The organism is Spiroplasma endosymbiont of Andrena trimmerana (assembly GCF_964019575.1).
Taxonomy (GTDB): domain Bacteria; phylum Bacillota_I; class Bacilli_A; order Mycoplasmatales; family VBWQ01; genus Spiroplasma_E.
Genome location: NZ_OZ026455.1, coordinates 922745 through 980415, shown reverse-complemented (window position 1 = coordinate 980415; position 57671 = coordinate 922745). Strand labels below are relative to the sequence as shown.

The 57671-nt window shown below is 24.2% G+C and carries 64 protein-coding genes, 8 tRNA genes and 1 pseudogene (1 of these 73 cut by a window edge); 45 read left to right on the top strand and 28 right to left on the bottom strand.

Going from position 1 to position 57671, the window contains the following annotated elements; translation table 4 throughout:
* Positions 1-116 precede the first annotated feature (116 nt).
* The 3 genes from AACL03_RS05730 to AACL03_RS05720 all read right to left on the bottom strand — a co-directional run bounded on the left by AACL03_RS05730 (position 117) and on the right by AACL03_RS05720 (position 1828).
* The gene (locus tag AACL03_RS05730; RefSeq protein ID WP_338980524.1) at positions 117-320 is read right to left on the bottom strand and encodes a hypothetical protein; all 204 of its coding nucleotides are present in this window, start codon (positions 318-320) and stop codon (positions 117-119) included.
* Between the two features lie 59 nt (positions 321-379).
* Positions 380-655 (bottom strand): hypothetical protein, encoded by a 276-nt coding sequence (locus AACL03_RS05725; protein WP_339039804.1) that lies wholly within the window; start codon positions 653-655, stop codon positions 380-382.
* 225 nt (positions 656-880) lie between these two features.
* The gene (locus AACL03_RS05720) at positions 881-1828 is read right to left on the bottom strand and encodes a rolling circle replication-associated protein (RefSeq protein ID WP_339039802.1); all 948 of its coding nucleotides are present in this window, start codon (positions 1826-1828) and stop codon (positions 881-883) included.
* A 120-nt stretch (positions 1829-1948) separates the two neighbouring features.
* Here AACL03_RS05720 and AACL03_RS05715 point away from each other — a divergent pair.
* The 3 genes and pseudogenes from AACL03_RS05715 to AACL03_RS05705 all read left to right on the top strand — a co-directional run.
* Positions 1949-2422 (top strand): annotated as a pseudogene (locus tag AACL03_RS05715) (oleate hydratase); the annotation flags it as partial.
* Positions 2423-2743: 321 nt separating this feature from the next.
* Complete coding sequence (locus AACL03_RS05710; protein ID WP_252318945.1) at positions 2744-3121, top strand: S1 RNA-binding domain-containing protein; 378 nt, start codon at positions 2744-2746, stop codon at positions 3119-3121.
* Between the two features lie 170 nt (positions 3122-3291).
* The gene (locus tag AACL03_RS05705) at positions 3292-4602 is read left to right on the top strand and encodes a glucose-6-phosphate isomerase (protein ID WP_338957740.1); all 1311 of its coding nucleotides are present in this window, start codon (positions 3292-3294) and stop codon (positions 4600-4602) included.
* A 161-nt stretch (positions 4603-4763) separates the two neighbouring features.
* Here the strand turns inward: AACL03_RS05705 and AACL03_RS05700 are convergent, their stop codons facing one another.
* The 4 genes from AACL03_RS05700 to AACL03_RS05685 form a co-directional block, all read right to left on the bottom strand.
* A complete protein-coding gene (locus AACL03_RS05700) occupies positions 4764-5198 on the bottom strand; it encodes a hypothetical protein (protein ID WP_338957742.1) in 435 nt (144 codons plus the stop codon).
* Between the two features lie 202 nt (positions 5199-5400).
* On the bottom strand, positions 5401-6027 hold the full coding sequence (locus tag AACL03_RS05695) for an isochorismatase family cysteine hydrolase (RefSeq protein ID WP_339039797.1): 627 nt from the start codon (positions 6025-6027) through the stop codon (positions 5401-5403).
* 9 nt (positions 6028-6036) lie between these two features.
* Positions 6037-6354, bottom strand: a complete 318-nt coding sequence (locus AACL03_RS05690; RefSeq protein WP_338957746.1) for a hypothetical protein — start codon at positions 6352-6354, stop codon at positions 6037-6039.
* Positions 6355-6472: 118 nt separating this feature from the next.
* Positions 6473-6901 (bottom strand): hypothetical protein, encoded by a 429-nt coding sequence (locus AACL03_RS05685; RefSeq protein ID WP_339039795.1) that lies wholly within the window; start codon positions 6899-6901, stop codon positions 6473-6475.
* A gap of 283 nt (positions 6902-7184) precedes the next feature.
* On the opposite strand from AACL03_RS05685, the gene AACL03_RS05680 reads away from it, so the two are divergent.
* The 7 genes from AACL03_RS05680 to AACL03_RS05650 all read left to right on the top strand — a co-directional run bounded on the left by AACL03_RS05680 (position 7185) and on the right by AACL03_RS05650 (position 7857).
* Positions 7185-7260, top strand: a tRNA-Val gene (locus tag AACL03_RS05680).
* 7 nt (positions 7261-7267) lie between these two features.
* Positions 7268-7344: transfer RNA gene (locus AACL03_RS05675), tRNA-Thr, on the top strand.
* 11 nt (positions 7345-7355) lie between these two features.
* Positions 7356-7440 (top strand) — tRNA-Tyr (locus AACL03_RS05670).
* A gap of 10 nt (positions 7441-7450) precedes the next feature.
* Positions 7451-7525 (top strand) — tRNA-Gln (locus tag AACL03_RS05665).
* A gap of 16 nt (positions 7526-7541) precedes the next feature.
* Positions 7542-7616 (top strand) — tRNA-Lys (locus tag AACL03_RS05660).
* A gap of 6 nt (positions 7617-7622) precedes the next feature.
* A tRNA-Leu gene (locus AACL03_RS05655) sits at positions 7623-7710 on the top strand.
* Between the two features lie 65 nt (positions 7711-7775).
* Positions 7776-7857: transfer RNA gene (locus AACL03_RS05650), tRNA-Leu, on the top strand.
* Positions 7858-7930: 73 nt separating this feature from the next.
* Here the strand turns inward: AACL03_RS05650 and AACL03_RS05645 are convergent.
* Positions 7931-8959 carry a hypothetical protein gene (locus AACL03_RS05645; protein WP_338957750.1) on the bottom strand — a complete coding sequence of 343 codons (1029 nt, stop codon included), beginning with the start codon at positions 8957-8959 and terminating at the stop codon, positions 7931-7933.
* 485 nt (positions 8960-9444) lie between these two features.
* Between AACL03_RS05645 and AACL03_RS05640 the strand changes: the two genes are divergently transcribed.
* Complete coding sequence (locus AACL03_RS05640) at positions 9445-10989, top strand: sodium-dependent transporter (RefSeq protein ID WP_339039794.1); 1545 nt, start codon at positions 9445-9447, stop codon at positions 10987-10989.
* Positions 10990-10994: 5 nt separating this feature from the next.
* Positions 10995-11123 carry a hypothetical protein gene (locus tag AACL03_RS05635; protein ID WP_255495923.1) on the top strand — a complete coding sequence of 43 codons (129 nt, stop codon included), beginning with the start codon at positions 10995-10997 and terminating at the stop codon, positions 11121-11123.
* A gap of 95 nt (positions 11124-11218) precedes the next feature.
* On the opposite strand, the gene AACL03_RS05630 is transcribed toward AACL03_RS05635, so the two are convergent.
* On the bottom strand, positions 11219-11611 hold the full coding sequence (locus tag AACL03_RS05630) for a hypothetical protein (protein WP_339039793.1): 393 nt from the start codon (positions 11609-11611) through the stop codon (positions 11219-11221).
* A 160-nt stretch (positions 11612-11771) separates the two neighbouring features.
* Here AACL03_RS05630 and AACL03_RS05625 point away from each other — a divergent pair.
* Positions 11772-11845 (top strand) — tRNA-Gly (locus tag AACL03_RS05625).
* 53 nt (positions 11846-11898) lie between these two features.
* Here AACL03_RS05625 and AACL03_RS05620 read toward each other — a convergent pair.
* Both AACL03_RS05620 and AACL03_RS05615 read right to left on the bottom strand, forming a co-directional pair.
* Positions 11899-12096 carry a hypothetical protein gene (locus AACL03_RS05620; protein WP_339039792.1) on the bottom strand — a complete coding sequence of 66 codons (198 nt, stop codon included), beginning with the start codon at positions 12094-12096 and terminating at the stop codon, positions 11899-11901.
* Positions 12096-12323 (bottom strand): hypothetical protein, encoded by a 228-nt coding sequence (locus AACL03_RS05615; RefSeq protein WP_174481002.1) that lies wholly within the window; start codon positions 12321-12323, stop codon positions 12096-12098. The genes AACL03_RS05620 and AACL03_RS05615 overlap by 1 nt, the downstream gene beginning before the upstream one ends.
* Positions 12324-13239: 916 nt before the next feature.
* Here AACL03_RS05615 and AACL03_RS05610 point away from each other — a divergent pair.
* The 3 genes from AACL03_RS05610 to AACL03_RS05600 all read left to right on the top strand — a co-directional run bounded on the left by AACL03_RS05610 (position 13240) and on the right by AACL03_RS05600 (position 16388).
* Positions 13240-13551 (top strand): hypothetical protein, encoded by a 312-nt coding sequence (locus tag AACL03_RS05610; protein WP_338957756.1) that lies wholly within the window; start codon positions 13240-13242, stop codon positions 13549-13551.
* Between the two features lie 168 nt (positions 13552-13719).
* Entirely contained in the window at positions 13720-15402 is a 1683-nt protein-coding gene (locus tag AACL03_RS05605; RefSeq protein ID WP_339039791.1) for a phospho-sugar mutase, read from the top strand.
* 14 nt (positions 15403-15416) lie between these two features.
* Complete coding sequence (locus tag AACL03_RS05600; protein ID WP_338957759.1) at positions 15417-16388, top strand: 3'-5' exoribonuclease YhaM family protein; 972 nt, start codon at positions 15417-15419, stop codon at positions 16386-16388.
* A gap of 60 nt (positions 16389-16448) precedes the next feature.
* Here the strand turns inward: AACL03_RS05600 and AACL03_RS05595 are convergent, their stop codons facing one another.
* Positions 16449-17489 (bottom strand): hypothetical protein, encoded by a 1041-nt coding sequence (locus AACL03_RS05595; protein WP_339039789.1) that lies wholly within the window; start codon positions 17487-17489, stop codon positions 16449-16451.
* 316 nt (positions 17490-17805) lie between these two features.
* Here AACL03_RS05595 and AACL03_RS05590 point away from each other — a divergent pair, with 316 nt between their 5' ends.
* Positions 17806-18555, top strand: a complete 750-nt coding sequence (locus tag AACL03_RS05590; protein WP_339039787.1) for an ankyrin repeat domain-containing protein — start codon at positions 17806-17808, stop codon at positions 18553-18555.
* A 56-nt stretch (positions 18556-18611) separates the two neighbouring features.
* Here AACL03_RS05590 and AACL03_RS05585 read toward each other — a convergent pair whose 3' ends face one another.
* The 9 genes from AACL03_RS05585 to AACL03_RS05545 form a co-directional block, all read right to left on the bottom strand.
* Positions 18612-19280: a copper homeostasis protein CutC gene (locus AACL03_RS05585; protein WP_339039785.1), complete on the bottom strand. Its 669-nt coding sequence runs from the start codon at positions 19278-19280 to the stop codon at positions 18612-18614.
* A gap of 18 nt (positions 19281-19298) precedes the next feature.
* Positions 19299-20474 carry a methionine adenosyltransferase gene (gene metK / locus AACL03_RS05580; protein ID WP_422397105.1) on the bottom strand — a complete coding sequence of 392 codons (1176 nt, stop codon included), beginning with the start codon at positions 20472-20474 and terminating at the stop codon, positions 19299-19301.
* 11 nt (positions 20475-20485) lie between these two features.
* Positions 20486-21472: an alpha/beta fold hydrolase gene (locus AACL03_RS05575; RefSeq protein WP_338957768.1), complete on the bottom strand. Its 987-nt coding sequence runs from the start codon at positions 21470-21472 to the stop codon at positions 20486-20488.
* A 30-nt stretch (positions 21473-21502) separates the two neighbouring features.
* Positions 21503-22330 carry a TIGR00282 family metallophosphoesterase gene (locus tag AACL03_RS05570; RefSeq protein WP_174480992.1) on the bottom strand — a complete coding sequence of 276 codons (828 nt, stop codon included), beginning with the start codon at positions 22328-22330 and terminating at the stop codon, positions 21503-21505.
* Positions 22331-22345: 15 nt separating this feature from the next.
* Positions 22346-22660 carry a YlxM family DNA-binding protein gene (gene ylxM, locus AACL03_RS05565; protein WP_174481096.1) on the bottom strand — a complete coding sequence of 105 codons (315 nt, stop codon included), beginning with the start codon at positions 22658-22660 and terminating at the stop codon, positions 22346-22348.
* Positions 22653-23636: a signal recognition particle-docking protein FtsY gene (gene ftsY / locus AACL03_RS05560; protein ID WP_338957770.1), complete on the bottom strand. Its 984-nt coding sequence runs from the start codon at positions 23634-23636 to the stop codon at positions 22653-22655. Before ftsY ends, ylxM begins: the two co-directional genes overlap by 8 nt.
* A gap of 219 nt (positions 23637-23855) precedes the next feature.
* Positions 23856-24245 (bottom strand): hypothetical protein, encoded by a 390-nt coding sequence (locus tag AACL03_RS05555; protein ID WP_339039781.1) that lies wholly within the window; start codon positions 24243-24245, stop codon positions 23856-23858.
* Positions 24233-24832: an ankyrin repeat domain-containing protein gene (locus tag AACL03_RS05550; RefSeq protein ID WP_339039779.1), complete on the bottom strand. Its 600-nt coding sequence runs from the start codon at positions 24830-24832 to the stop codon at positions 24233-24235. The genes AACL03_RS05555 and AACL03_RS05550 overlap by 13 nt, the downstream gene beginning before the upstream one ends.
* 161 nt (positions 24833-24993) lie before the next feature.
* The gene (locus tag AACL03_RS05545) at positions 24994-29721 is read right to left on the bottom strand and encodes an ABC transporter permease (protein ID WP_339039778.1); all 4728 of its coding nucleotides are present in this window, start codon (positions 29719-29721) and stop codon (positions 24994-24996) included.
* Positions 29722-30045: 324 nt separating this feature from the next.
* On the opposite strand from AACL03_RS05545, the gene AACL03_RS05540 reads away from it, so the two are divergent.
* Together AACL03_RS05540 and AACL03_RS05535 are read left to right on the top strand one after the other, a co-directional pair.
* Complete coding sequence (locus tag AACL03_RS05540; RefSeq protein ID WP_339039776.1) at positions 30046-32178, top strand: hypothetical protein; 2133 nt, start codon at positions 30046-30048, stop codon at positions 32176-32178.
* A gap of 210 nt (positions 32179-32388) precedes the next feature.
* Positions 32389-32661 (top strand): hypothetical protein, encoded by a 273-nt coding sequence (locus tag AACL03_RS05535; RefSeq protein ID WP_174480642.1) that lies wholly within the window; start codon positions 32389-32391, stop codon positions 32659-32661.
* Between the two features lie 100 nt (positions 32662-32761).
* Here the strand turns inward: AACL03_RS05535 and AACL03_RS05530 are convergent, their stop codons facing one another.
* The 4 genes from AACL03_RS05530 to AACL03_RS05515 form a co-directional block, all read right to left on the bottom strand.
* Positions 32762-34297 carry an ABC-F family ATP-binding cassette domain-containing protein gene (locus tag AACL03_RS05530; RefSeq protein ID WP_339039774.1) on the bottom strand — a complete coding sequence of 512 codons (1536 nt, stop codon included), beginning with the start codon at positions 34295-34297 and terminating at the stop codon, positions 32762-32764.
* 135 nt (positions 34298-34432) lie between these two features.
* On the bottom strand, positions 34433-34867 hold the full coding sequence (locus AACL03_RS05525; protein WP_339039772.1) for a hypothetical protein: 435 nt from the start codon (positions 34865-34867) through the stop codon (positions 34433-34435).
* Positions 34868-34980: 113 nt separating this feature from the next.
* Positions 34981-35478 carry a hypothetical protein gene (locus tag AACL03_RS05520; protein ID WP_339039771.1) on the bottom strand — a complete coding sequence of 166 codons (498 nt, stop codon included), beginning with the start codon at positions 35476-35478 and terminating at the stop codon, positions 34981-34983.
* Between the two features lie 107 nt (positions 35479-35585).
* Positions 35586-35774, bottom strand: a complete 189-nt coding sequence (locus AACL03_RS05515) for a hypothetical protein (protein ID WP_339039769.1) — start codon at positions 35772-35774, stop codon at positions 35586-35588.
* Positions 35775-36601: 827 nt separating this feature from the next.
* Between AACL03_RS05515 and AACL03_RS05510 the strand changes: the two genes are divergently transcribed.
* On the top strand, positions 36602-37462 hold the full coding sequence (locus AACL03_RS05510) for a hypothetical protein (RefSeq protein ID WP_339038780.1): 861 nt from the start codon (positions 36602-36604) through the stop codon (positions 37460-37462).
* 32 nt (positions 37463-37494) lie between these two features.
* The gene (locus tag AACL03_RS05505; protein WP_339038835.1) at positions 37495-37971 is read left to right on the top strand and encodes a hypothetical protein; all 477 of its coding nucleotides are present in this window, start codon (positions 37495-37497) and stop codon (positions 37969-37971) included.
* Between the two features lie 140 nt (positions 37972-38111).
* Here the strand turns inward: AACL03_RS05505 and AACL03_RS05500 are convergent, their stop codons facing one another.
* Positions 38112-39356 (bottom strand): ISNCY family transposase, encoded by a 1245-nt coding sequence (locus AACL03_RS05500; protein ID WP_339038837.1) that lies wholly within the window; start codon positions 39354-39356, stop codon positions 38112-38114.
* Positions 39357-39745: 389 nt separating this feature from the next.
* Here AACL03_RS05500 and polA point away from each other — a divergent pair, with 389 nt between their 5' ends.
* The 4 genes from polA to AACL03_RS05480 all read left to right on the top strand — a co-directional run bounded on the left by polA (position 39746) and on the right by AACL03_RS05480 (position 45537).
* The gene (gene polA / locus AACL03_RS05495; RefSeq protein ID WP_339039767.1) at positions 39746-42370 is read left to right on the top strand and encodes a DNA polymerase I; all 2625 of its coding nucleotides are present in this window, start codon (positions 39746-39748) and stop codon (positions 42368-42370) included.
* A gap of 67 nt (positions 42371-42437) precedes the next feature.
* The gene (gene mutM / locus AACL03_RS05490; RefSeq protein WP_252319020.1) at positions 42438-43268 is read left to right on the top strand and encodes a DNA-formamidopyrimidine glycosylase; all 831 of its coding nucleotides are present in this window, start codon (positions 42438-42440) and stop codon (positions 43266-43268) included.
* Positions 43269-43440: 172 nt separating this feature from the next.
* Positions 43441-44559 (top strand): DnaD domain protein, encoded by a 1119-nt coding sequence (locus tag AACL03_RS05485; protein WP_339039765.1) that lies wholly within the window; start codon positions 43441-43443, stop codon positions 44557-44559.
* Positions 44560-44604: 45 nt separating this feature from the next.
* Positions 44605-45537, top strand: a complete 933-nt coding sequence (locus tag AACL03_RS05480; protein ID WP_338957786.1) for an ATP-binding protein — start codon at positions 44605-44607, stop codon at positions 45535-45537.
* 84 nt (positions 45538-45621) lie between these two features.
* On the opposite strand, the gene AACL03_RS05475 is transcribed toward AACL03_RS05480, so the two are convergent.
* Positions 45622-46572 (bottom strand): IS30 family transposase, encoded by a 951-nt coding sequence (locus AACL03_RS05475; RefSeq protein WP_339038665.1) that lies wholly within the window; start codon positions 46570-46572, stop codon positions 45622-45624.
* Positions 46573-46801: 229 nt separating this feature from the next.
* Here AACL03_RS05475 and gap point away from each other — a divergent pair, with 229 nt between their 5' ends.
* From gap to AACL03_RS05440, 7 genes are all read left to right on the top strand, one after another.
* Positions 46802-47809, top strand: coding sequence for a type I glyceraldehyde-3-phosphate dehydrogenase (gene gap / locus AACL03_RS05470; RefSeq protein WP_339039763.1), 1008 nt, complete (start codon positions 46802-46804; stop codon positions 47807-47809).
* Positions 47810-47935: 126 nt separating this feature from the next.
* Complete coding sequence (locus AACL03_RS05465) at positions 47936-49126, top strand: phosphoglycerate kinase (protein WP_339039761.1); 1191 nt, start codon at positions 47936-47938, stop codon at positions 49124-49126.
* Between the two features lie 357 nt (positions 49127-49483).
* Entirely contained in the window at positions 49484-50434 is a 951-nt protein-coding gene (locus tag AACL03_RS05460) for an IS30 family transposase (protein ID WP_339038813.1), read from the top strand.
* Positions 50435-50742: 308 nt separating this feature from the next.
* Positions 50743-51627, top strand: a complete 885-nt coding sequence (locus AACL03_RS05455; protein ID WP_339039759.1) for a hypothetical protein — start codon at positions 50743-50745, stop codon at positions 51625-51627.
* Between the two features lie 161 nt (positions 51628-51788).
* Positions 51789-52052: a hypothetical protein gene (locus AACL03_RS05450; RefSeq protein ID WP_338957800.1), complete on the top strand. Its 264-nt coding sequence runs from the start codon at positions 51789-51791 to the stop codon at positions 52050-52052.
* Between the two features lie 507 nt (positions 52053-52559).
* Entirely contained in the window at positions 52560-52691 is a 132-nt protein-coding gene (locus AACL03_RS05445) for a hypothetical protein (protein WP_339039756.1), read from the top strand.
* 12 nt (positions 52692-52703) lie between these two features.
* Positions 52704-52895, top strand: a complete 192-nt coding sequence (locus AACL03_RS05440; protein ID WP_339039754.1) for a hypothetical protein — start codon at positions 52704-52706, stop codon at positions 52893-52895.
* Here the strand turns inward: AACL03_RS05440 and AACL03_RS05435 are convergent.
* A complete protein-coding gene (locus AACL03_RS05435) occupies positions 52892-53842 on the bottom strand; it encodes an IS30 family transposase (protein ID WP_339038665.1) in 951 nt (316 codons plus the stop codon). The genes AACL03_RS05440 and AACL03_RS05435 overlap by 4 nt on opposite strands.
* Before the next feature lie 40 nt (positions 53843-53882).
* On the opposite strand from AACL03_RS05435, the gene AACL03_RS05430 reads away from it, so the two are divergent.
* The 13 genes from AACL03_RS05430 to AACL03_RS05370 all read left to right on the top strand — a co-directional run.
* Positions 53883-54305: a hypothetical protein gene (locus AACL03_RS05430; RefSeq protein ID WP_339039753.1), complete on the top strand. Its 423-nt coding sequence runs from the start codon at positions 53883-53885 to the stop codon at positions 54303-54305.
* A 134-nt stretch (positions 54306-54439) separates the two neighbouring features.
* The gene (locus tag AACL03_RS05425) at positions 54440-54604 is read left to right on the top strand and encodes a hypothetical protein (RefSeq protein ID WP_338957566.1); all 165 of its coding nucleotides are present in this window, start codon (positions 54440-54442) and stop codon (positions 54602-54604) included.
* Between the two features lie 2 nt (positions 54605-54606).
* Entirely contained in the window at positions 54607-55059 is a 453-nt protein-coding gene (locus AACL03_RS05420) for a hypothetical protein (RefSeq protein ID WP_339039751.1), read from the top strand.
* Positions 55013-55231, top strand: a complete 219-nt coding sequence (locus AACL03_RS05415; protein ID WP_339039749.1) for a hypothetical protein — start codon at positions 55013-55015, stop codon at positions 55229-55231. Before AACL03_RS05420 ends, AACL03_RS05415 begins: the two co-directional genes overlap by 47 nt.
* 3 nt (positions 55232-55234) lie before the next feature.
* Positions 55235-55396: a hypothetical protein gene (locus tag AACL03_RS05410; RefSeq protein WP_338957563.1), complete on the top strand. Its 162-nt coding sequence runs from the start codon at positions 55235-55237 to the stop codon at positions 55394-55396.
* Entirely contained in the window at positions 55396-55620 is a 225-nt protein-coding gene (locus AACL03_RS05405) for a hypothetical protein (protein WP_338957562.1), read from the top strand. The genes AACL03_RS05410 and AACL03_RS05405 overlap by 1 nt, the downstream gene beginning before the upstream one ends.
* Complete coding sequence (locus AACL03_RS05400; protein ID WP_338957559.1) at positions 55620-55763, top strand: hypothetical protein; 144 nt, start codon at positions 55620-55622, stop codon at positions 55761-55763. The genes AACL03_RS05405 and AACL03_RS05400 overlap by 1 nt, the downstream gene beginning before the upstream one ends.
* Positions 55756-56031 carry a hypothetical protein gene (locus AACL03_RS05395; RefSeq protein ID WP_339039747.1) on the top strand — a complete coding sequence of 92 codons (276 nt, stop codon included), beginning with the start codon at positions 55756-55758 and terminating at the stop codon, positions 56029-56031. The genes AACL03_RS05400 and AACL03_RS05395 overlap by 8 nt, the downstream gene beginning before the upstream one ends.
* A 48-nt stretch (positions 56032-56079) precedes the next feature.
* The gene (locus tag AACL03_RS05390) at positions 56080-56769 is read left to right on the top strand and encodes a hypothetical protein (RefSeq protein WP_339039745.1); all 690 of its coding nucleotides are present in this window, start codon (positions 56080-56082) and stop codon (positions 56767-56769) included.
* A 15-nt stretch (positions 56770-56784) separates the two neighbouring features.
* A complete protein-coding gene (locus tag AACL03_RS05385) occupies positions 56785-56943 on the top strand; it encodes a hypothetical protein (protein ID WP_338957552.1) in 159 nt (52 codons plus the stop codon).
* A 34-nt stretch (positions 56944-56977) separates the two neighbouring features.
* Complete coding sequence (locus tag AACL03_RS05380; protein ID WP_338957816.1) at positions 56978-57169, top strand: hypothetical protein; 192 nt, start codon at positions 56978-56980, stop codon at positions 57167-57169.
* 16 nt (positions 57170-57185) lie between these two features.
* Positions 57186-57416, top strand: a complete 231-nt coding sequence (locus AACL03_RS05375; protein WP_339039743.1) for a hypothetical protein — start codon at positions 57186-57188, stop codon at positions 57414-57416.
* Positions 57417-57488: 72 nt separating this feature from the next.
* Positions 57489-57671, top strand: partial view of an IS30 family transposase gene (locus AACL03_RS05370; protein WP_339038665.1) — the 5' portion only. Its footprint extends 768 nt past the window's final position; the window shows 183 of its 951 coding nt (coding positions 1-183); it begins with the start codon at positions 57489-57491; the stop codon falls past the right edge of the window.

The window sequence follows — 57671 nt, the reverse complement described above, 5'->3', positions numbered from 1 at the left end:
CCTTATTTAATTTTTACTTTTTTCTTTTATTCTCTTTTCTTATTCGTTCCATTTCATTAGCAACTCTGTAACACATTTCACAACCATATACTCTTTCATAAGTCCAATCACTACATTTATGTCTCATAATTTAACTTACTTTCTTGTTGTCTCATTGATTTATTTAAAGCAATATCTAATATACAATTTGGACAATAATATTTTCTAGTATATAAGTTTTGTAAAACTCTTTTTGGACAAATAACTTGGTCGCAAAGTTTACATATATAAATTGCTAAATGAAATGCTTGTTCACATGAACAATTATTATTTTTAGCCATAATTTAAACTTAACTCCTAACATAAAATAATTATTTAAAATTACCCTTTTAATAAATAACTATTTTCAATTAGAAAGTTTTTTAATATTACCGCTTAAATCAAGTTCAAGTGAATAAAAATTACCAACTTTTAAATCAACACTAGATAAACAATTATTAAAATCACTAGCAAATTCTGGATTATATCATTTATCACGTGTTTGACCAGTTGGCACGCTTGTTTGTTTATTTATTTCTACAAACTTCAAAACATCAAACTTTAATGTTTGACCTTTATTATTTTTATCGGGTATAATACGCCCTTTTTCAATATTAACTAATTGAACTTTAAACATAAAAAAACTTAACCTCGACTATTCATTAAAATTTAATTTAATAAGTTAAGCATAGTAGGGTAAAACCTATACTTATTAATAATATATCATAAAAATATAAAATTTCAACAAAAAATAAAAAAATGAACACTAGTAAGAATAGTCGTAATTACTAATGTTCAATAAACATTATATATATATATATATATATATACAAGTAAAAATATAGAAAAACTAGTTTTTTTTCTAATGTAAAACTTTTTTCTTAAAATCTATTTTTTCAACTTTATTACCAAAAACTTTATCTACCCAAGTCAAAACATCTTTATCTCTTTGAATTAAATAACCTATTTCACTAGTCCGTAAATAATACTTATGCGATAAAGCACTTAAATATACATAACGTTCATAATCTTCATATTCTTTAAAATAATCATTTACAACAGTACTTTCAATAATACCACCAATCATAACAGTATTACCGTTACTATCTCTTTGAGTTTTAAAATAAAATACATTTGTTGCTTTAAAACTTGCTTTAATTATATCTTGGATTGTAATTTTTTTAATACCACGAACTACAATAGGATTTTTACAATTACGACTAAAAGTATAAGCCTTTACACCTACATCTGTTTGATTTATAGATTTAACATCATCTATTGCTTTTGTAACATACTTTCCTAAATATTTAATAACAAATTCATTTGTACCTTTTTTAACTACTTTTAAATCATTAAAACCGTGAGTTCATCATTCTGCTAGCATACTTTTATGTATCTTTCTATTAAAAATTATATGAAAATGAATAGCACCACGAGATTGATATTCATAAACATAAAAATACTTTAATTCTCCTAAATGTTCAAAACGTTTAGGGTCATTTCACCATTTCTTTAATTTAAGAAAAAATAAACGAATATCTTTTTTTGCTTTTTTAATATCTTGTATATTATCTTTATAAGTTAAAGTAATAAAACTCAACATTTTACTATCATAAAAATTATGTAATGCTTTTTGAATTAAATTAGTTTTAGTACGAACAGTATTATTTCTTAATTTTTGTTTATTACCAACATAACATTTACCTTTTTTATTTCCAATATTATTTAAAAAAGAAATAGGTAAAACAACATTTTTAACATAACAAGCATAAAAAATCTTTTTAACATAAAAATCTTGTTGAAAATCCATATATAAAACTCGACTATTCTAGGTTTTAAAAAAACCAATTTTATACATTTTAATAACAAACAAATCTTAACATAAAAAATTATAAAAATAAATATAAAACAAAAACGATACTTAATCATGGAAATAGCTCAAGAGTGATTATATCATATTGGTGTTCCTGAAGAAGAAATCTTTCAACTTGCTAAAAACTCATGTAATGTGGTACCAGTTTATATGCCATTTATTACTTCATACTTTATGCCAAGAGAAATTGGTGATCGTCCTTTAGTAGTTCCGGAAGGTTCAAAAAATTTAGCGTTTATTGGTAATTTTAGTGAAACTGAAGATGATACAGTTTTTACAACCGAATATTCAGTGAGAACTGCTATGGAAGCTGTCTATAAATTATTAAAGGTTGATAGAGGAATACCAGAAGTTTTTGCTTCAGCATATGATATTAGAGTACTATTGAATTCAACTCATATTTTATGAGATAAGAAAAAAATTAATGATATACAAGTTCCTCTCATCTTAAAAATTTTCCGTAGAGGTGCATTAAAAAAAATCAAGGGAACTTTTCTAGAAGAATTACTTGAAAAATCAGGATTATTATAATAAATCCTAATATTTTTAATAATATTTATAAAATAAAATATCTATATTAACTTACCATTTTAAGTATAAAATAAAGAAAAATATTAAAAAAAATTAGTAATATTGTTACAAGTAACATTCATTTCTTTAAAAATAAAGAAATTGCTAACAAATTTAATATTTTAATAATCTTTAAATTTAAAATCAATTAATAATTTCTCATTCTAATGTTTAAAAATTCATAAAATTAATATTATTAATTTTAACTTCAAGATTAAATATAATGTTATAATATTTTTATGTATTATTAAATTATACAAAAGAAAGAGGAATTAACTTATTATGAGTACAATTATTAAAAATGAAGAAAATGAATCAAATGTTCAACAATTTCAAGTTGGTGACATTATTACCGTAACTCCAACTGGAATAAAGGAATTTGGAGTTTTTTGTAAGTGTCCAAATGGATTTTCTGGTTTAATTCACATTAGTCGTATTACCCCTAAATTTGTTAAAAATGTTAGTGATTATTTTACAATTGGTACATCAGTTAAAGCAGAAATAACAGGTATTGATCATACTAAACAACAATTAAGTTTAAGTACAAAAGAACAAGGATTAGTTGCAAAGAATAATTCTTCAATTGAAGAAAATGGTAAAGGATTTGCACCAATAAGAGAAACTGTTGATAATTGATTTAAAAAAGAAGAAAATAATTAAAATACTATTTTTCTTCCAAATAATAAAAAATATTGCCATTAAATGGCAATATTTTTTATTTTTTTCTTGCAATCTAAAATTTTTACAACTATATTTTTATTATAAATATTAAATAGTATTATTACGAATTAATATTTTAATTTTAAATACTATAAGGAGGTTATAGAATAGTGATAAAAACTAATTTAAAGTTTACTAATTTAGATATGAAAGAATTATCAACTTTATATCAAGAAAAAGTAACGGTGATTAACGCTGAACTGGAAAGTAATGCTAAAAATGAAGATGGTTGATTAGGATGAATTGATTTTCCATTTGCATACCAAAAAGACATTACTTTTCAAGACTCTTGAAAACGAATGAAAACTCTAGCATTGAAACTACAAAAAGAAATACAAGTTTTAGTAGTAATTGGTATTGGTGGATCATACTTAGGTGCTAGAGCAGGAATTGATATGGTGCAAGGTTTATTTAATAATACCGCTCCTGTTAAAGTAATTTATATGGGTAATACCATGAGTTCAACTTATGTTCACCAAGTTTTATCATATTTAAAAGATAAAGAATTTGCCATTAATGTTATTTCTAAATCAGGAACTACTACTGAACCAGCAATAGCCTTTCGTTTGTTAAAAGAACTATTAATTAAACAAAAGAAAAATAAGAATATTGTTAATAACAGAATTATCGCTACTACTGATAAAACAAGAGGAGTACTCCATGATTTGGCAAAAGAAGAAGGATATGAAAGCTTTGTTATTCCCGATAATATCGGTGGTAGATACTCTGTTTTAACTCCTGTTGGTATTTTTCCGATGATGGTAGCAGGAATTAACTGTGAAGAAATTATTGCTGGTGCGCAATTAGCAGCAAAAGAATGTAAAAGTGATAAAATTGATGTTAATGATGCCTATTTATATGCAGTTTCTCGCTATCATTTACATAAAACTAATAATAAAGCAGTTGAAATTTTAGTAAGCTATGAATTACAAATGCAAATGTTATGTGAATGATGAAAACAATTATTTGGTGAGTCAGAAGGTAAGGATGGCAAAGGATTATTACCAGCTAGTGTTGTTTTTTCAACTGATTTACATTCAATGGGCCAATTTATTCAAGAAGGTTCAAAAATGTTTTTTGAAACAGTAATAAAAATCAAAAAACCTAATGAAGATATCAAAATTCCACTTGATAAAGAAAACAATGATCAATTAAACTATTTAACAAAACATTCTTTACATGAAATTAATAATATTGCCTTACAAGGAACTATTGAAGCTCATAGTGATGAAATAGTAGGAAAAACACCAAATATTTTATTAGAATGGGATACAATGGATGGCAAAATGTTTGGTTATGCTAGTTATTTCTTTATGAAGGCTTGTGCTGTTAGTGCAAAATTATTAGGTGTTGACCCATTTAACCAACCTGGTGTTGAAGTATACAAAAAGAAAATGTTTACATTATTAGGTAAAAAATAATTTCCTAATAATAAATTTAATAAAACATTAAAATATAGTTATATAAAAACCATTCTTTTCAGAATGGTTTTTATATAATTTACTTAGTTGTTCTTCACTTATTAATTTACAATATTATATTATGACATTTTTTTTGTAAATAATAATCTAAATAAATGTAATTATAAGTTAAGTTGTATTTTAAATGATGGTAAATGATATATACCAGTGCTAGTTGATGGTGCATTTATAAAATCAAATTGATTTATTTCATTTACCATTTTTTGTTCTTGTTCTTTAATTAAAAAACTTTCTACTATATGCTTAGTTATTTGCTCTTGAATAGAATATTGTGCTTTTTCTTCAGAAAAACCTTGATTAATACATTCAATAAAAATGAAAGATAATTTTTCATTTATTTCATTATTCTTAATAATCTCTTGATAAACATCATTAAATTCATTATTTAATAATTTTATATTTAATATTGATAAATCTTCATAAGTCATATTTCTAAAATTTAAATTAAATTCAAATTTTTCAAAAATATTTATTATTAATTGTTGATTTTCAAGTTCTTGATACTCGCTTTCTGATTGGATTACTTTACTAGCCATCTTTTATTCTTCCTTTTCTTTAAAACTTTAATTTAATAAAACCTAATATAGAATAATTTCTATATTAGGTATAAACATTTATTAAATTATTTTATCATTTTATCATAATTTCTATTCTAAATATAAAAATTATTAAATAATATGTAATATGTATAAAATTTATTATTTATATAAATTTATTTTATTTAAAATTCTACTTTAATTAAATAACATCCTTAACAATAGTAATGCCATTTTTAAGCATTGAATATCATGCATATTGATTTAAAATATGAGCTGGATGCTCTGGTTCATCATAAGTATTTGTCATTGTCATTGGAACAATAACATTTACTTCTTTATTGTGCTGATTAAATCAAGTTTTACAACTAATAGCAAATTGATAAATACAAATATCAGTACAACAACCAACAATAATAATGTTATCCCATTGTAAATTTGGCTTAAAATCAAAAGCAATAAAACCATTAGTACTATTTTTTTTAATAATCTTAATATTGTCAAATTTTAATTCTTCTACTAACTCTGATTCAATAGTATTTTCCAAACAATGACTAGGAAAAGTATGAAATTCGGGACTATGTTCATTATGAGCATCATTAAAAGCAATAACTTTAGTTTCATTAGTATTTACTTTTGCTAATAAATTTTTAATTGGTTTAATAATTGAATTAATATTGGGTGAAAATAAATTTCCTTTTTTAGCAAAGCCATTAACCATATCAACAATAAATATAATATTATGACCTTTTAAAGTTTTAAAATTTAAATTAACTGTTTTATCCAAAGTTTTATTTATAATTTCAATAAATGAATCATTATTTTTCATTATTCACCTCTATTTTTTAAAAATTAATCGTTTAATAATAAATCAAATTATACTACAGCCAGAACAAATTGGCATTAAGAAAATAGTAAAAATAATTCCTACTTTTAAAAAGAAAATATCTACTGTTATTCCCTGACTACTTTGATAGATTAAACTATCAATTACACCATTTATATAAATAAAATTAAATCCATTAAAAATGTTTTCTATTTTAATACTTAATAACATAATTAACCCTAATAACAAAAATATAAAACCAGAAAAAAATAAAATAGTAATTATTTTTTCATCAAGAGGTAATTTTTTTCATCAATTTTTAGTTATCATTATTATCACCTATTTTTTTTAATTATATCATTGTTATATTACTGCTATAAAATAAATAAAAAAATTCTTACTTTAATGTGAAAAATAAGAATTTTTTAAAATTAATAAATCGCTATTTTTATTTTTTTACTACTTTTAAATAACAACTGTATCCAAAAATAATAAGACTTGTAAAAAATAAGATTGGAGTAGCAATAACCGCTAAGATTACTCCTATTTGTAACTGTGCTGCTGTACCTGTTAAAGTTGCAGTTCCAACTAATGCAGCAACTGCAATTTTTAATTTATCAAAAAAATCAGTTAATGACATAGTAACACCAAAATTAGTTATACTACCCTTAATAAAATCTCCAATAGTTCAAGGATGAGAATTTCTTAAAATTCAAAACCCATCATGACTTTCAGCCGCTTTAGCTCCTAGAGGTTTAACTGTTCAAGATACTGTTCCAATTAAAATTAATCCTAAAATCATTACTATTAACATAGTTATAAATACGTAAATGCTAATTTTATCTAACTTTGATAATTTTTTTCAAATTTTTTGCATAAATTTTCCCTTTCTTTTAATATAAATATGGCTCAAAAAAATTTTAGCAAACTTTAAAAAAATATTATATTTAAAATATATAAAACTGAAAATAGGTATAAAATAGTAATATTTAACATAAAATTATTTTTTTTGGTTTTTTCTTTTAACTTTTCTTTTAAAAAATAATTAAAAATAAAATAATTTTACATTATCTTTAAAAAATAATTGTAAATGTGAAAAATATCTATTATAATGATTAAGGTTTTTTAAGAATAAATAATTCTAATAAAACAATAAATAAGGAGTATTAGCTCAGCTGGGAGAGCAATTGCCTTACAAGCAATAGGTCGGCGGTTCAAGTCCGTCATACTCCACCATTTACCTGCTGATGTGGCTCAATCCGGCAGAGCAACGGTTTTGTAAACCGTAGGTTGCAGGTTCGATTCCTGTCATCAGCACCATTATTATTTATGGAGGGGTAGCAAAGTGGCCAACTGCACCTGGCTGTAAACCAGATCTCTTCGAGTTCGGGGGTTCGACTCCCTCCCCCTCCACCATATTACTTATTGGGGTGTAGCCAAGCGGTAAGGCAACGGCCTTTGACGCCGTCATGCGTTGGTTCAAATCCAACCACCTCAGCCATATATTTTATTAATTTGTCCTCGTAGCTCAGCGGTAGAGCACTCGGCTTTTAACCGAGGTGTCGCAAGTTCGATCCTTGCCGGGGACACCATTTGATGCCCAGGTGGTGAAATGGCAGACACGTCGGGCTTAAGATCCGATGACTTTTACAGGTTGTGCGAGTTCGAGTCTCGCTCTGGGCACCATTTTATATATTTATTAATGACGAGGAAGTATTCCTCATTTTTTATAAGCAAGTAAACTATATTTTGCCCAGATGGCGAAATGGCAGACGCAGTAGACTCAAAATCTACCGAGAAATCATGCGGGTTCGAGTCCCGCTCTGGGCACCACTAATATTAAATTATTAGTATAAAAAGGTATTCTTAAAAGAATACCTTTTTATTTTTATAATATTAAATATTATTAAACTGATAATCGACGTTCTGAAGATTGTTGTTTAACAGGCAAACGTTCTTCAGAATTTAATGCTGCTGTATTAAGTGGTTTAGGATCAGCTATTTCAACAACATGAGAAGTTGACATGACTGATTGTGTTTCCTCTCCATTATTAATTTTTTCTGGATTAAAAGGTTTATTTAATAATGGATTATTATCATCACTATCTTCAGAACTTGATGATGATGGTGAAGATGTACTGCTAGAAATATTTTCATAATTATCTTCCTCATCAAAATCATTAACATCCGCACATCAATTTTCATATAATTCCATTCCAGTATTTACTAATAAACCAGTACCAACTATTGCAAGACCAGCTATTGTGTCTCAAAAAGCCGTTGATCTTTTCTTATAAAATGGTTGGTCATCATCATTATTATTTGGATTACTTAATTCATGATATGCAAAAAGACTAACACCAGTAATTGCACTAGCAATAGTTATTGGTGCTAATAAACTTGCAGCTGTATTACCTATTTTTTGTCATATATTACGTTGTTGATTTATTGCATTTTCTTCATTATTAGGTGCACAACATTCTGATATTTTTTTACTAATTGTCACTATATGATTTAAACTTGAAGCTGCTGCTGCTGTAATAAAAGCATATGTAACAGGTAATGTATCTGGATTGGGTGTTGGTCAGTTAAGTCAAGCTACTGCTAGTGGTAATAATGGTGCTGTTGCAAAACTCACTCCTGTTAATAAATTATTAATCCTTACATTATTAATATTTCAATATCTTAATATTAAATTAGTTAACGAAATTTTTGAATTAATTCCTCCTTCCAACATAAAAAATAATGCTGGTGCTAGTGATAATACTCCATCTTGATATAATAAATAGTTACCCCCAGTTACCATTCAATTACCAAGAGTAAGTAACACATCTCTTATAGTAGGTACTACCCTATTTCTATTATTAGTTGATATTAAATCATTTGGTAATAATTGTTCTGTAGAAGAATAACTTCTTGCTGGTGATGAATCCATATTTTTCATCCTTTCTAAAAAATAATTTAAAGTAATAAAATTAATATAAAAACACCCATATTAAGAATTACAATTCTTAAATATGAGCTAAACTCTAGTCTTTATTTATTACTTCTTGTATTATAACCCTATATTAAATAAATGAAAGTAATATAATCATTAATATTGAAATTATGAAAAATAATTTTAATAACTTAAATAATTAAATTAATAATATTAAAAATAAATTTTTATTATTTCCTTATATAAGGAGGAGTTTTATTTTTTAATATTACTTTTTTAAAATTTACTTAAAAACCTTGTTTTTTCTTATTATTTATTTTTAATAATATCATTTTATTAAATAAAATAAAATTTTGATTTTCTATATATTTTCCAATACACATTATTAATAAATACATCGCAAAATTTTATTTACTGAAATTAGTTTTAATAAAATATTTTTTTTGTATAATTAACTGTTATAAAGGAGGTCATTTATTAATATGAAAAAACAACGCTTAAATATCTCAAAATTAGGATTTTTACTTTCAGTAATGGGTTCGGCAGTAGGATTAGGTGGTATTTGAGGATTTCCAACTCAAATGTATAACCATCATGGTGCTTTTCTAATCCCTTTTTTAATATGTATGGTAATTTGTGCAATACCAGTTTTATTTATTGAAATGACAATTGGTAATAAATATCGCAAAAATCATATTGAATTTTTTAGTGAGGTTGGAGGTAAAAAGGGTGCTTTTTTCTCTTGATTGCATTCAACAACCGTTATTTTACTAAGTACTTATTATAGTGTTTTAGTAGGATGAACTTTAATTAATATTATTATTAGTTTTACTTCTAATTTAAATAAAGGTTCTTATTTTTATCATAATATTTTACAACAAACAAATGATCAAGATATTAGCAATTTAAATAGCCTAGGTAACTTAAATTGAATGATTTTACTTGCAACAATTGGTGTATGAATTATTTTGGGTATCATTCTACTAGGTGGTGTTGAAAAAGGAATTGAAAAAGCCAATAAAATTATGATTCCATTTTTATTTTTAATGATTATTATTTTAGCAATTTATACTAGTACATTATCAGGTGCTAAACTTGGATTAAATGTAATGTTTGATTTAGATGCTAAAGAATTATTAAATCCTGGATTATGAAAAGATGCTTTTGGTCAATCATTCTTTATGTTATCAACATGTACAGGAACCATTTATATTTATGCAGCTCATGCTCCTGAAAAACAAGATAGTACTAATCAAGCTTTTGTAGTAGCCTTTGGTACTAGCGTTATTGGTATATTAACAACAATTATTGTTTTTAATTCAATAGGTGCAATTGCTCAAAATCAAGGTAAAACTGATATTAAATATGTATTTCAAGCAGGACCTGCTTTGATTTTCCAAGTAATACCACAATTATTTGCTATTATTAATAATCAAGTTCCTATTTTAGGAAATATTTTAGCAATATTATTTTTTGTTACACTTTTCTTTGCGGGTATGTCCTCACTAATTGGTCAAGTTGAATCAATGGTAAATGGTCTAGAATATGAAATTCATTTAAAGCGCAAACAAGCATTAGCAATATCATTATTAGGAGCAATGGCAGTATCAGTATTATTTACCTTTAGTAATTCACCAGCGCTGTTTAATGGGCTAGCAATCTGAGTAGCACAAATTTGACTACTAATAATTGGGTTTATTTTATTAATTGGTATTAGTCCATATGGCTGAAAACTATATGATACATTAAAATTATATAATAATGAAAATTCATGAATGAAATGAACAAAAGGATATAAAATAGTAATTTTAATTATCGCACCAATTTTAATTTTAATTAATATTGCTACTGGTATCTATGATTTTATTATTAATATTATCAATGCTAATTTTGTCTATGGTACAGTTGGTCTAACACTTGGTGTTGGGTTAGTTTTACTTTTAACTTTTATCTTAACTTATCATAAAAATATTCATAATGGTTTTAATAAATTATTTAAAATAAAAACAAAAACTGAAAGAGGTTAAAAAACATGGATGTTGGAGCAATTATTTTAATGGTAATTTCTTTAGTAAGTATTATTGGTCTTTTTATTTTCTTTGTCATAATGGATTTTAAGAGTCATAAAAAACAAAAAAGAAAAGAAAAAAACAAAGAATAATATTTTTTAAAATATTTTAGTATACTTATGATAAAGTATTATAATTAGGTTTTTTTGTAATCTGGCATTAAAATGCCAGATTACAAAACTTATTATTAAATGGTGAGTGAAATGGAAAAAAATAAATTAAAACAAATTTTATTAATTAGCAAAATAACTTTAACAATTGCTTCTTTATTTTTATTTTTAGTTTGACTAATGTTTATGACTAATAATTTTTTTCCTAAATCTCAAAACTCATTTGTTGCCAAAATTATGAATACTTCAATTCAAATTATGATTTGACCAATTACTAGTATAATTCTATTTATTTTTATTATGCCAATATGAGTTACTAATAAAAAACAAATTTTATTAGTATTTTTAACACTGTCACTAATTATCACAATATTGTGCACAACTTTTCTTTTTAGTTTAAACATTAATAAATTCTGAATTATATGATTAATTGCTCATTTTTTTGCTATAGCTTCAATTATTTTTGTCATTGTTTCTTTTTTCTTTAAAGAAAAACTTCTTTTATTTAAAAAGAAAAAAAATAAACATATTGAAAAAAGATTAAAAAATAATTTTTTTTAACTTGTTTATCAAAAGTAGTTGACTTTAATTTTAGTAATATGATATAAATACATGGTGGTTAACATAACTGCGGGTGTCGTATAATGGTATTATTACAGCCTTCCAAGCTGAAGACGTGGGTTCGATTCCCATCACCCGCTCCATTATAAAATAAAAAAAGGCGTATTAATTACGGCTTTTATTTTTTTATAATGGTTTATATTTTAGGACCTTTTTTAGTTTGTAGTACTACTGCTGTTTCTTCATCACTACAATTACTGCAAGCACATTTATTAACTATTTCTGCTCATGAATTTACTGGATACATAACTAAAGACATTCCATTAGTTCTTTCTGGTAATGATTCTAAATATTTTATTTTATTATTTGTGTATTCTTCTAAATTAATTTTCATTAGTTATCCCCTACTTCTTTTAAAATTCGACTATTAAAAGCATCTGCTAAGAACTTATAAACTTTTACTTCAGAAATATTTTTTAAATCATAACAATTAATGATATCAGTTAATTTTAAAATCACATCATGATATTTTATAAAGTAAGTTTTATTTTCAACATTTGCTCACTTTTCTAAATTCATTGCATAATAAATTATTCCATCTCTATAAAATTGTGATTTCATATTTCTCACTCCTTTAAACGATATAATAAAACAAAAAACCTAATTTAAATACAAAAATTTAAACGAGGTCTATAAAAAAACCAAAATATTTTGTTCCAAAGTTCCTTTAAAACTTTAATACAATTGTAACTCATTTACAAGAAATTCCAAGTAAAATCAATAAAAAAAATTAATAACTTAAAATTAATATAAAGAGATAAATAAAGATTACATTTGTAATCTTTATTTATAATTGTCCTGAAATTGTTTTTAAAACAAAATTTTTTATATTCACTGATTGGAACTTCAGTTTTATTTATTAAATCACTCACTTGTTTTTGTCATTTTTTTAACTAAGCTTTTCATCTCTACATAGTCAGGTGTAACAATAGAAACAAAAATAATCATTTGTTTCATAATTTGTAACTCAACCTCACAATGTTTCTTATTGACTAATCTGGGGTCTCAAGCATAAGCAAGAACTGTTCTATTGCTTACTGCTACTTTAATTAATTTGTTTTAGTTTTATCTTTAGGAATTTCTTTTAATCTTTTTTCCTTTTCTTTAAAACTTTAATTTAATAAAAATCCTAACATAGAGATATATCTATATTAGGACTGAACAGTTATTAAATTATGAATATATAATAACATAAAAAATAATACTTTTGATGAAAATTATAATTAACACTTATATAAGTATTAATATTTAATTTCATATACATGTATTTTTTTATAAACAATTAAATTATAAAACTTCTAAGGAGGTAACTATTTCTAATTAAACAATAGTTATCTAATACAAAAATAAATGAAAAATATCTATATTTAATATAGATATTATGATATAATTTTCCTAAAATTAATATAAGTTTTTACCTATTTACTTTAAAATAAAAGTAAATAGGTTTTTAATTTGAAAAAGGAGATATTTAGAAGTGCTATATAGTAAAAAATCAGAAAATCTTATAACAGAAAAAGAAAAAACAACAACAAATTCAAGAAAAATTAAACCACAATTACCAATAACAACATCTCTTGCTGAAATATTACTAAATAATAATGAAAAACTTGTTGGTACTATTACTAGTGATCAGTATCTTAATAAAGATAACAAACAAGTACCATTATATAAACTAATTAAAACTTCAGAACCAAATAAAAAAATAAACATTAAAGCAATAAATTCTATTAAAAATGACAAACAACCAATAACAATTCTAAATAAAACCAATTCACAATCAATATAAAAATAAAATAAAATTATTAAAGATTGAAATTGAAATTTTTAATAATTTTATTTTTTATTATTTAATTCAAAGTTTATGTTTAGATTAACTACTAAAATTTATTTTCTTCTTATTTTATAGTATGATTTACCTATAAACTTAATTTTTTATTATAAAGGAGAAATAATAATGAATGTACTAAAAACATATGAGATTTGAAAAAAGCAAAACTTACCACAACACTTAAAAAAACAATTAACTACAATGTCTAAAAGTGAAATTGAAGATGCTTTTACTACAACTTTAGAATTTGGTACAGCTGGCATGCGTGGTATTACTGGAGTTGGTACCGGCAGAATTAATGAAATTATTATTATGAAGGCAACTGTCGCATTTATTCAATATTTAAAATCTGCCTTTTCTGAAAAAGACTTACTTCGTGGTGTTATTATTGCTCATGATAATCGTCACTTTTCAGCAGAATTTACAATGTTAACAGCAAAAACTTTAGCTAAACATAAAATTCCTGTTTTTTTATTTAAAAATAATGATTTAAGACCAACACCAGTACTTTCATATAGTATTAGAAAAGTTAATGCTCTTGCTGGAATTGTTATTACAGCCAGTCATAATCCTCCTGAATATAATGGTTATAAAATTTATGATCAATATGGCTGTCAATTTCTTCCTAATGTTACCAATATAATTAGCAATAAAATGGAACAATTGCCTGATGATTTTCAATTAACATTCGATTATGATACTAACCTAATTAAAGAAGTGCCTTCAACAGTAGAAGATAATTATCGTGACGATATTAAAAATTTACAGTTTTATCCACAAGTTAAAAATCGTAACTTTAAAATTGTATTTTCTAATCTACACGGTACTAGTCGTGAATGAGTTAAACCAATTTTAGAACAATGCGGTTATGAAATTATTTTAGTAACAGAGCAAGTTAACTATGATCCTGATTTTAAAGGTGTAGTGTCGCCCAATCCCGAAGTAAAACCAACATTTGATTTAGCAATTAAACATGCTAAAAAACATGATGCACCATTAATTATTTTAAATGATCCTGATGCTGATCGCATTGGTATTGCTGTAAAACATAATAATGATTATGTATTATTAACAGGTAATGAAACAGCACCAATTTTATTAGAATATTTATTAAGCCATTATCAACTTAATAAAACAATGCCAAAAAATCCTGTTATGTACAATACATTTGTTACTTCAAATTTATCTGATATGATTGCTAAATCATATGGATGTCAAGTTATTAAAACGTTAACTGGTTTTAAATGAATTGGTGCAGAAATGCTAAAAGAAAAAGAACGTAACATTAACTTTGTTTTTGGTTTTGAAGAAGCATATGGTTATGTTATTAAAGATATTACTCGTGACAAAGATGGTATTCAATCAGCAATAGTAGCAGCAGAAGCGGCTTGATATTATCAAAAGTCACAAAAAACATTAGTTGATGTTTTAGAAAATATTTATCAAAAATTTGGATATTATTACTGTTATACTGTTAATCTTATTTTAAAAGGCAAAACAGGACAAAATACTATTAATAATATGTTAGAAACATTAAGAACTAGTAAAATACCAACACTTAATAATATTAAAACAATTAAAGTTGAAGATTATCAAACTGGTTTACATGGAATGCCATCGCAAAATTTACTAAAATTTTACTTCAGTGATGGTTCATGATTTGCTGTTAGACCTAGTGGAACTGAGCCAAAAATTAAATTCTATTTTGTTTGTGTTGATAAAACCATTAATGATGCACAATTAAAAATGAGAAAAATGTATGAAGAATTAGCTATCAAATATCTAAATATCAAAGATATAAAATGATAGAAAGGAACTAAAAAATGACTGTAATTAAAGATATTAAACCTAATAATGTTTTAAGTTTAGTAGTAATTATTAATCGAGTAATTCAAGGTGTTGCTTCTAACAATACTAATTATTTAAACTTACAATTACAAGATAAAACTGGGACAATTTCAGCAAGAATTTGAGACGTAAGCAAAGAAACTATTGAACAATTAACAATAGGACAAGTAATTAAAATTGAAGCAAATAGCATTAATTATAATAATGAAATACAACTAAAAATTAATAATTGAACTATTATTACTAATCCTAGTGAATATTATGATTTATTACTTACACAAGCACCAATTAATATTATTGAAGCATGAACTGAAATTAGTCAAACAATAAAGGAATTTAAAAATCCAATTTTAAAAAAAGTATTAATCCAATGTTTTAATAAAAAAAATATTGATGATTATAAAAAGTGACCAGCAGCAGTTAAAATGCATCATGCTGTTCAAAGCGGTTTATTATGACACTCAGTAACAATGTTAAGAATGGCAAAACAAGTAGTAGCACTTTATAATGATCGTAATATTAATAGTGAACTATTATATGCAGGAATCATTATGCATGATTATGGAAAAATGGTTGAATTAAATAATAATCCTATTAGTTCATATACACTATCAGGTAAAATGATTGGTCATATTTCATTAGGTGCAATGCAAGTTACACTTGCTTGTAAGGAATTAAATATTAACTTAGACGAAGAAATCGTAGTTTTATTACAGCATCTAATATTAGCTAGTCATGGTAAATATGAATATGGTTCACCTGTCTTACCAAAAACAATAGAAGCTGAAATTTTACATCATTTAGATAACTTAGATGCAAAGATCTATGCAATTGATGAAGCATTGGTTAATATTAATGTTGGTGAATCAACTGCTCGTATTGCAAGTATTGAAAATAGAATGTTCTATAAACATCAAAATTTAAAAGAAAAAAATAAAAAAGTTTAAATAATAAAAACTCTCTTTTAATTAAAAGAGAGTTTATTTTTTATCATAAATTTTAATAAATTAATTTATATTTATTTTTATAGGATAAAAATAACCAGTTTCTGTATTACCATAAAAAATCAATACATTTGCTTCTTTATCTGATTCTTTATCTTTAAATCAATCATTAGGTACTGGCTTTTCATTTTTATCATAAATTTCATTTTCATTTCTAAGCTTATTAAAATCAATTTTTTCTTTATACATACCTTTTAATAAAACTTTAACAGCTAATTCTGAATTTTTTTGTAATTTTTTTAATTTATTTATAACATCTGTTACTGCTTCTTGTTTATTCATTGTTTCTTTAGTTGAAGTTGCTGGTGCTCATGAAGCGAATGGCAAAGTTGGCTTTGCAAAATAATTTTGCATATCAATATCTGAAATAATTGTTTGTTTAGTTATATCAATCATTGTTGAACCTTGATAATTTGGATCATTTGAATTACTACTTATTTTGACAACTATTTTAGATACTTTTTCAAGTTCTTGTTTATTGTTTGTTATTTCTTCATTATTTTCGTTATAAAATTGAAGTTGATAACCAGCAGCTAATGGTGTTGACTTAAATTCATCAAAACTATTTATATTACTAATTAATTCTTTATAACTTTTACTTGGATTAGCAATAATGTCTAAACCAGTTAATTGAATAATAGTACTTAAATCAGTTTTATCAGATTGTTCTTTTATATTTATTTTAATTGGTGCTGTTGAACCTTGATAATTCAAATCATTACTATTGCTAGTAATAACTATATATAAATCACCAACTTTTTGTAATTTAGCAGTTATATCATTTTTAGCTTCTTTATCACTAAAATATTTAATTACAGGGTTACCTAACTTTGGATTTAAGTTTTTAACTTCTATTGTATTATTTATTAATGTATCTAATTTTTTATTACTTTTATTAACATCTACAGTAATATTTGTTGTTAGTTTAGTAATTTTATCTTTTAATTCTGTTTTTTGTGTTGTGTTATTATCACAAGCAACAACTGATAATGGTATTGGTGTTGATATTGTTAAGATCGATAATAATTTTACTAAGTTTTTCATTTTTTACCTCGCTTAAAAATAATAAGTTAATTTAAAAACCAATAAAGATTTTGAATTAATAATATATGAAAACCAAATATTTTACAATATAACTTTAATATGCAAAAATACTTGTAAATTAAGTTATTTTTTAAAAAATTTCTTTTCTTTTTTATATATTTTAAAATTATTTTTTAATTAAAAATTATAATTATCTATTACTAGTAAAGAAAATGTGATATTATATTATTAAAATTTAATATAAGTTTTTGACCTATTTACTTTATTTCAAAATAAATAGGTTTTTTGTTTTAATTTAGAAAAGGAAGATAAAGAAATGCCTAAAAATAAATTTTTAACAGCTATTGAAGAAGGTGACTTACAAACAGTTAAAACTTTACTACTTAATCCTGATAACAATAAGTTCGATATGGAGGGTGCCTTAATAACAGCCGCTGATTATGGTCACATTGAAATAGTTCAATTTTTAATAGAAAATAATACTGATATCAATCATATAAATAGTACAAAAGATACTGCTTTAATGTTAGCTGCCGAACAAGGTCACACAGAAATAGTTAATCTTTTAATAACAAACGGTGCTAATGTTAATCATATAAATAACACAAAAGATACTGCTTTAACACTTTCTATTGAACAAGGTCATGAAAATATAGTTAATCTTTTAATAACAAACGGTGCTAATGTTAATCATAAAAATGAAATCAATGGTGATCATACTGCTTTAACACTAGCTGCTGAACAAGGTCACACAGAAATAGTTAATCTTTTAATAACAAACGGTGCTAATGTTAATCATAAAACAAAATTTGGCAATACTGCTTTAACAAAGGCCGCTAAAAATGGCCATTTAAATGTAGTTGATTTATTAATAGCCAATGGTGCTGATATTAATCAAATAAATTTACGTGGTGAAACTGCTTTAATAAGAGCACAAAAACAAAAACATACAAAAGTAGAAAAAATTTTAACAAAACAATGTTCTTTAGAATCTAATAAAAATGAAATCAATGCAACTAATTATAATAATAAACCATCAATAAAGGTTACTGTTCTTTTGTATTAAAAGAACAGTAACCTTGTTAAATGTTTAATCTTATCTATTATAAAACTTTTTATTATTTATGCCATATTTTTAATATTATTAATTAATTGATAATTAATAGGATTATTAAAATTATTATCTTCGTGCACACATTTTCCAACGTGAATATCATTAATACCATTTTTTAATAAAACATTAACATTTTCTAAATTAACTCCACCACCAGCAAGAATTTTTATTGGTAAATTTAATTTCTTTAATTCTTTAAATTTATTAATATTATTTACAATATTATCTTGACCACCAGAAGTTAAAACTGTAGTAACACCTAATTTTACTAACTGTTCTAAAGCTTGTTTTTTATTAAAAATTTCATCAAAAGCACGATGAAAAGTTATTTTTAAAGGCTTTGCTAATTTAATAATTTCACTCATTCTTTCAACATCAATATTATTATCTTTAGTTAAAATACCACAAACAATACCTGATGCATGAGTTGTTTTAATAAATTCAATATCTCTTTTAAAGATTTTAAAATCATTATCAGTAATATTAAAACCATTATTATTATTTCTAACCATAACCATTACTGGTTTCAATGAAATTTTACATGCTTCAGCAATCAATTCATAATTTGGAGTATAACCACCAAATTCCATAGCAGTACAAAGTTCAACTTGATTAGCTAAAGAATTATTAATTTTTTCTATATCTTTTAAAGATGTAGCTATTACTTCTAAAAACATAAAATATCTCTCCCCATCTTATTTTTTTGATAAATAAGTTTTCAATAAACTAACTTTATCTAATTTCTCTCAAGGTAATTGTAAATCATTTCTACCAAAATGACCATAAGTTGATAATTGTTGATAATTTTGTTTAAATAACTCTAATTTATCAATCATAGCACTAGCAGAACAATCAAAGACTTGATAAATTATTTCTGTTAATTTTGCCTCTGTTAAACCGGAAATAATAGTTTGATGAGTATTAACAAATATTGCAATTGGTTCAGGAGTTCCAATTGCATAAGCTAATTGTACTTCACAAATCTTTGCTAAGTTAGCAGCAACAATATTTTTAGCAATATACCTAGCATAATAAGCACCCGTTCTATCAACTTTAGTGGGATCTTTTCCTGAAAAAGCTCCCCCGCCATGACAAGCAGCTCCACCATAAGTATCAACCATTAATTTTCTTCCTGTTAAACCAGTATCACCAGCAGGTCCACCAATTACAAATTTACCAGTTGGATTAATTAAATATTTAAAATCAAGATTTAAATGATATTTATTAGCAATATATTGCATAATTTCTTTATGAATAAATGTTTTAAATTGTTTTTCATCATAATTTGCTTGATGTTGAATGCTCATTAAAATAGTATGTATTTTTAAATTTTTAGGGTCTTCTTGATCAATAGTAACTTGCGCTTTCATATCAAGAAGTGCATACTTAAATTTTTTTTCCTTTCGTAATTTTGTAGCTCGTTTAATTAATTCATGTGCTAAAACAATTGCTAATGGCATATATTCTGATGTTTGCTGACATGCATAACCAAACATTATTCCTTGATCACCAGCACCAATTTGATGATTTTTTAATTCAACACCTTGTAAAATATCAGGTGATTGTTCATGAATTAACACTTTAATTTCACAAGTAAAACCATTAAATCCAATTTCATCATTTATATAACCAATTTCAGTAATAACTTTTCGCGCAATTGCTTGATAATCAACTTGAGCATGACTATGAACTTCACCACCAATTAAAACAAAATTTGTAGTAATAAAAACCTCACATGCTACTTTGGCATGTGGATCTTGTTTTAAAAAAGCATCTAAAATTGCATCAGCAATTTGATCGCAAATCTTATCAGGATGACCAGGAGCAACAGACTCACTAGTAAAAAGAGGATGGGTAATATTAGGTATTAATTTCATATTTTTTAACCTTTCTCAAGTAAAATTTTTTTTGTAATTCATGGCATAATTTCATTATCAAATATATCTTTAATATTAGGTTCATTAATTAAAGCATGTTTACCATCAAAAATAAAAACATAACTATGATGTTTCTTCCAATATTTTTTATTAATTTTAAGTTGATGAAAATCACTAAATACATCATCAGCACTTTGCAAGATTAACGTTGGAAGTTTTGAATTACTAATTTCCATTATACTTTTTTTATTAATTTTTTTAAATTGTAGTAAAAAACGTAATGATCAATTTTGACGATTACTATATCTTTGATTTATATTAGTAATATGAGCATTATTACTAGAAATATCTTGATTTTCAACATAGATTGGCATTTGAATATTAGAATTAAAAATAAAAGCAAAACAAAAACAAATAATAAAACTTAATGAAAATTGATAAAGATTTTTTTTAGTTACTAAATTACTAGTAATTAATGCTGATACTTGTGAATTATTTTTAACAGCATGACTAGCAATAGCTGCGCCTAATGATTCACCAAAAATAATAATTTTTTGATTAGGATATTTAGATTTTACTGCACTTATTATATCTTTTAAATCATTAATATCAGTACCTAATGATTTAAATTTTCAATCTTGTCCATTTTTACCATTACCTCTTCGATCATAAGTAATTAAAGATAGTTGTGATTTTTTACAAAAAGAACTTAATAATTTAAAATCATCTTTTTGACCTTGCAAGCCATGAGCACCAATAATAATGACTGTACTTTTATCAACCATTTGCTTAAATAATTTTACTTCATAACCATCACGTAAAATAATTACCTTTTCTCGTATTTCAGCAGCTTGTTGTACATGAACATTATCTTTAATTTTTGCCATTAATAAAATTCTTAAAATTATTAAAATAATTAATATACTAATCCCAATTAAAATCGAATATAAACCATTTTTATCAGTAAAAAAATTAGCATTGTTTCATATCATGTTAAAGTTAGTCCCTTCCTATATTTGTAATTATTCGTAAATTTTAAAATTAGGTGCTTGTGGATGAATAAAAATACGTTCAATTTTTTGTGCTTTATTTGTCTCATCATTAATAGTTAATAAAACAGCTGAAAATTGACCTTCACCATCAGCTGGACTAAATTTTGCCGGCATACTTTTTTTATCACGAATAATAACTTCTTCAGCTTTAGCACCAATAATAGAATAAAACGGACCTGTCATTCCAACATCACTAATAAAAGCAGTACCTTTTGGTAATAAACGATTATCTGCTGTTTGAACATGAGTATGAGTTCCTACCACACAAGTAACTTGACCATCAAAATTTCAAGCAAAAGATAACTTTTCCGCTGTTGCTTCAGCATGAAAATCAATAATATGAATGTCACTTTTTTCTTCACTATTTTGTTTATCAATCGTAATAAGTTGTTCAAGAGCAAAATAAGGATTATCAGATTTATCCATGAAAGTACGACCAATTAAGTTTGTTACACGTACTTTTTTATTACCAACTTTAACTAAAATTGTACCATTACCTGGATGATAAGGATTATAATTTAAAGGACGCAATAAATCGGGAGTTGTATTAATATACTTAGCAACATCAGGATGACCAAAAATATGATTACCGGTAGTAATAATATCAATACCAGCATTTTTTAATTCATCATAGTGTTTTTTACATAATGATTTACCATGAGTAGTATTTTCACCATTCGCAACTACTAAATCAATCTTAAATTGATTTTCATATTCCTTTTTTATTTTAGGAATTCAATATTTAACCATTTGTCTACCAACAATACTGTAAATATCACCAATTATTAAAATCTTCATTAATTTCCACCTGCTTTATTCTATTTTATCAATTTCTTGTAAAACTTTAATAAAATTATACTTTTCCGTATATTTTTCATATATTACTTGTCGTTGTTTATATTTTTCATAAAGATGCAACTTACTTTCATATTTATTTAATAAAATAATAACTTTTTGTAGACTATCATGAACAGCCGTTCGTGATACTTTTTGTAAATCAGCGATTTCTTGTAAAGATAAATTCTCAATAAAGTAATTTGTAAAATATTGTTTTTGTTTTGCTGTTAATAATGTATTATAAAAAGCAAATAAACTATAATATAAAACTTGTTTTTCTAAACTATTCATTTTCATACTCCACAAACAAATTACTTGTTAAACTAAAAATATACTTATCTAAATCAAACTCTTCCAAGTCATTAATACCTTCACCAAAACCCATTAATTTAACAGGAATATCTAATTCTTCCTTAATAGCAAGAATAATGCCACCTTTAGCAGTGCCATCCATTTTTGTTAAAATAATGCCAGTCAAAGAAACAATTTTCATAAATTCTTGCGCTTGATTAATACCATTTTGTCCAGTTGTACCATCAATTACTAACAATGTTTCATTAGCTTCATGTCCTAATTTCTGAGTAATAATTTTATTAATCTTTTTTAACTCCTGCATCAAATTAACTTTATTTTCTAATCTCCCTGCTGTATCAACAATAATAACATCACAACCTTCAGATTTAGCTGCTTCAATTCCAGCATAAACAACACTAGCTGGATCTTGCTTTGGTGTTCCTAAATAACAAGGAATACCAATTCTTTCTGCTCAAATTTGCAATTGTTCAACTGCACCAGCACGAAAAGTATCAGCAGCAACTAGAATTGGTTTTTTACCTTGTGTTTTTAATTTAGCTGCTAATTTAGCTGCTGATGTTGTCTTACCATTACCATTAACACCAACAACTAAAAATAACGAAATATTATTACTACTAAAATTTAATCTTGTAGAAACCAACTGACCATCAGTATAAATAACAAACATTTTATCAATAATAATATCATTAATATCTTTTGGTTTTGTTAATTTTTGGATTTTAGCTTCATGACGAATTTCATCAGTAATAGTTTCTGCCATTTTGTATCCAACATCTGCTAAAATTAATACTTCAGTTAATTCTTCAAAATATTGTTCATCAAGTTGATGATAACGCGCTGCTAATGCTTTAATTTTAGATGCAAATAATGTTCTTGACTTTTTAAGGCCCTGATCATATTTAGTTGTCTTTTGACCAAATAATTTTGTCTTTAAATTTTTAAAAAATGCCATATTTTCACCTACATTGTTTATTATACCAATAAATAACTAGTTATTTATGACATTAATACTTTAATTTTATTAAAATATTAATAGTACGATTTAAAAGTTTTATTTAATAAGTAATTTATTATATTTTAATTTAATAATAAATCCAAAAAATATCAATCATTTTTTCTTGATTTTAGCTAAAAATAAAAGATTGCTTTTGCAATCTTTTAACTTGTTTTATTAAATACATGATGAATTTGATGGGTTATATCCACTTGTTGAAGGTTGATTTTGTAAATCCATTGCATTTATTTTTTTAGTTTTATTAAAATTTAATCGGTTTATTTTTTCTTTAAATACATGTTTCTCATTATTAACAATTTCTTTTTCTAATAATAAATTTTTAAGTTGATCAGTCTTAATTAAAATATCCTTATTTATATCTTTGTTCTTATTAACACAACCAAAAGTAAAAATAATAATAATATAATTTAATAGTGAATTTATTTTTTTCTGTTCAAAATGTGCAATATCTCTTTCAATATTGGTAATTTCTCTTTCAATATTAGTAATTCTTTTAGTTATATTTAATAAGATTTGTTGATTTTGTTTTATTCTTAATTTTTTCATTTTTTAAAAAAAAATTTAGAAACTTTCTTATCTTTTGAAAAATCTTTGGCAAAAGATAAACTATCATTACCCATTTTATCTTTCTCAATAAAATTAGCACCTTTATCAATTAATAAATTAATAAATTTTAAATCAGCATTACCCATTATAGCATAATGTAAAGGAGTATTATCTCTATTATTTTTGGCATTTATATTAACGCCATATTTAATTAATAGATCTGCAGCTTCTAAAAAATTATGAAAACATGCATAATGTAAAGGAGTATTACCAGAATTATCTTTTTCATTTATATTTAAATTATTTATTTTATTAGTAAGAAAATAAATAACTTCCTTATTATTACCATTTTGTAAAAAGTAAATAAAAAGTTTTTGATCAAAAACTTTTCTTAAGTTTTCATCCGTTAATATTCTTTTTGCTTCATTCAATTCTTGCATTTTAAGTTTTGATTGAGGATTATTATTTTTATCTGGGTGAGTTTTTAGAGCAGTCTGTTTGAATTTTTTTTTAATTTCTGCTACTGATGCTGTTGATAATACATTTAATATATCATAATAATTAGAAATTAATGATTCATCTTTCAAAATTCTTTTTTTCTCCTTTCAAAATAAAAACCCATTTACTTTAAAATAAAGTAATGAGTTAAAAACTATATTTAGTTTTCAAATAAAGTATACATATTTGACTATTAATTTGGTAAATTTAAATATTTAAATTTACCAAACATTCTTTAGTGAACTTTATTTTATTCATCAGATTTTAATAATTCAATTAAATTCATTTTATTTAATTCATGATTATTGATAATAAATGTTGATATATATATACCACCAATTATGGTAAAACTTACTGGTAATATTCATCATGTTATTGTAAATGGTAAAGCCACACCAACAAAACTAGTAAGAATAGAAATTAAACCATAAATTGCAAGGAAACCTAGGGCAAATCCTACAATATAACCAAGTAATGCTCAAGGTGTAAAAATACCTAAAGTAAAAGAATTAATTTCTCAATTAGTATATCCTTCTGCTTTCATATGAGCCATAAAACGACGAAATTGATCGGTAAATAAATCAGTAATCATAATAACAATTAATATTGAACAAATAATCGTTGTCACAATAAATAAAGCACTAGCACTGAAAGCAATATCTGACATTTTAGTAAGCATTGCTTGTTGTCTTGATAATAAATAATTTTTTTTGACCATTGGTATATTTTGATTACCACTTAAACTAGTGGTTGCATAAATAGTATAATCATCTAAATTTGATTTAAAACTCATTCTTCCAATTAAATCAAAAACATTAGCATTAGCACTTAACTTACCATTAAATCATTGAAATACATCCGTTCCTGAATAATAAGGATTATCATCAATATAACTATAACCCATAATTTCATTAGCTCATTTTTGATCAACATAGGCTTTAGGAGTATCATAAGAATCTTGAATTCCCACAACTTGATATGTATGAAGTGGATTATCATTACCCGTAATATTTTTTCATCATGTTGGCATGTTATTTTTAATATCTGCTTGTAAACTATCAGCATTAATATTATTTTCTTTAGTTAAAATATTATTATTAACCATTCCCATAAATCATTCTGCTGGACGGTTTAATAAAATACTTAATGGATCTTTAGGATCAAATCCATTATATGGCTTTACCAAATCATATGAAAAAGGTCTAATTCATTCACCTGTTGAATCGGAAATACGTGATAAATCAAAATCAATAGTTTTAGCATTATCAGCTGTTGGAATTTTACCCTTTATAGCATGATGATCAATATCAGAAGGCAATTTTAATCAAATATCATTAACATTATTTCAAGTACTAGGTTCATTATTTATAATTGGTTGTCCTTTTTCATCATACATACCATTATACCTAGTGCCGTGGATATCACTATATTCTTTACTATTATCAGATAATTTTATTTTTTGATCACCACGATAATTTCATTTTGTTCCACTTTTTGATCAAATGCCACCATTTGTAGTATAAGAATCTGTTGGTGGTGTTTCACCGTAATATCAATTTTCTTTTGGTAAAGGAATACTTTTACCATCAATATTTTTATAACATAGAGTATTAACTTGTGGTACACCACTAAATTGTGAACCAACATCTAATCCAAATTTAGATTGAAAAGCACGATTGATAACCATTGGAATAGCATTAGCATTAGCATTATATTTTAAAGCTTTAACTTCATCATTTTTTAATACCAACATCGCAGTATTGGGATTAATACCAATAACATCCATTAGTTCTTTTTTAGCAATTTTTGTACTTTCATCAACACCAACTTTAAACTGTGTTACTAATTCTTCATCTGGTCCATTAATATCACCATTATTAGTAGTTTTTGGATTAAAAGCAATAGTATTATGACCAATACTAAAATAATCATAAGGATCTTCTTTAATATTAGGTCTTGGCAAACTATCAATACTCTGACGAACAAAGCCTGGTAATACTTGCTTTAAAATTTCTTTAATTGCCTCTGGACCAGGTGGCACTCCAGGATTGGGAACTTGCAAAATATTAGGTAATTGGCCACTTGCAAAATTAACAATATTATATGAAAATATTTTTGATGGTGTATTATCTTCTTTACTTAAATCAGTTATTAACTGATTACTAAAATCTTTGCCACCTAATCAACTATATGATCAAACTAAATCATTAAGATCTAATGTCCCTGTTGATTGTTCTTGATAATAAGAGGACATTTTTTTTATAAACTCTGCTCTTTCAGATTCAGGAAAAGATGAATCAAAAGTAAAAATATCAGCAAAATTATTAGTTAATTTTTCTTTTTTAAACAATAATGGATTATATCATCCAACACGTGCCTTTTTCTCATCATAAACAATTTTATCTTCAGGTCAAGGCATAGCACCATAAGTTGGATAATATTTCTCACCGCTTGGTCGATTAAAAAAATCTCATGAATATAATCCATATTTACTCATTGGCATATTCGGCATTGGTGTTTGATACTCATAATAATTTTTATATTTTTGAGTTTTGAAATAATTAACTTTTAAACTATTAATAGTGGCAGGAACTAGTGTTGTTGCTACAATTGAAAGTGAAGCTAAAGTAATAACTCCTGAAGTAACTAAAATTTTTTTTCAACTAGTTTTTGATAACGATAATAAAAAGCGAAGACGAAAATTATTTTGTAAAAACTTGCTAGTTCTACTTTTAGGAACACCTAAAGCTAAATCACTATCTTTTTTAATTAAAAATAAAGGATCACGTTTTAAAAGACGAAAGGCAGTTAATAAAGTAACAATTGAAATAAAACCAATAATTAAAACAATTGAAATAAATAATGGAACAACATCAAAGTTAAAAACATTATATGGTAAAACAAATAAAGTATTAAAAATCTCAGTTAAATATACCTGAATTACAAGACCAACAATTCAGCCAATTGGAATTGCAATTAATAGTGTTAATAATGGATATGCCAAATAAGAAATCGTAATTTGTCATGTTTTATAACCTATTGATTTTAAAATACCCATTGAAACTTGTCCATGTTGGATTGCTTTTTTAACAATTAAAGTAGTAATAAAAATAACAACCGTTAGTAAAAATAATACTCCTGCTATTGCTGCAAATAAAAATCCAATTATTGCTGAATTAAATATCTTTTCTTTACTATTATAAAGCGAAAACTGACTATTACTACTTGTAACTACAGGATTTGGATTAATAAGGTATGTAGAAGACGATTGTGGTATTGGAACTGTATTACCATATTTCTCAACTAAATACTTATTATAATCATATTGATTTAAATCACTAACACCATTATCACTAAATATTGTTTTTTGAAAAAAATCATTAAATAAATCAACATCAAATTCATGAATACTATTTTTAGGAACATTATTTCATTTTGTAAAATACATTAAAGTATTATCAGTTTTATCTGCTGTCTTATATCAATTTCCATCATTTCATGCTGAAGGTGTAACATAAGCAATAAATTCAGTTCTTGTATTGGGAATTGGATCTAAGTCACTAATCGTTGGATAAATATCATAAGCATCACCACCAATACCACTAACAATAAAGTCAGTACCATTAATATTAATATGATCGCCTGGTTTATACGCTTTATTACTTTTATTTTTTCTTGCATATTGTGGCGTAATAACTATTTCATTTTTACTTGTTGGTGCAACACCTTCAAATACTTTTAGATTAGTATGATTTAAAGCATTAGGTAAACCAATATCAATAATTTTAGTATTAATTTGAGTATTATTAATTACTCCAGCACTGGCAGTAAATTGATTACGAACATATAAATCACGCATTTGTAATGCTGCAACCGCACGAATTAAATATGAAGAAAAAGCGTCTCTTTCAGTGCCATCACTAATCATATTATAGTTAAAAGGTGAATGATAACCAATAGAAGTATTAGTAAAATTAGTATAAATGTTACTATCTGATTCTGTTGCAGAAAAATTACGATAAATTCTCATTCATTGACCATTCATACCATAATCATTATCTAATCTTGGATCAGGTTCAGTTTCCTTAACTACTTTAATAAAAAGTTCATTTCTTTCTGTTTGATCTTGTAAATTAACACTATCAGGAATAGTAGCATCATTAGAAGAAGATCTAAAATTTATTTTATTTTCTAAAATTCAAGTGGTAACTTTATCATTATCAGTCTCCTTTAATATCGGATCTGTTGAATGTTTTGTAATCCATTCCTTAATAAAAGTATTAATAGATTGAAGAATATTGGGTGCTGTTTTTTTTAAAAAAACATCACGATATAAATCATCTGCTGCTGTTTTAAAATGGTTTTTTAAATTCTCATTAGCAGCATTTTTTGACTTTAATAATAATTGACCATAGATGCTTGCTTTAACATTATTATTATTCAAATTAAAAATTAAAGGATTATCTGGGTTTGTTCATCTTATATCATTAAACCCAGTAATATTACCTATATTATCACGAGTATAATCAATAGTTAAGTTATCTTTAGTGATTGGTAGGATTTCTTGATCTGTCCCTATTTTTGTATCATCAAAATAAAGAGCTTTAATACTTTTACTATTAGTTCCATCTTGAACATAAAATCGACCTAACTTTAAACTAAAAGCTTGATTAGCAATTTGTTTAATACCTTGCGACACTGGTGAATAAGGTAAAACAGCATCAAACTTAAGATCATTTAATCCTAATTGATTGCTTCCTTCAATCATTCTAACGTACGAAATTCAACTTCCAGTAACCAACGAAGTTGCAAAAGCAGTAAGTAATAATAAAATAACTAATTGTAATTTACTTTTTCATGTAGCAACTAAAGTCTGCTTTAATAGTAACGCATTCTTAAATAAACTTTTTTTTGTTTTTTTATTAGTAGACACCATTTTTTTATTATTCGCTTTTTCGCGTTTATTTAACCTTGCCATTACAGTTCTCCCTAATTCCTGAAATTAAAATTTTACATTTAATTTTAATTATTAAGTTCACATATGGATTAATAATATCACACTTATACAAAATTAATATATAGGATAATTTTAAAATAAATAATAGATAGTTTTTATAATGTTTAATTTTTCTCTGTTTGATATATTACCATATTTAAATTGTTTATTTAAATAAATTTTAAAATTAAAATAACTAATGATACAATTTGTAAGAAATGAATTTAATTATTTTCAGAGTTAAATGTATTAAATTTTAGTAAAATAAAATTGACAAAAATAACACTTTATTTAAGGAGAACTGCTATGAAAAAAGTATTTACCAAGTTAGGAATTATCTTAATAGCAAGTGCCACTATTTTACCTCTATCAGCTTGTACCTTTAATTTTTATGTTAACCGTGTAACTAATAGTATCGCTAAAAGTTTTGCTGACCAAACTTCTGCTTTAATTAAAAGTATGGTTATGTCAAAAGAGTTAGGTGCTGATACTAGTAGTACTAATGATGATATTATGGGAAAAATTAAAAATAATAGTATTAATAATTTAACTAAAAATACTAGTTTAGATAATTGAGGTGATTTACAAACACGTTGAGGGGAAAATGGAAAAATTGATGTAAATAATTTTGATCCTGATAATTTTTTTAAAGCTTCTGGAACAGGTGAATTAACTAAAACCATCAATAGTAAAAAACAAGTTAATGATGTTTTTTCATCACTTGATTATATTAGAACTATATCAATTATGGCTAACCCACAATTAGAAAATATAGTTGTAGGTGCTGGTATGGACCCCATTTCTAGTTTTTTAAAATCATTACAAGGTGACTTAAGCACTTTACCAGCTGGATTACAATTAGTTGCTAATTTAATTAATAACTATGGTCCTAATTTTTTAAATCCGCTAACTAGAATATTTGGTAATTTAGTCAATGGCAGTTGATCTGATCAACAAACTTCTACACCCACTGATGAAGAAACATTAATTAAATTTATGAATAATTGAAAAGATGATAGTGGTCAACCTTATAGCGCTTGAAATAATGGAGAAAGATGAAAAATAAGTCCAACTTTAGGTCAACTTCCTGGTCACAAAGTAAGTGATTGAAAGTCAAAACAAGATTATGATTTATATCATGGTGGCACTTTAATTAATTACTTGTTTTGAAAAATGAGTGAAGACAATAAAATTTTTGGTAAAGATGGTAAAAGTCCACGATATTTAGGTGGCGTTCTTTCAGAACATATAACACTTGATGGAAGTTGACTGGATACAGGTAACATAAAAGTTCATTTTGATGATAAAGGTTTTTTTGCTGATATAGAAAGATACCTTCCCTATCTTTTAACTAACCCACTTTATATCTTAACAATTATTGAAGCAATTATTCCTGTTATTAAAAAATGAATATTAGATATGCCAGATATTACTGAAGGTGTTAAAAACTTAACAATTGGTAATGGTTATCCATCAAAGCCAAGTGCTGGTAGCTATAATTTACTTGATATTATTAATACTATAAAATCTTTAATTAGCCAACCAGAAAAATTAAAACAAATACTTCTAACCGTATTTGGTAAAACTACATCAGAAACTCGTGGTTTTGATACATTTCTTTATGATCTTAAACTTAATTTAACAATACCAAAACCAACTTCTTTACCGGTAAATTTAACTTTAGGAGGACTGATTGGTGATGAAATGTATAAACCTGATGACTTAATTGATACCATTATTAAAGCAATTAATACAGATAGTGTTAAAAATACTATTGATAGCATTACTGATCTAATTACCAAAATTTCAGAACAATATCCAGGTAATGAAGGTATTAATATTGATTTACAAGATTTAGAGAATTTTTTATTTAATAATACTACTGGTCTCTTAATAATTTTTAAAAATGATACTATTGTTACTCTAAAAAACATAATTAATAAAAGTGATGTAACAGCAACCGATGTCGAAGAATTATATAAATCATTAGGTGGGCACATTAATAAAGATGATCCAGAATATCCAACTTTTACTCAAGGTTCAATACTGGATATTTTACAAAAAACTATGCTTGAACCACACAGTCAACTAAATAATATTTTAAATTTATTACTTGGTACTACTGATGAAAGTCATAAATTAGGAATTAAAAATATTATTACTGCTAATAATAATCAATGAATTAAAGATAACTATGAAGTTTATTTTGATGCTGATAACACAACCGGCATTAATAAAAAAATAGGTAATACTTCTAATATTACTATGACTAAAACTACCATCAATAATATTGAAACAATTAATTTAAAATATGATTTTACATATAAAATTAAAAACACTACATATCATTTTATTATCACTGCTATTGATATTGAAAATTTAATTGATTTTCAAGGTATACGTACTTTTAAATTTAAAAGTATTACTTTAGTAAAATAAAAAACTAATTTTAATAATATTATTTACTAGATATTTAATAAAAAATAATAGTTATCATAATAATAATTATTTTTAACTATAAAATATATGACTATATACTATACAATTTTAATTTTAATGCTATACTTAATTAAGTGCTTATTAATCTCATTATATCAGATATTATTATCAGATTTATCAATTAGGCGCCAGAAAGAAGAGGCATTGTTAATGGAAAACAATCAAACAATCGAAGCATTATTAGAAGAAATTAAAGTTTTAAAAGAAACAGTAATTACTATTAATGCAAGTTTAACAACACTTGTAAAAATCACAGAAGAACGTGAAAAACGTTTTGCTGAACGTGGAGCAAGAACACAAGGGGATAGAAATTCTTCTGATCGTGGAAACTTTAGACCACGTTCTGACCGTGGTGATTCTAGTTGAGGAAACAGTGGTGGATTTAGCAGACGAGACCGTGACGACCGTAATCGTAAAGGATAATTTAAACAAATAAAAAAACTTATAACTAAATCTTAGTTATAAGTTTTTTTATTTGTTTAAATGTATAAATTAAATATTAAAAATAACTATTTTAATTTCACTAATTTGTTAATTTTTCAAAATCTAAAACACCATCAACTCAACTATTATTAAAATTAGTATCATGAATTGTCAATAATACAGTGCCTTCAAATTCTTGCAATGCTTTTAATAAAGACTCTTTAGCTAAAACATCAATATGATTAGTTGGTTCATCTAAAATTAATAAGTTGTAAGGTTTTAATGCCAATGCTGCTAATCTAACCTTAGTTTGTTCACCACCAGAAAGTAAGTTCATTGGTTTCATTACTAAATTACTACGCAAGCCAAAACTTGCTAAAATTCTTCTAATCTCAACATCATTTAATTTAATATCTAACTCTTTTAAATAATTAAATGGAGTAGTACTAGTCATTACTTCAGTCTGATGAAAATATGCTACTTGCATTCGATCATCTAAATTAATATTTCCAGCAAGTGCTGGAATATTACCAGCTAATGTTTGCAAGAAAGTAGTTTTACCAATTCCATTATACCCTTTAACAACTCACTTACTACCAGTCTTAATAACAAAAGTAAGTGGCTTAATTAATGGTTTATGATAACCTATTTCAAGGTTTTTAGCTTGCACAGCAATTGAACTCGTTGTTTTATAATACTTAAAATAAAACTTTGGAGGAGACTGGATTTGCTGTTTTTCTAAAACATTAATTTTAGATAATTGTTTTCTTCTTGATTCAGCACTTTTAGCAGTTGAAGCACGTGCTGCATTTTTACTAATATAAGTTTCTAATTTTTCAATTAATTTCTTTTGATTTGAATATGCTGATTCATATTGACGATGATGTAAACTTTTTTGTTCTAAAAAACTTTCAAAATTACCAACATAACGAGTAATCATATAATTATCAATATCGAAAATAATATTACATGTTGTATTAATAAAATTACGATCATGTGACACCAATAAAAATGCACTAGGGTAATTTTGTAAAAACTTAGCTAATCAATTAATTTGTTCAATATCCAAAAAATTAGTTGGTTCATCAAGTAATAAAAAATCATCTTCATTTAATAATAATTTTGCTAATAACACTTTTGCTCTTTGACCACCACTTAAACTACCTAAAGTTTGTTCTAAAAGCTGTAAATTAATACCCAATCCATCAACTAAACGACCAATTTTTTTACTAATAGTATCAAATCCTTGGTGTGTCAATTCATCTTGAATTTTCATTGCTTTCGTTAATAACTCTTCACTATAATTATTAGCCATTTCTGCATATAAGTTTTCCATTTGTTGTTCACGTTCAAAAAGTTTTTGATAACTTTCACGCAAATATTGTAAAACTGTTAATTCTAAATTAACCTCTTGATGTTGATCCAAATACCCAATTTTAATTTTAGGATGAATATTTAAATTAATATGATCTGCAAATACTGTTCCATTAATAATATTTAATAATGTTGTTTTACCAACACCATTCATACCAATTAATGCCACATGTTCACCTTTATTAATTTGTAAAGTGGCGTTTTTATATAAAACTTTTCCACCATTAGCATGTGTTAAATTCTCAATTGTGACAATACTCATCTTATACCTCATTAATATTTTTTTAATTACTTAGTAATAATAACATGAATATTAGCCATAAAATAAGAGAAAAGAGAAAATAGTATTAATTTTATAGATTAAAATTTTATTATTATCAACAAAATTGTTAACTTATTAATTATGTTGAAATAAACATTTTACTTTATTTCAAGTATTAGCTGAAATTGGAATATTATTAATACTCTTTGCATCAAATTTTTCTTGAGTTTGATGAGACAATTTTCTATTTTTAATTATATTAATATTTTGTTCAAAACTTGGTCTAATTTCATCAAAAGGTATGTTTTTTTGAGAACTTAAATAGTTTTTTAAAACTCTAGAATTGATATTATGAAAATCTATTTCTTTTAAGTCCTCCATTTCTAGTTTTTTTGCTTTTTTTAATTCCACCAAGTTTCACATTTTTTTTAATAAAGGTTTAATTCCATATTCTTTTAGTATCTGAACACCTAATACTGCTACAATTGCTAAAACTACACATCAACCTATAGGCAAAGCAGTAAGTGTTGCTATTCCTAAAGCCGCAGGAGTTCATCAACAAAGCGCCATTGCAAAAGAAATTTTAAGTGCAAGAACAGAAATAATTCCTGAAACAACACCAAAAATAAAAGTTTCAAAGGCAAAAATAAAAAATTTTCCAACTCACCTACCTAATCGTTTACCTAAAGTATTTTACTTTCTTTAATCTTTTCATCATTATTATTGACACCATTAATATTTTCTTTATTTTTAAAATCTAAAATAGATTTTTTTCTAATAACTACTTGCTTATCATTTTCATTTTTTATGAATTGACTTTCTTCTAAAAGTTCTTTTTTACAAAAATAAACTCTATATTGTTCTATTATTTTTTGTTCAACATCAGTTTCTTTATTATTAATATATACTATCTTTTCTCATATCTCATCATTACTAAAATAAATTCTAGTCACAATGCAAGAACCATTATCTTTATCTTTTATTTTCTCAAAAAAATATTCATAAATTATAATATCCTTATTAATTTCTGTTTTATATACAAAATCATTTTCTGATTTTAGTTTATATGTTATTAATTCTCTCTGTATTTTCTCTTTATTTTGATGTAAAGGTTCATCTCTAGTAATTCATGCACCTTGTTTTACAATATTACTTAGGGCTTTTGATAATATCGGTTTCATTTTTTTCTCCTTATTTGATTAAAAAATAAAAAACCCATTTACTTTAAAATAATAAAGTAATAGGTTTCAATAAAAACTCATATACAGACCAAATATCTTGTTATATTTTATATAATTTTTAAAACAAATTTATTTTTTCAAACTAGATCCCGCTTTGTTTTGTTTTTGTTGTTTTTTTCTTCTTCTTTTTCTCTTTTTCATCTTTCTCTAGTTTCATTCACATCATTAATTTCCCATTTAGCAACTTTGCTTAAATCTGTTGGGCCATTAGTTTCTGTTTTTCATGGGTTTGGCATTTTTTAATTTTCTCCTTACTTCAATTTGAATATTTTTTCTCAATTTTAAATATTAAATATTCGACATCATTATATATCTTTTTTATTTTTTTTAAATAATTTTTTACAAAATTTTTATAACTAAAATTAAAACTATAAGACTATAAGTTTAACCACATATTTTTGTTTTATTACTTTTATTAGTGCTTAAAAATTTCATAATATGTAAAAATTTTTACTAACAATAAACACTCCATTAATGCACTAATATTTTTTATAAAACTAAGATAAGTAGGGTAAAATTATTGCAATTTTTCCAAAAATATTTATCAAAAAAATAAAAAACTTATATAGAGTATGAATATATTTTTCAAAAAAAACTGAAAATATAAATTATTTCTAAAAATAATAACAAATTTCCTTGCAATTTAAATATTATTTGTTATTATTCTTATAAGGATTTAGATAGCCTAGGTCCTTTAAAATTAAGGTAATATGTCAAAACATTATTCAATTATAATATTTTTAAATATAAAAAATTTAAAATTAATCTAAAACCCCTAATTTAAACTCTATAACCCCAATAACCTTAAGTTTTATTTATAAATAACCCCCCCCTTTTTTTTTATAAATGACATATTACCTTAGCAATAATTCTTGTGTAGACAAGAGCTGAAAAGCTCTTGTTTTTTATATATAAAAAAGAAAAAATGAATGTCAATATCGAGTGAAAATTTCCCAAAAATATTTATCAAAAAAAATAAAAAAGAAGTAAAATTTAACAAATAAAAGTTGCTTTGTTTTGAAAGTAAATATTTTTATATTTACTTTCAAAGGAGAACAAAATTATGAAATATTTTAGTCCAAGTTATTGATTTAAATTGTGAGTATTAACTGCTCCACTTTTAAATAATAAAATACAAGGTATTAATGGTAAGTCAATTGATAATTCAAATATTAAAAATTGAGTTAGAAAAAATACGACTAGTTTAGATTTAGTAAATCAACAATTAAATTTTGCAAGTAATAATCAAACAGATTTTATTATTAACAACCCAACAACAAATAGCAAAATAAATATGAATAAACATCGTCATGAAAAACACAGAAATCGATTAAAAAGAACATTAAATGGTAAAAACGAAATAAGGGGTAGTTGAGGTAAAGTAACTTGTTCATTTACACCAAAAACTTTTGAAGGAATAATAGCTGATTATCATTATTGAAAAGATAATCCTGCATGAGAACTTGGCGAAAAATTTAAAGAGGATATGATGCAACGATATAATTCTAATGATATTTCAATTACTGCAATTTTTCCATGAACATGAAAAGAAATACAACAAGTAGGTAAAACAATTTGAGATAATTTTTCAAAAATTGAAAAAGTATATACAGATAGTTCTAGAAAAGAACGTATAGAAATTGTACTTTATGAAAAACCATTTAATTGATTTGATTTTGAATCAGTAAGAATAATAACAGAAGATGAGAAATATTATCCAAATAATCGTCTTGATAATTTAGAAAATGATTTTCCAGATTGAAATAAAGATATAAAAATTAATTTAGGAAAAATTAATCATAACGTTGATAACGAAATTAAAAGTGCCATAAAGAAAAAATATCATAATTTTAAATTATCAGAAGTTTATTTATTGGATAAATCTAATTACTCACACTTTATTGGCTATTTTGAAAAAAAATAATTGTTGGTACTTTTAGTCCCTATTCTTATGGTTTGACAAAACCAACTTTTACCTATGTAACACAAGATAAATTTAATGAAATTTCAAATATTATAGCAAATGATTCAAAAGTTAAACAATGATTTGCACATATAAATGAATGAAATTCTACTTTACCACAAGCAATCAATAATTCTAAAACATTTAATCCTCAAGCATTATATAATTGAAAAAGACAAGAAAAAGAAATAATAAAAGGTTATATAAGAGATTGAAGTTATATTTCAACTTTAATTGAACATGAATTAAACAAAAATATTCAAGGAATCAAAGCAGATTTTGAAACTTTAAAAAAACAAGTTAATGAACTTGACAACAGACTTCTAAATCTAGAAAATAAATCAAATTTAAATTGTGAAAACACATTAACTATTGTTAATGGTGCTTTAAATACTATTCCCATAATTGGTAATGTTGTTGGTGGTATTACAACAATGGCTTCTGGTGCTTGTGCTATTGGTGGTGTATAATTTTATTTTTTATATCTTTAAAATCAATTTTAAGGCATCAAATTTGCTGCTCGACAAACGATTTAAAATTTTATATAGTTAAGTATTCACAAAAATAATCTTTTATAAAAAGAATTTTATCTAATTTTAATTTGGTATTATTAGTATCCATATCTTCAAGGATGGTTTTTATTTGGTATATAAACCTTTTTAGTTTTTATCAACTCTTCTTTGATAATTGGTTTTGGTGCTATTTCTTTTAATTCATATATTTGATGATTATAACTAAGATATAACTCATTAATAAACGATTTAAGTACAATTACATCAGTTCTAGGTTGTATGTATTGAACTTTGCTATTTTTATAAGGAAAATACTTTTTACCATAATATGTTATAGTTGAACCACTATCCGTTTTTCTTTTAGAAAATCTTGAAAGATAAATATTTATTTCTTCTTGGTTTGGAGCTTTAATCATAGCAGATTTATTATTATCAATAGGTAAGGCAAATTGCTTATTAAAAATACTTATATATATTTTAAGAAATTGATTAGCTTCTTCTAAATTTTTAATTTTATTAAGTCTAAGTTCACTAATTAAGCGACTTTGAAGTGTTCCAAATAAGCGTTCGATTCTACCCTTAGCTTGTGGAATGGAAGTTCTAATAATTTCAACACCTAAATCATTACAAGACTTTTGGAATTGAGTATAAGTATCATTTTCCGTGTTTATTTTGCCAGCATCGATTTGTTTTTTATATCCAAAAACTGTTCTATTATCAGTATAAAATGTTTTTGGTATGCCATATTTAGTTAAAATTTGATAAAAAACATTATAATAACCATCTAATGTTTCTTGATGATCAAATCATAGTCCGACAATATTTCCTGTAGCATCATCAATTGCAGCATGTAAAAAAGCTTTTGGTTTATCCTTACCAAATCAATGATGATTACTTGCATCCATTTGAATTAATTCACCAAAATTTGTTCTTCGGTTTCTTGTAGGATGCAAGTTATTTTTCTTATTTTTATGTCTTTTTGGTGAAGTAATTTTTTCTTTAATTAATATAGTATAAAGTGTACTATATGAAATTTTAATTTTTTCTTCATTGTTTAATTTCTCATGGAAATGTTGAAAATTAAAATTATAATATTTGGTTTTATATAAATTTATAATCTTAATTTTGATTTCAAAATTTGTTGTTTTATTAGAAATTTTATTTCGGGATTTATGAATAAAACCAACTTTACCTTCTCTATTGAAAATTTGAATTAATTGGTTAATTCTTCTAATAGTTAGGTTAAGTTTATTCTTAGCTTGATGTTTAGATAATTTATTAATAATAATGTCATTTATAATATTAAACTTATATTTTTCTTTCATAGTCATGCTTCTTTCCATATTTATCACCAAGTATATTTAACTTTACTTTTGGGAAATTTTCACTCGATAACTAATAGGAAATTATCACTAAATAATGACAAAAAGAAAAAATGAATTTAAAAATTAAAAATTGAATGTTATAATAAAAGTTAAGGATCTATTTATAAATATCCTTAATATTTAAATACTTAAGTTACAGAACTCTAATCACTATAAATATAATAATTCTCTTAAAATTAACCCTAAAACCTTATATTTATAATGTTTTCTACACAATTAAATCTGTAACTTAATTATTGTTCGATAGCAAGAAAAAAATCTTGTTTTTTTTATATGCTAATTTTTTAATTTTATATGAAGTTATACTTACTTATTGTTATAATAGTTTTATGAAATTAGGTGAATAAATGAAAAAAGCATTAATTATTGATGGTAACAATTTATTATTTAAAGCATATTATGCTACTGCATACCAAGGAGTTAATCTACATTCGCTACAGGGTATTCCAACTAATGCCGTCTATGCTTTTATTAGAATGTTGACTAAGTACTTAAAATCTAACAACTATGCTAGTGTTTTTGTTGCATTTGATGCTGGTCGTAAAACATTTCGTCATGAAACTTTAGCAACATATAAAGGAAAAAGAAGTGAAACTCCGGTTGAGTTAATTGAACAATTTAATTTAGTTAAAATATTTTTAGACTTAGCACAAATTCCTTGGGGACAAATAAATAATTATGAAGCTGATGATATTATTGGCAGCATTGTTAAAAATAAAGTTGCTAGTAATTATCAAATTGATATTATGAGTAGTGATAAAGATTTATTACAACTATTAGATAACAATATTAAAATTCTTAATCCACAAAAAGGGATGAGTGATTTAAAGGTTATTACTATTTCTACATTTCAATCAGAATATGAATTATTACCTTATCAAGTTACCGATTTAAAGGGATTAATGGGTGATAGTTCTGATAATTTACCTGGCATTAAAGGAATTGGTCAAAAAACTGCTATTAGTTTATTAAAAGAATATGACACATTAGAAAACATTATTGAAAATGTAGAACAATTAAAACCAAATGTTAGTAAACTAATTAAACTTAACTTTAATAATGGTATTATTTGTAAACAACTAGCACAACTTAATTTAAATACACCAATTACTGGTAATTTAGAAACGTTTAATTATAATGTTGAAAATTTAAATAATGAAAAGTTACAAGACTTTTACAAACAATATAATATGAACTCTTTATTAACACAAGACACTAATCCTAAAACTAATAAAAATAGTACATCTCACGTTCAAATTATAAATAAGTGAAATCAAGAATGAAATTGTGATTCAAATTACTTATGATTAGAAATTTTTGGTGATAATTATAATCGTGATAATATTATTGGTTTTGGTATTAAAAATGAAAAAGGAACATTTTATATTAATAAAATTAATGCAATTAATTGTCCTAATTTTCAACATTTCTTACAAAATAAAAAACTACAAAAAATAACTTGAGATTTAAAAAAGGTTGTTATCGCAGGACTACGTTTAAAATTGATAATAAATAATATTATTTTTGACCATATGTTAGCTGCTTACCTTCTTTATGCTAATGAAAAAATATTACCAGAAAACATTGCTGTTATGCTCAATGTCAATGTTAAAGATAATTTAAGCGCTGATGATTTCTATGGCAAAGGTATTAAAAAAAATATTCCCAATGATGAAAAAGAAATAGCTATTTTTTTAGAAAAAAAATTAAATTTTTTAACAGATTCTCATCTCATTCTTATAAAAAAATTAAAAGATACTAATAACTGAAATTTATATCAAGAGATTGAACTACCTGCTGCTTTTGTATTAGTAAATATGGAGTGTAATGGTGTTAACATTGATCAAAAAAAATTAAAACTACTAACTGATAAAACTTTACTAAAAATCCAAGATTTAGAATTACAAATTAAAAAAGAAAGTAATAGTAATTTAAATCCAAATTCACCAAAACAAATTAGTGAATACTTATTTAAAGAATTAAAATTACCTAATTATAAAAAAGGTAGTACTGCTTTTGAAGTTTTAATTAGTTTAAAAAATCAACATCCAATCATCGATATTCTTTTAGAATATCGTAAATTACAAAAATTATATTCCACTTACTTACTTGGTTTACAAAAATATATTTTTGATGATGGTAAAATTCATAGCATTTATAATCAAGTACAAACCAGTACTGGCAGGTTATCTTCATTAGATCCTAATATGCAAAATATTAGTATTCGCGATAAAGAACAAAGAGAAGTTCGCAAAATCTTTATTCCAAGCAAACCACATACTAAAATACTATCCTGTGATTATTCGCAAATTGAATTAAGAATATTAGCTCATATTAGTGAAGATGAAAATTTAATTAAAGCTTTTCAACAAAAGCATGATATTCATCGCGAAACTGCAAGTAAAATATTAAATATACCTTTAGCAGAAGTTACTAACGAACAAAGACAAAATGCAAAAGCTATTAATTTTGGCATTGTTTATGGCATTTCTAGTTTTGGTTTATCACAACAAATAGGAATTAAAGTTGAAGATGCTAAAATATTTATTAATAAATATTTTTCAGTTTTTCCAAAAATTAAAAGTTATATTAATAATATAATTGATTTTTGTGAAAAAAATGGATATGTTCAAACAATTTTTAATCGTAGAAGAGAAGTAATGGAAATTACAAATAAAAATAAGGTGATTCAAAATTTTGGTAAACGAATAGCAATGAACATGCCAATTCAAGGTAGTGCTGCTGATATTTTAAAATTAGCAATGAATAAAATTTATGAAGAAATAAAAAAACAAAATATTGATGCAATATTAATTGCACAAATTCATGATGAATTAATTTTTGAAGTTGAAGATAATAAAGTTAATGATGTTATTACTAAAATTACTAAAATTATGTCTAATGTTACTAAATTAAAAGTTCCCTTATTAATTAATACTAGTATTGGTGATAACTGATTTGAATTAAAATAAATTTTTAAAAATTTATTAATATTTAAAACAAATTAGTTTATTATATTTTATTGGAAGGAAAATAAAAATGCCAGAATTACCCGAAGTTGAAACTGTTCGCAAAACTTTACAACCACTTTTAACTAATCATAAAATTATTGGTGTTAGAATTCTTTTAAATAAAATTATCAAAACACCAAGTATTGAACAATTCACAAAACAAATTATTGGACAAACAATTAATGATGTTCAAAGAGTTGGTAAATTATTAATATTTATATTAGATGATTATGTATTATTAAGTCATTTACGAATGGAAGGAAAATATTATTTTCAACAAAATAATCAATCAATAAATTGAAAACATGTCTTATTAATATTAGAATTAGACAATAAATACGAATTAAGATATCATGACACAAGACAGTTTGGAACCTTTCATTTGCAAACTAAAAATGAATATCAAAACATAAAACCTTATATTAATATTGGTCCAGAACCTTTTAATAAAAATGTTACTGCTGAATATTTAAAAAATAAATGAAAAAATAAAAGTCAAAGTATTAAAGCAACATTATTAGAACAAAATGTTATGAGTGGTTTAGGAAATATTTATGCAGATGAAGTATTATTTTATGCTAGTATTCATCCGCAAAGTATTACTAAAAATTTAACACTTAAACAATTACAAGAAATCATTAATAAAGCAAGATTTGTGCTTGATAAATCAATAAAACTTGGTGGATCAACAATTAGTAGTTATACTTCAAGCCTTGGTGTAACAGGTTACTATCAACAAGAATTACAAGTTCATACTAGAGCAAAAATGCCTTGTTTTAAATGCCATACTATTATTAAAAAAATAAAAATAAACCTTCGTGGAACTTACTTTTGTAATCACTGTCAAATTAAATATTAACTGTGGAAAACTCAAAAGTATATATTAATAAAGAATATTTTTAATAAAAAAAGTGGAATAAATGTGGATAAGTATGTGTTTTAATCATTTCACTTTATTTATATTCTTTATGTGCATATAATTATCATACCATGAAAGAAATGGATAGTAAAAAGAAAGTTAGGGAATGAATATGAACAGAACAATAAATGATATTGATATTTTTAAGTTGAACCAATCAGAATATATTAGTAACGAAGATTACCAAATTTTATTTATGTTATATCAACCAATAATTGGTATTGAAGCAATAAATTTATATTTAACTTTAGTTCAAGAAAAGTTATTAACAAAACGTATTAATCTTGATTTCAATCATGGACGAATTAAATCTTTATTAAAAATAACTTCCACTCAATTACTTGTTGCTTTCCAACAACTTGAATCTGTTAACCTTATTAATACTTACTACTATTCTTTAAAATCTACTTACATTTATCAATTGTGTTCTCCCTTATCTGCTGATGATTTTTTTGCTAATACCCATTTAAACTCAGAACTACTTAAACAATTAGGAACTTTAAATTACGAAAGACAAAAATTTTATTTTTTGAAAAATGATATTGAAATTACAGAAAATTATGTTAATATTACTCAACAGGAAAATACTATCCCTCAATCTTTAAAATTAAAAACAGCACTTAATAATATTTATGCTAAACAAGAGCAAACATCAATTTCTAGACCAATTTATTCATTTCAAAATAAAAATCAAATTAATACTATGAAAGTTAATTTAAATTCTAATGGTAATACAATTATATCTAAAGATAATTCTGATGTTATTAATACCACATTAAATTTAATGCAACAAAAATTACCTGAAGAATATTTAAAAAATTTAACTGGTAAAATACCAACTGATAAATTAAAAACAACATTAGAAATATTAACTAATAACTTTCAATTAAATAATGCTGTAATTAACTGCTTAATTGAATATGTTTGATTTAAAAATAATAAACGTTTAGAACCAAACTATATTATTAAAATTGCTGAAACCTTTCAAGAAAATCAAATTAATAGTATTGATGATGCTTTATCTCATTTAAAACTTGCTTATGCTCGTAGCAAAAAAAATCCACAGCAACAATTTCAACAAGAATCATTATGATCTACTACAGAACAATCAACAACAAATAATTTCAATAAAAAATTAATTAAAAAATATAAGGTTGATAATCTTAAAAAAGATATAAAATTAACTCAAGAAGAAATAAAGAATATTTTAAAGGAATTTGATGCCCATTAATTTAATTATTAAAAGACACTATTATTAAGTAAGGAAATGATTATCATGAAACTTAAAGCGACAACTATCTTAAAAGAAAACATTAACAATGCTGAACTTCATGACTTTATTAAAAAAAACAACTTAACTAACAGCAAACTAGAACCATATGTTGATTTATTAAAAACTTATATTGATAGCTACAATTTATGTAAAAAACGAGAGAATCTTAGCAAATGTCTACAAAATGTTAAAGGATATCGTTATAAACTAGTAATGTTACCTAATCAAAAAATAAGTTTAGTACTAACGGATTGTCTTCATTCTATTAATAGATCTGTCCAACAACAAGTACATAATAATTTTTTAATTAAATACTATGATGATAAACTTTTATCACTTTCATGAAGTAAAAATTTTAATGCCTCAACTAATGCAAGAAAAGAAATCATCCAGTATTTACATCAATCTTTAAAACACAAAAGTTATCAAGGTTTATACTTATATGGTGACACAGGTAGTGGCAAAACTTTTATTTTTATCTTATTTGCAAATAAATTAATTCAAAAAAATCAAACTGTTTGTTTTATTGTATGACCTGAATTTGTTATGGACATTAAAAAAAGTTTTAAAAATGATACTGATACTAATCAGCAAATTGAACAATTAAAATCATGTGACTTATTATTTATTGATGATTTAGGCGGTGAAACTGTTAGCGCTTGAGAGCGTGATGAATTATTATTTAGTATTCTTAATGCACGAATTTTACCATTAAAAACTACATTTATTAATTCTAACTATAGTATTAGTGAACTATATCAACATTATTATTTAAAAAATAGTAAATCAGAAGAAATTAAAGTTAAACGTTTATTAGAACGTATTCAAACTTTAACTATACCAATTGAATTAACTATTGAAGAATCACAAACTACCATTGAAAATAATAATAATATTGACAATATTAATAATGAAATAGAATATATACCAATATAAATTTCATAAAAAAATAAAATAATGAAAACTATAATTTAAAATAAAGGAAATAATTTACTAGCTAAATTGTAAAGGTAAGTGCAACTAAATTATTTTTCTATCCAAATATTCGATTGGTGAAAGATAATTTAGTATTTTTCTCGGTTTTTGATTTAAAGACAATATAAATTTATGAACTTCATTTTTATTAGTTTTTGAAAAAATAAATTTTTTAGGAAATTTTTCTCTAATTAAACCATTAGTATTTTCATTAGTACCTCTTTGTCAAGGTGAATATGGATTGGCAAAATAAATTTTTACATCTAAATTTTTTTCAAGTTGTTGTCAATTTGAAAATTCTTTGCCACGATCAAAAGTAATAGTTTTAACAATGTTTTTAGGAAGAATTGATAAATAATAACTGACATTTTTATTAATAACTTTAGTAGTTCTGTTTTTAACTAATATTGCTAAAGTAAATCGTGATACTCTTTCAACTAAAGTTATTAAACATGATTTGCTTTTACCTCGTGATGATACTATAGTATCTCCTTCTCAATGACCAAGTGTTATACGATCATTAACATTTATATCTCGTTCTTTAATTGATTTACCATTAAACTTGCCACGATTTTCTTTAGATTTTCGTTTTTTACCTTTTCTTCTTAAATTTTTACTAGTAACTTTATCAAGCATTCCAAAATAAATTCAAGTATAAATTGTTTTAAAACTAATAACTCATTCTTTATGAAAATTTTTAATTCTGCCATAAATTTGTTCAGGTGATCAACCTAATAGTAATTTTTGTTGTACATATTTTACTAAATTCTTATTTTTAAACTTATGAAAACTAATATGTGATTGTTTTCGATTTTCAGCTTTATTTTGTGCAATTAATGAAAAATAATGATTATTATCTTTATTTCTATTAATTTCTCGAATAATAGTACTAATACTTCGATTAAGATTTTTAGCTATTTCACTAATTTTAAATTTAAATTTCAATTGATTCTCAATATAAATTCTTTCATCTATGCCAAGATGTTTATAACTCATATAAAAACTCCTTACTTTTTTCTAAACTAAATTTAGCATTATGAAATTTTTATATGAGAATTTTTTGCAATTTTATTTACTTGCACTTACAAGTATAACTCAGCACTAATAAAATAAATGTTTTATAAATAAATCCATATTTTATGACAAATATTAACAATATTTGTTTATAATATACCTAGTCATTAATCAATATAAAAAACAAACACATAAAAGGAGTGACTTAATAATGGCAATTAAAATTGCAATTAATGGATTTGGGCGCATTGGCCGCCTTGCCTTTCGTCAATTATTTGACAAAAAAGAAATTGATATTGTTGCTATCAATGATTTAGGAAATGTAGAAGCTCTAGCATATCTATTACAATATGATTCAGCACATAGAACTTGAAAACATGGAAAAATCAAAGCAGACAAATCAAAAAATACTATTAATGTTGATGGTAAAATAATTAAAGTTTGTCAAGAAAAAGACCCAAAAGTATTACCATGAAAAGCCAATGATGTTGATATCGTAATTGAAGCAACTGGACGTTTTACAACAAAAGAATTAGCACAAGCACATATTGATGCTGGAGCTAAAAAAGTTGTGATTTCAGCACCCGCTAAAGGAGACTTAAAAACTATTGTTTATAATGTTAACCATGATATTCTAAAAAGTACTGATAATATTATTTCTGGTGCTTCATGTACTACTAATTGTCTTGCTCCTGTTGTTCATGCTCTAGAATCAGAATTTGGAATTATTAAGGGATGAATGACAACAGTTCATGCTGCAACTAATGACCAACGTTTACTAGACTTAGAACATTCAGATTTTAGAAGAGGACGTAGTGCTATGTCTAATATTGTTCCTGCAGCTACAGGTGCTGCTGCAGCTATTGGTTTAGTTATCCCTTCTGTTAAAGGAAAACTAGATGGTTCAGCAATGCGTGTTCCAATTATTACTGGTTCAATTGTTGATTTAACAATTGAATTAAAGAAAAATGTTACTGTTGAACAAGTTAATGCAGCAATGAAAAAACATAGTAGCGAATCATTTGCTTATAATGAAGATCCAATTGTTTCAACTGATATTATTGGTTCAAGTTTTGGTTCAATTTTTGATGCAACATTAACAAAAGTTATTGAAGTTGAAGGCAAACAAATTGTTAAAGTTTTTGCTTGATATGATAATGAAATGTCATATGTATCGCAATTAGTAAGAACAGTAATACACTTAGCAAAGCTAAAATAATTTTTAAATAGTTTAATTAAAATATTAAACTACAAAAATGCATCTTACCAATTACAAGATGCATTTTTATTAATAGCTTTAAAAATATATTAAAATTATAATATGAAAAAAGGAGATGAAAATTATATGAATAAAAAAACATTAAAGGATCTTGATTTTAAAAATAAAAAAGTTATTGTTCGTTTTGACTTCAATGTACCATTAGAAAATGGTAAAATTACCGATGATACAAGAATAAAAGCAAGCATCGAAACTATTAAGTATTTACAAAATCAAGATGCAAAAATAATCATGTTATCACATCTTGGAAGAATTAAATCTGAAGCTGATAAAGAGAATAATACTTTAGCGCCCGTTGCAAAAAGACTAAGTGAAATCTTAAAAGAAAATGTAATATTCATTAATGAAACTCGTGGTACAAATCTTGAAACAGCTATTAATAATCTTAAAAACAAAGAATTACTTTTAATAGAAAATACTCGTTTTGAAGATTTAAATGGTAATAAAGAATCTACTAATAATCCCGAATTAGGTAAATATTGAGCACATTTAGGTGATGTATTTGTTAATGATGCTTTTGGTACTGCACACCGTGCTCATGCATCTAACGTTGGTATTGCTACTAATATCAAAAATAGTTGTGTTGGTTTATTAATTGAAAAAGAATTAACAATGCTTAATAAAATCACCGTTAATCCAGAACATCCTTTTATAGCAGTACTTGGTGGTGCTAAAGTATCAGATAAAATTGATGTTATCAAACAATTATTAACAAAAGCTGATAAAGTTCTTGTTGGTGGCGGTATGGCTTATACTTTTATGAAAGCATTGAATTATAAAATTGGTGATTCATTATTAGAAAAAGATAAAATTGATATTGCTAAAGAAATTATTGAATTAGGAAAAGGAAAATTAATACTACCTATTGACTTTGTAATTGCTCCGGAATTTAAAGATATCAAAGGTAAAATTACTAATAATGAAAACATTGATGATGGATATGAAGGAATGGATATTGGTCCAAAAACAATTAAATTATTTGAAAATACTTTAATTAATGCTAAAACTGTTTTTTGAAATGGACCATTAGGAGTTTTTGAAATGAGTAACTTTGTTAATGGAACAAAAAATATTTGTAAAACTATTTCACAATTAAAAGGTGCATTTACACTAATTGGTGGTGGTGATAGTGCAGCAGCAGCAGTTAAATTTGGATATGAAAATAAATTTAGCCATATTTCAACTGGTGGAGGTGCTTCATTAGAATATCTAGAAGGTAAGGATTTACCTGGTATTAATGCTATAGAAAATAAATAGTGAAAATATATGATTACTCAAGATCAAACAACAAGTGTTTTTATTCTTATTAGTTTATTTTTAATTACGATGGTTTTAATATTTCAATTATTCCAATTTATTTTTTGATTAATTATTATTTTAAAAACTAAAAAAATGATACTAAATTAAAACCTAGCTATCAACAAGCATTATCCAATGAAAATATTAATTGTCAAATAGTTAAAAGTAAATTTACTTTTAAATATCTTAACTATAATTTTAAAAAAAATATGCTGAATTATACTTGTAAGTGCAAGTAAATAAAATTGCAAAAAATTCTCATATAAAAATTTCATAATGCTAAATTTAGTTTAGAAAAAAGTAAGGAGTTTTTATATGAGTTATAAACATCTTGGCATAGATGAAAGGATTTATATTGAGAATCAATTGAAATTTAAATTTAAAATTATTGAAATAGCTAAAAATCTTAATCGAAGTATTAGTACTATTATTCGAGAAATTAATAGAAATAAAGATAATAATCATTATTTTTCATTAATTGCACAAAATAAAGCTGAAAATCGAAAACAATCACATATTAGTTTTCATAAGTTTAAAAATAAGAATTTAGTAAAATATGTACAACAAAAATTACTATTAGGTTGATCACCTGAACAAATTTATGGCAGAATTAAAAATTTTCATAAAGAATGAGTTATTAGTTTTAAAACAATTTATACTTGAATTTATTTTGGAATGCTTGATAAAGTTACTAGTAAAAATTTAAGAAGAAAAGGTAAAAAACGAAAATCTAAAGAAAATCGTGGCAAGTTTAATGGTAAATCAATTAAAGAACGAGATATAAATGTTAATGATCGTATAACACTTGGTCATTGAGAAGGAGATACTATAGTATCATCACGAGGTAAAAGCAAATCATGTTTAATAACTTTAGTTGAAAGAGTATCACGATTTACTTTAGCAATATTAGTTAAAAACAGAACTACTAAAGTTATTAATAAAAATGTCAGTTATTATTTATCAATTCTTCCTAAAAACATTGTTAAAACTATTACTTTTGATCGTGGCAAAGAATTTTCAAATTGACAACAACTTGAAAAAAATTTAGATGTAAAAATTTATTTTGCCAATCCATATTCACCTTGACAAAGAGGTACTAATGAAAATACTAATGGTTTAATTAGAGAAAAATTTCCTAAAAAATTTATTTTTTCAAAAACTAATAAAAATGAAGTTCATAAATTTATATTGTCTTTAAATCAAAAACCGAGAAAAATACTAAATTATCTTTCACCAATCGAATATTTGGATAGAAAAATAATTTAGTTGCACTTACCTTTACAATTTAGCAAATTTAAACTTAATTTTTATTAATAAATGATTATTAAATAAATTTCTATTATCTAAAATACAAACCAAAAATAAACCTAGTAATTATAGCGATAAAACTATAATATACATTTAAATTTCATTTACAAAAGTATAGTAATCTTGCTTTAAATTATATACCATGTTTATTATTATCAAAGCATTATAAAAGCAAATATCCTAAGAAAAATAAAAAAATGTTAAAATAAATACATAATTTTAGATATATTTTTATTAATAATTATTATTTTGAAAGGGGTGTTAAAATGAAATATTTTAATCCAAGTTTTTTATTTAAATTATGAATATTAATTATTCCATTATTTCATAATGAAAAACAAAAAGTACAATCTATGCCAATAAAATCATTAACTAACCCAACAACCTTACAAGAATCATTAACCAATTTACAAGAACTACCAATTAATTTAAAACAAGCCGAAATTTTTAATCATAAACATCGTCATAAAAAACATAAAAAAAGAAATATTAATAGTAACTTAAAAAATTCAACATTTTTTAATGGTACATGTACAAATGAAGGAACTACTTTCGTAAAATTAATTAAAGAAGACTTTTACTGTGGTGTTGAAGAGCCTTGAACTAATAATAAAGGTGTTGCAATATTACCTTATGTTTTAAAAGATAATGAATATTATTATTTACTAGTTAAAGAAAATAATCCGTTATTTAAAAATAAACAAATTAGTGAATATAGCACTATTACTGGGGGAGTAGAAAAAAAAGATCTTAACACCACAGTAGTAAATGAAATGAAAGAAGAAGCTAATATTGATGTTAATAATACAAAAGCAAAAATTTATTATTTGGGTAAACATTATTCAAACAAAATAAGTACCAAAGAATGACATTTGTATGGAATTGATTTAACAAATATGAATTTAGATTTAAATAAGCCCTACAAAGGTGGTGGAGATGGTTCTATTGCTGAAAAAACAATTACTGCCAAATTTGTAAATAAAACTATTTTAGGCATGTGCAATGATGTTTTAAGTTTAGCTATTTATGGAAAATTAAATTTAGATAAAAAAATCGAATCAAATTTAAATATTGATAAAATTAATTCAATGGAATTAGGAGATTTTTCAAATCAATCTTTAACAAGTATAAATAACAACTCTTCATTATAAAAATAAGTTATTTATATTATTGATAGATATCAACTAAAAACTCATTTGTTGACTATGAACCAAAACTTAACTGCAATAAGAAACAAAGTTTCTATTATCTATTAGTAGTTATGATACGAAGCATATTTTTAATAAAATAAATTGAAAGGGAAAAAAAGATAATGTTAAAAAAATTATTTATGGAAATTAAACAAAGAAAAACTAAGAAAAAAATAAATAAAATAAAAGAAAATTTAGTTTTTATTGAAAGAATAAATTTACTTATAGAAAAAATTGAAAATTTTAAAATTAAGTTTATCGAAATTACAATATATGCACAAGATATAGACTTAACTTCTTACTATCTCTCACAACATAATCTTGAAAATAACTCTAATAAATTTATTGGGAGCGTACCGATGTTGTCGGTAACTAAAAAGTTTTAAAAATAGCTCCTTTCTTTTTTAAACCCTTAAATTAAAAATAAATGATAAAAGATGAGAATAAAATTCTTGTCTTTTTTTGTAATTGTAAAATTTTAAAATTTTTAATAACCGTCTTTAGCACTATTATCAACACGTGTTAGGGAACTAAAAAAGTGAACTACAACACAGTTGTTAAAAATAGTAGCTAGCATGTGGACTTGCATGGATAAATAAAAAGTGGAGTGATACCTAATAAAATATACTAACCAGAAATGGTAATCCTTGGGGTGGGAGCGGATTGGAAACTAGTATATATAGACCCGGAGTGGGGACCAACTATTATTATTTATTTAACCAACCTTGCCACTACCAAGTGAGCAAGTGTTGGTTTTATTTTTTATTTTTTTTAAAAAATTTTTGGGCGAGAAAATAAATTTCAAACTTGTAAAAAAAATTGAGCGGGACCGGTTCAATTAAAATATTAATTTGCTAAACGCAAATTAAATAAATATTGAATCGAATGCCTCAATGTTTTTTAAAATTTCACAATTTATTTTTGAGCCCAGAATTTCTGGAATGAATAAAACGAATAGTGGGATTATTAATAATCTAAAAATCAAAATATATGTTCTTTATGCTAGAAGCAACAGAACATATTAGGAAAGGATTATTATGCAAATAGAATTTAAAAAAGAACAAATTGTAAAAGATAAACCACAATCTATTCTTATTGATTATGGTGAATATAAATTACAATGTCCAAAATGAATGGTTAAAAATAATACTTTTATTGCTGATGATAAATATACATATTGAGTTTTTAATTTAGAAAATATGCTAAATTGTAAAGGTAAGTGCAACTAAATTATTTTTCTATCCAAATATTCGATTGGTGAAAGATAATTTAGTATTTTTCTCGGTTTTTGATTTAAAGACAATATAAATTTATGAACTTCATTTTTATTAGTTTTTGAAAAAATAAATTTTTTAGGAAATTTTTCTCTAATTAAACCATTAGTATTTTCATTAGTACCTCTTTGTCAAGGTGAATATGGATTGGCAAAATAAATTTTTACATCTAAATTTTTTTCAAGTTGTTGTCAATTTGAAAATTCTTTGCCACGATCAAAAGTAATAGTTTTAACAATGTTTTTAGGAAGAATTGATAAATAATAACTGACATTTTTATTAATAACTTTAGTAGTTCTGTTTTTAACTAATATTGCTAAAGTAAATCGTGATACTCTTTCAACTAAAGTTATTAAACATGATTTGCTTTTACCTCGTGATGATACTATAGTATCTCCTTCTCAATGACCAAGTGTTATACGATCATTAACATTTATATCTCGTTCTTTAATTGATTTACCATTAAACTTGCCACGATTTTCTTTAGATTTTCGTTTTTTACCTTTTCTTCTTAAATTTTTACTAGTAACTTTATCAAGCATTCCAAAATAAATTCAAGTATAAATTGTTTTAAAACTAATAACTCATTCTTTATGAAAATTTTTAATTCTGCCATAAATTTGTTCAGGTGATCAACCTAATAGTAATTTTTGTTGTACATATTTTACTAAATTCTTATTTTTAAACTTATGAAAACTAATATGTGATTGTTTTCGATTTTCAGCTTTATTTTGTGCAATTAATGAAAAATAATGATTATTATCTTTATTTCTATTAATTTCTCGAATAATAGTACTAATACTTCGATTAAGATTTTTAGCTATTTCACTAATTTTAAATTTAAATTTCAATTGATTCTCAATATAAATTCTTTCATCTATGCCAAGATGTTTATAACTCATATAAAAACTCCTTACTTTTTTCTAAACTAAATTTAGCATTATGAAATTTTTATATGAGAATTTTTTGCAATTTTATTTACTTGCACTTACAAGTATAACTCAGCATATTAAAAGAGAATTAAGTGGTAATGAATTAATAAAATTATTAGAACCATATATTAAAGACCAAAAAATAACTGTTAATAAAGCAACTGCTCCAAAAGAATATTATCTTAATGATGTAAAACTTGAACAATTAACATTTTATGAACAGCATAATAGTTGATTTATTGGTGAAATAACAGATAACAAAACTAAAATTACTAATCCTTGTTTTAAATATAACATTACGTGAGAAGAAAACAGAAAAGGTTTTAAAATAAATAATCCATATAAACATGATGATTTACCAACTAATTATATAATTACTTCCTATAAAGAAATTTCAACTCATAATGAAAAAGTATTTTTGTTGAACATGTAAACAAAATAAATTAGATTATTTATTCTTTAATACTAATGATATAAAAACAAAAAAATATTTTTTAAGAGATAAAAATGGTAAAGCAATTTGTTATGACTGTATTTTAAATATTAGGTTAAGTAGGAGGTATAAATATGAATAAAGAAAAAATACTTGAATATCTTAAAGATGAATGAGAATGAAATAAAGAAATGAGAGACGATGAAAAAGTAACTAAACTTTGAAAAAGTTGTTTTAATGGAAGATTAAATCTTATATCTCAATTAAATCAAAAAATTAAAAATGGTGAATTTGATTAATAATGCAATATGACTTAATTATTGGGATTGACCCCGCTGGTATTGGTAATAATGGAATTGTTATATATTCAAATGAAACTAATAATATTGTTTTTAATGAAACATTTAATACATTAACTGTTTTATGAACTAAAAATATGTATAAAGAAAAATTTATTGATAAAAAAATATTAGTTATTGTAGAAAATTTCTTTTTAAGTTCAAAACAATTATTAACTAATCCATTAGCAACACCTAAAATTATTGGTGCATTAATGGTATTAGTAGAAGATATTATGAACTGAGATTATTTAGAAAATCATCCTAAAAATAAAACTAAAATAGAAAATTATAAAGGAAATATAAAATTTACAAAACATGAACAAGATGCTTATAAGCATATTCAATATTATTTAAGGAATTATAAAAATGAAAGAGAAAGCAAATTATGTCAAATTAACAGTAAAACTAAGTAACACTATTGAAGCAAAATATTACGAAAAAGGTAATAAAGAATTATATTATAGTGTTCGTGGTCAATGAAATGGTTTAAACTATGTTACTTTAATTTTTAATACTTTAAACATTCCTAAAAATCGTGTATTTTGTTCAATTAATGTTAAATGATTTAAAAAATGAAAAGAGTAAAAAATGATATGATGAGAAATTTTATTAATAGCACCAATATTAATAACAAGTATAACACTAATAATATTTTTAATATTTATTATTAAAGAATTAAAAAATGAATATAAAGTATTAAAAATATTAAGTGAAATTGCTAATCAAATTGAAAATAAGGAGAATAAATAATGAAATGTTTTCTTTGCATGCATGGAGAAATATATTCTCCAAAAACCTTGTATAAAATAAAAAAATTGAAAAAAATAATTTACCAAGATAGAGATATTGATAGTGAAGATTTTAAGAAAAGATATGAATATCTTTTAAAAAAATTAGGTGATGGTGATAATCAAATTATTTGAATAAATTTATTAATAAAGCAAGAAAGAAATAATAGAAAGGAGAATAAATAATGAATAAAGAAAAATTACTTAAATATATGAAAGATATAATTAAATGAACTAAAAAAATTAATTATACAAACTCTGATTTGGACAAAAATATTTTAAATTTATTAATTGAAAAAATAGAAAAAGGTGAATTTGATAATGATTAAATTAAAAGATTTATTTGGTCAAGATAAAATAGAAATATTTTCACCAAATCCCAAAGATTTAACAGATAGTAATGATATAAAAGCAATTATTTTATGAAAATATCCTAATGTTATTGCTGAATATTTAGTTGTTTCTCAACCACATGCAAATACTGCTATTTTAGTTGGTGATAACGTTCACTATACAGGTTGAGTTGAAGTGTTTATTAAACCAAAAAATGAAGGAGTAAATGAAAATGCCAAATGACACGAATGTACAATCAAATAACTATACTTTATTAAAATAATAAGAATTGGAATAAGTCCATTATCAGCAATGATTGGTACAAGTGCTTATTATGGTCAAATTATTGGTAATCCAGTATTAGGAAGTATTAATGCTTTATTATTTAGTAAAAAGTTAGGAATTGATATATGAAATTTAAATCAAATGCCAAGTACTAAAAAGAAAATATTAAATTCAAGTAAAAAAATATTATTAGGTTTAGGAACTATTGGTTTAATTAATTATGCAAAATTTACAAAAATCAATCCTAATCCTGAACCACCACCTTGATTAACAACTACTACCACAGAAACACCACCATGACCATTATTATTAACTAATGATAATAAACAACAAATGGATTGAGATACATATATTAGTTTAAGTACTTATGGTATATCAAATCTAATTGGTGGGTTAAGTGAATTAATACCTAATAGATTTGAAGTAATAAGAAAAATATGTAATATGGCAACTAGTGGATGTCTAATTTCAAGTGGTGTAGCTATGGGTATAAATAATGATTTTAATAATGCTTATGCAGTACCAACAATAGTTGCTGGTGCAAGTGAAATTATACATAATTTATTACCTATGGAAACTACAAATCATAATCAAGAAATGCAAGAAACATCATTTACAAATGAAACAAGAAGATTAATTAATAGTGATGCTATTAGTAATAATAGTGGAAGTAGTGATGTTTTATATGAAAGACCAACTACATATGATAGTTTATAAAGGAGATGATAACTAATGAATAAAGAAAAATTGATTGAATATTATAACAATGAAATTCAGACATATAAAGAAAGAATGGAACAATTAAATAAAGAAATATCTTTATTGGTAACTATTATAAGTAATTCAAAATCAATGATTGAAAGAATTAATAATGGTCAATTTGACGAATAATTAAAAATAAATAATTGAAAGGAAATAATTGAAAATGAAAGAATTTTTACATGAATTAATTATTATTGGAACAAGTGTAGGAACATTAATTTGTAGAGAATTAATTGTTTGATTTAAAAGATTTATTACAACTCCAAAACATATTAGAAGAAATAATAAAGTGATGAAACATCAAAAAAAATTAGCAAAACTTAATGAAAAAATTAATGGAAAAGAAAATAAATAATAAAGGTGTGATTTAAATGTTAGAAAATGAAACTAATGTTGAACAAAATACTGAACCTTTAACTGAAAATAATAATTTACAACAAGAGCAAGAAATTAAGATTGTTGAATTAGAAAATAAGTTAAATAAACTTAATCAAGAAATTAAAGAAAAAGAAATAATTAATATATTTAAAAAATATCAAGTTAAAAAAGAATTTTATGAATTTTTAAAATGCTGAGTTATACTTGTAAGTGCAAGTAAATAAAATTGCAAAAAATTCTCATATAAAAATTTCATAATGCTAAATTTAGTTTAGAAAAAAGTAAGGAGTTTTTATATGAGTTATAAACATCTTGGCATAGATGAAAGAATTTATATTGAGAATCAATTGAAATTTAAATTTAAAATTAGTGAAATAGCTAAAAATCTTAATCGAAGTATTAGTACTATTATTCGAGAAATTAATAGAAATAAAGATAATAATCATTATTTTTCATTAATTGCACAAAATAAAGCTGAA